Annotated in this window: 52 protein-coding genes, 1 tRNA gene and 2 pseudogenes (1 of these 55 only partly in view); 20 read left to right on the forward strand and 35 right to left on the reverse strand. The window is 65.2% G+C overall.

Features of this window, described 5'->3' with window-relative positions:
* From ftsL to dinB, 5 genes are all read right to left on the reverse strand, one after another.
* On the reverse strand, window positions 1–587 hold a 587-nt coding region (gene ftsL / locus AC5RV1_RS16530; RefSeq protein ID WP_493995306.1), incomplete at its 3' end, for a cell division protein FtsL.
* Entirely contained in the window at window positions 587–1,576 is a 990-nt protein-coding gene (rsmH, locus tag AC5RV1_RS16535; protein ID WP_493948784.1) for a 16S rRNA (cytosine(1402)-N(4))-methyltransferase RsmH, read from the reverse strand. The genes rsmH and ftsL, both read right to left, overlap by 1 nt.
* A 166-nt stretch (window positions 1,577–1,742) precedes the next feature.
* Window positions 1,743–2,171 (reverse strand): division/cell wall cluster transcriptional repressor MraZ, encoded by a 429-nt coding sequence (gene mraZ, locus AC5RV1_RS16540; protein ID WP_493995307.1) that lies wholly within the window; start codon window positions 2,169–2,171, stop codon window positions 1,743–1,745.
* A gap of 373 nt (window positions 2,172–2,544) precedes the next feature.
* Window positions 2,545–2,919: an SCO2097 family morphological protein gene (locus AC5RV1_RS16545; protein WP_493948786.1), complete on the reverse strand. Its 375-nt coding sequence runs from the start codon at window positions 2,917–2,919 to the stop codon at window positions 2,545–2,547.
* Between the two features lie 274 nt (window positions 2,920–3,193).
* Window positions 3,194–4,417, reverse strand: a complete 1,224-nt coding sequence (gene dinB, locus AC5RV1_RS16550) for a DNA polymerase IV (RefSeq protein ID WP_493995308.1) — start codon at window positions 4,415–4,417, stop codon at window positions 3,194–3,196.
* Between the two features lie 74 nt (window positions 4,418–4,491).
* Here dinB and AC5RV1_RS16555 point away from each other — a divergent pair, with 74 nt between their 5' ends.
* Together AC5RV1_RS16555 and AC5RV1_RS16560 are read left to right on the forward strand one after the other, a co-directional pair.
* On the forward strand, window positions 4,492–5,019 hold the full coding sequence (locus tag AC5RV1_RS16555; protein WP_493948788.1) for a hypothetical protein: 528 nt from the start codon (window positions 4,492–4,494) through the stop codon (window positions 5,017–5,019).
* Window positions 5,016–6,110 carry a polyprenyl synthetase family protein gene (locus AC5RV1_RS16560; protein ID WP_493995309.1) on the forward strand — a complete coding sequence of 365 codons (1,095 nt, stop codon included), beginning with the start codon at window positions 5,016–5,018 and terminating at the stop codon, window positions 6,108–6,110. The genes AC5RV1_RS16555 and AC5RV1_RS16560 overlap by 4 nt, the downstream gene beginning before the upstream one ends.
* A 32-nt stretch (window positions 6,111–6,142) precedes the next feature.
* On the opposite strand, the gene AC5RV1_RS16565 is transcribed toward AC5RV1_RS16560, so the two are convergent.
* Window positions 6,143–6,496, reverse strand: a complete 354-nt coding sequence (locus AC5RV1_RS16565; RefSeq protein WP_205484251.1) for an Rv2175c family DNA-binding protein — start codon at window positions 6,494–6,496, stop codon at window positions 6,143–6,145.
* 242 nt (window positions 6,497–6,738) lie between these two features.
* Between AC5RV1_RS16565 and AC5RV1_RS16570 the strand changes: the two genes are divergently transcribed.
* Both AC5RV1_RS16570 and pknB read left to right on the forward strand, forming a co-directional pair.
* Complete coding sequence (locus AC5RV1_RS16570; protein ID WP_493995310.1) at window positions 6,739–8,121, forward strand: lytic transglycosylase; 1,383 nt, start codon at window positions 6,739–6,741, stop codon at window positions 8,119–8,121.
* A 104-nt stretch (window positions 8,122–8,225) separates the two neighbouring features.
* The gene (gene pknB, locus AC5RV1_RS16575) at window positions 8,226–10,322 is read left to right on the forward strand and encodes a Stk1 family PASTA domain-containing Ser/Thr kinase (RefSeq protein ID WP_493995311.1); all 2,097 of its coding nucleotides are present in this window, start codon (window positions 8,226–8,228) and stop codon (window positions 10,320–10,322) included.
* Window positions 10,323–10,386: 64 nt separating this feature from the next.
* Here the strand turns inward: pknB and AC5RV1_RS16580 are convergent, their stop codons facing one another.
* Window positions 10,387–11,778, reverse strand: a complete 1,392-nt coding sequence (locus tag AC5RV1_RS16580; RefSeq protein ID WP_493948792.1) for a class II 3-deoxy-7-phosphoheptulonate synthase — start codon at window positions 11,776–11,778, stop codon at window positions 10,387–10,389.
* A gap of 114 nt (window positions 11,779–11,892) precedes the next feature.
* On the reverse strand, window positions 11,893–12,735 hold the full coding sequence (locus AC5RV1_RS16585; RefSeq protein ID WP_493995312.1) for a lysophospholipid acyltransferase family protein: 843 nt from the start codon (window positions 12,733–12,735) through the stop codon (window positions 11,893–11,895).
* A 111-nt stretch (window positions 12,736–12,846) separates the two neighbouring features.
* On the opposite strand from AC5RV1_RS16585, the gene AC5RV1_RS16590 reads away from it, so the two are divergent.
* The 3 genes from AC5RV1_RS16590 to AC5RV1_RS16600 are packed head-to-tail and all read left to right on the forward strand — an operon-like array spanning window position 12,847 to window position 15,009.
* Window positions 12,847–13,635, forward strand: a complete 789-nt coding sequence (locus tag AC5RV1_RS16590; RefSeq protein ID WP_493995313.1) for an alpha/beta hydrolase — start codon at window positions 12,847–12,849, stop codon at window positions 13,633–13,635.
* Entirely contained in the window at window positions 13,632–14,444 is an 813-nt protein-coding gene (locus tag AC5RV1_RS16595) for an alpha/beta hydrolase (protein WP_493995314.1), read from the forward strand. The genes AC5RV1_RS16590 and AC5RV1_RS16595 overlap by 4 nt, the downstream gene beginning before the upstream one ends.
* Entirely contained in the window at window positions 14,431–15,009 is a 579-nt protein-coding gene (locus tag AC5RV1_RS16600; RefSeq protein ID WP_493948796.1) for a hypothetical protein, read from the forward strand. The genes AC5RV1_RS16595 and AC5RV1_RS16600 overlap by 14 nt, the downstream gene beginning before the upstream one ends.
* 4 nt (window positions 15,010–15,013) lie before the next feature.
* On the opposite strand, the gene AC5RV1_RS16605 is transcribed toward AC5RV1_RS16600, so the two are convergent.
* Entirely contained in the window at window positions 15,014–16,105 is a 1,092-nt protein-coding gene (locus AC5RV1_RS16605; protein ID WP_493995315.1) for an ROK family glucokinase, read from the reverse strand.
* A 179-nt stretch (window positions 16,106–16,284) separates the two neighbouring features.
* On the opposite strand from AC5RV1_RS16605, the gene AC5RV1_RS16610 reads away from it, so the two are divergent.
* The 4 genes and pseudogenes from AC5RV1_RS16610 to AC5RV1_RS16625 all read left to right on the forward strand — a co-directional run.
* On the forward strand, window positions 16,285–18,093 hold the full coding sequence (locus tag AC5RV1_RS16610; RefSeq protein ID WP_493995316.1) for an AMP-dependent synthetase/ligase: 1,809 nt from the start codon (window positions 16,285–16,287) through the stop codon (window positions 18,091–18,093).
* Between the two features lie 294 nt (window positions 18,094–18,387).
* On the forward strand, window positions 18,388–18,876 hold the full coding sequence (locus AC5RV1_RS16615; protein WP_493995317.1) for a helix-turn-helix domain-containing protein: 489 nt from the start codon (window positions 18,388–18,390) through the stop codon (window positions 18,874–18,876).
* 140 nt (window positions 18,877–19,016) lie between these two features.
* Window positions 19,017–19,094, forward strand: a complete 78-nt coding sequence (locus AC5RV1_RS16620; protein ID WP_493995336.1) for an IS3 family transposase — start codon at window positions 19,017–19,019, stop codon at window positions 19,092–19,094.
* A gap of 15 nt (window positions 19,095–19,109) precedes the next feature.
* Window positions 19,110–19,739: pseudogene (locus AC5RV1_RS16625) on the forward strand (IS3 family transposase); the annotation flags it as partial.
* 67 nt (window positions 19,740–19,806) lie between these two features.
* On the opposite strand, the gene AC5RV1_RS16630 reads toward AC5RV1_RS16625, so the two are convergent.
* Window positions 19,807–23,205 (reverse strand): pyruvate carboxylase, encoded by a 3,399-nt coding sequence (locus tag AC5RV1_RS16630; protein WP_493948799.1) that lies wholly within the window; start codon window positions 23,203–23,205, stop codon window positions 19,807–19,809.
* 301 nt (window positions 23,206–23,506) lie between these two features.
* Between AC5RV1_RS16630 and AC5RV1_RS16635 the strand changes: the two genes are divergently transcribed.
* Entirely contained in the window at window positions 23,507–24,325 is an 819-nt protein-coding gene (locus AC5RV1_RS16635) for a ParA family protein (protein WP_493995318.1), read from the forward strand.
* Window positions 24,326–24,404: 79 nt separating this feature from the next.
* Here the strand turns inward: AC5RV1_RS16635 and AC5RV1_RS16640 are convergent, their stop codons facing one another.
* The 5 genes from AC5RV1_RS16640 to gcvH all read right to left on the reverse strand — a co-directional run bounded on the left by AC5RV1_RS16640 (window position 24,405) and on the right by gcvH (window position 27,494).
* On the reverse strand, window positions 24,405–24,998 hold the full coding sequence (locus AC5RV1_RS16640) for a MerR family transcriptional regulator (RefSeq protein WP_493948801.1): 594 nt from the start codon (window positions 24,996–24,998) through the stop codon (window positions 24,405–24,407).
* A gap of 236 nt (window positions 24,999–25,234) precedes the next feature.
* Entirely contained in the window at window positions 25,235–25,738 is a 504-nt protein-coding gene (locus tag AC5RV1_RS16645) for a bifunctional nuclease family protein (RefSeq protein ID WP_138135016.1), read from the reverse strand.
* Complete coding sequence (ftsR, locus tag AC5RV1_RS16650) at window positions 25,738–26,454, reverse strand: transcriptional regulator FtsR (RefSeq protein WP_493948802.1); 717 nt, start codon at window positions 26,452–26,454, stop codon at window positions 25,738–25,740. The genes AC5RV1_RS16645 and ftsR overlap by 1 nt, the downstream gene beginning before the upstream one ends.
* 23 nt (window positions 26,455–26,477) lie before the next feature.
* Complete coding sequence (locus AC5RV1_RS16655; protein ID WP_493995319.1) at window positions 26,478–26,954, reverse strand: FHA domain-containing protein; 477 nt, start codon at window positions 26,952–26,954, stop codon at window positions 26,478–26,480.
* A gap of 153 nt (window positions 26,955–27,107) precedes the next feature.
* Window positions 27,108–27,494, reverse strand: coding sequence for a glycine cleavage system protein GcvH (gene gcvH, locus AC5RV1_RS16660; RefSeq protein WP_163162994.1), 387 nt, complete (start codon window positions 27,492–27,494; stop codon window positions 27,108–27,110).
* Window positions 27,495–27,657: 163 nt separating this feature from the next.
* Here gcvH and AC5RV1_RS16665 point away from each other — a divergent pair, with 163 nt between their 5' ends.
* Window positions 27,658–28,527, forward strand: a complete 870-nt coding sequence (locus tag AC5RV1_RS16665) for an Fpg/Nei family DNA glycosylase (protein WP_493995320.1) — start codon at window positions 27,658–27,660, stop codon at window positions 28,525–28,527.
* A 68-nt stretch (window positions 28,528–28,595) separates the two neighbouring features.
* On the opposite strand, the gene AC5RV1_RS16670 is transcribed toward AC5RV1_RS16665, so the two are convergent.
* From AC5RV1_RS16670 to AC5RV1_RS16715, 10 genes are all read right to left on the reverse strand, one after another.
* Window positions 28,596–28,672 (reverse strand) — tRNA-Pro (locus AC5RV1_RS16670).
* 159 nt (window positions 28,673–28,831) lie between these two features.
* The gene (gene der, locus AC5RV1_RS16675) at window positions 28,832–30,382 is read right to left on the reverse strand and encodes a ribosome biogenesis GTPase Der (RefSeq protein WP_493948804.1); all 1,551 of its coding nucleotides are present in this window, start codon (window positions 30,380–30,382) and stop codon (window positions 28,832–28,834) included.
* Window positions 30,383–30,392: 10 nt separating this feature from the next.
* Window positions 30,393–31,073 carry a lysophospholipid acyltransferase family protein gene (locus AC5RV1_RS16680; RefSeq protein WP_493995337.1) on the reverse strand — a complete coding sequence of 227 codons (681 nt, stop codon included), beginning with the start codon at window positions 31,071–31,073 and terminating at the stop codon, window positions 30,393–30,395.
* A gap of 46 nt (window positions 31,074–31,119) precedes the next feature.
* The gene (gene cmk, locus AC5RV1_RS16685) at window positions 31,120–31,833 is read right to left on the reverse strand and encodes a (d)CMP kinase (RefSeq protein ID WP_493995321.1); all 714 of its coding nucleotides are present in this window, start codon (window positions 31,831–31,833) and stop codon (window positions 31,120–31,122) included.
* On the reverse strand, window positions 31,833–32,942 hold the full coding sequence (locus AC5RV1_RS16690) for a prephenate dehydrogenase (protein WP_493995322.1): 1,110 nt from the start codon (window positions 32,940–32,942) through the stop codon (window positions 31,833–31,835). The genes cmk and AC5RV1_RS16690 overlap by 1 nt, the downstream gene beginning before the upstream one ends.
* Window positions 32,943–32,945: 3 nt before the next feature.
* Entirely contained in the window at window positions 32,946–34,154 is a 1,209-nt protein-coding gene (locus AC5RV1_RS16695; RefSeq protein WP_493995323.1) for a pseudouridine synthase, read from the reverse strand.
* A 114-nt stretch (window positions 34,155–34,268) separates the two neighbouring features.
* Window positions 34,269–34,931 (reverse strand): SMC-Scp complex subunit ScpB, encoded by a 663-nt coding sequence (gene scpB / locus AC5RV1_RS16700; protein WP_493995324.1) that lies wholly within the window; start codon window positions 34,929–34,931, stop codon window positions 34,269–34,271.
* Entirely contained in the window at window positions 34,928–35,740 is an 813-nt protein-coding gene (locus AC5RV1_RS16705; protein WP_493948809.1) for a segregation and condensation protein A, read from the reverse strand. The genes scpB and AC5RV1_RS16705 overlap by 4 nt, the downstream gene beginning before the upstream one ends.
* 7 nt (window positions 35,741–35,747) lie before the next feature.
* A complete protein-coding gene (locus tag AC5RV1_RS16710) occupies window positions 35,748–36,647 on the reverse strand; it encodes a ParA family protein (protein ID WP_104045332.1) in 900 nt (299 codons plus the stop codon).
* 235 nt (window positions 36,648–36,882) lie between these two features.
* Entirely contained in the window at window positions 36,883–38,229 is a 1,347-nt protein-coding gene (locus tag AC5RV1_RS16715; RefSeq protein WP_493995325.1) for a cation:dicarboxylate symporter family transporter, read from the reverse strand.
* 165 nt (window positions 38,230–38,394) lie between these two features.
* On the opposite strand from AC5RV1_RS16715, the gene AC5RV1_RS16720 reads away from it, so the two are divergent.
* The 6 genes and pseudogenes from AC5RV1_RS16720 (at window position 38,395) to AC5RV1_RS16745 (ending at window position 45,161) form a co-directional block, all read left to right on the forward strand.
* The gene (locus AC5RV1_RS16720) at window positions 38,395–40,029 is read left to right on the forward strand and encodes a sensor histidine kinase (RefSeq protein ID WP_493995326.1); all 1,635 of its coding nucleotides are present in this window, start codon (window positions 38,395–38,397) and stop codon (window positions 40,027–40,029) included.
* Window positions 40,026–40,739: a response regulator gene (locus tag AC5RV1_RS16725; RefSeq protein ID WP_493948812.1), complete on the forward strand. Its 714-nt coding sequence runs from the start codon at window positions 40,026–40,028 to the stop codon at window positions 40,737–40,739. Before AC5RV1_RS16720 ends, AC5RV1_RS16725 begins: the two co-directional genes overlap by 4 nt.
* Window positions 40,740–40,889: 150 nt before the next feature.
* Window positions 40,890–41,545: pseudogene (locus AC5RV1_RS16730) on the forward strand (GntR family transcriptional regulator); the annotation flags it as partial.
* Window positions 41,541–43,061 (forward strand): MmgE/PrpD family protein, encoded by a 1,521-nt coding sequence (locus AC5RV1_RS16735; protein ID WP_493995327.1) that lies wholly within the window; start codon window positions 41,541–41,543, stop codon window positions 43,059–43,061. The pseudogene AC5RV1_RS16730 and the gene AC5RV1_RS16735, both read left to right, overlap by 5 nt.
* Window positions 43,061–43,963, forward strand: coding sequence for a methylisocitrate lyase (gene prpB / locus AC5RV1_RS16740; protein ID WP_493995328.1), 903 nt, complete (start codon window positions 43,061–43,063; stop codon window positions 43,961–43,963). The genes AC5RV1_RS16735 and prpB overlap by 1 nt, the downstream gene beginning before the upstream one ends.
* Before the next feature lie 58 nt (window positions 43,964–44,021).
* Complete coding sequence (locus tag AC5RV1_RS16745; RefSeq protein ID WP_493995329.1) at window positions 44,022–45,161, forward strand: bifunctional 2-methylcitrate synthase/citrate synthase; 1,140 nt, start codon at window positions 44,022–44,024, stop codon at window positions 45,159–45,161.
* 70 nt (window positions 45,162–45,231) lie between these two features.
* On the opposite strand, the gene AC5RV1_RS16750 is transcribed toward AC5RV1_RS16745, so the two are convergent.
* Window positions 45,232–45,714 carry an 8-oxo-dGTP diphosphatase gene (locus AC5RV1_RS16750; RefSeq protein WP_493995330.1) on the reverse strand — a complete coding sequence of 161 codons (483 nt, stop codon included), beginning with the start codon at window positions 45,712–45,714 and terminating at the stop codon, window positions 45,232–45,234.
* A gap of 75 nt (window positions 45,715–45,789) precedes the next feature.
* Between AC5RV1_RS16750 and AC5RV1_RS16755 the strand changes: the two genes are divergently transcribed.
* Window positions 45,790–46,479: a hypothetical protein gene (locus AC5RV1_RS16755; RefSeq protein WP_493995331.1), complete on the forward strand. Its 690-nt coding sequence runs from the start codon at window positions 45,790–45,792 to the stop codon at window positions 46,477–46,479.
* Between the two features lie 50 nt (window positions 46,480–46,529).
* On the opposite strand, the gene xerD is transcribed toward AC5RV1_RS16755, so the two are convergent.
* The 9 genes from xerD to AC5RV1_RS16800 all read right to left on the reverse strand — a co-directional run.
* The gene (gene xerD, locus AC5RV1_RS16760) at window positions 46,530–47,612 is read right to left on the reverse strand and encodes a site-specific tyrosine recombinase XerD (RefSeq protein WP_493995332.1); all 1,083 of its coding nucleotides are present in this window, start codon (window positions 47,610–47,612) and stop codon (window positions 46,530–46,532) included.
* Window positions 47,612–48,271 carry an NUDIX domain-containing protein gene (locus tag AC5RV1_RS16765; protein ID WP_493948819.1) on the reverse strand — a complete coding sequence of 220 codons (660 nt, stop codon included), beginning with the start codon at window positions 48,269–48,271 and terminating at the stop codon, window positions 47,612–47,614. The genes xerD and AC5RV1_RS16765 overlap by 1 nt, the downstream gene beginning before the upstream one ends.
* A 26-nt stretch (window positions 48,272–48,297) precedes the next feature.
* Window positions 48,298–50,067 carry a CTP synthase gene (gene pyrG, locus AC5RV1_RS16770; RefSeq protein ID WP_493948820.1) on the reverse strand — a complete coding sequence of 590 codons (1,770 nt, stop codon included), beginning with the start codon at window positions 50,065–50,067 and terminating at the stop codon, window positions 48,298–48,300.
* Between the two features lie 112 nt (window positions 50,068–50,179).
* The gene (recN, locus tag AC5RV1_RS16775) at window positions 50,180–51,919 is read right to left on the reverse strand and encodes a DNA repair protein RecN (protein WP_493948821.1); all 1,740 of its coding nucleotides are present in this window, start codon (window positions 51,917–51,919) and stop codon (window positions 50,180–50,182) included.
* 3 nt (window positions 51,920–51,922) lie between these two features.
* The gene (locus AC5RV1_RS16780; RefSeq protein ID WP_493948822.1) at window positions 51,923–52,948 is read right to left on the reverse strand and encodes an NAD kinase; all 1,026 of its coding nucleotides are present in this window, start codon (window positions 52,946–52,948) and stop codon (window positions 51,923–51,925) included.
* A gap of 13 nt (window positions 52,949–52,961) precedes the next feature.
* Complete coding sequence (locus AC5RV1_RS16785; RefSeq protein WP_493995333.1) at window positions 52,962–53,777, reverse strand: TlyA family RNA methyltransferase; 816 nt, start codon at window positions 53,775–53,777, stop codon at window positions 52,962–52,964.
* Window positions 53,777–54,031, reverse strand: a complete 255-nt coding sequence (locus AC5RV1_RS16790) for a hypothetical protein (protein WP_493995334.1) — start codon at window positions 54,029–54,031, stop codon at window positions 53,777–53,779. The genes AC5RV1_RS16785 and AC5RV1_RS16790 overlap by 1 nt, the downstream gene beginning before the upstream one ends.
* Before the next feature lie 9 nt (window positions 54,032–54,040).
* Window positions 54,041–55,030 (reverse strand): HAD-IIA family hydrolase, encoded by a 990-nt coding sequence (locus AC5RV1_RS16795; protein WP_493948825.1) that lies wholly within the window; start codon window positions 55,028–55,030, stop codon window positions 54,041–54,043.
* 5 nt (window positions 55,031–55,035) lie between these two features.
* Window positions 55,036–56,799: the 3' portion of a hypothetical protein gene (locus tag AC5RV1_RS16800; protein WP_493995335.1), read on the reverse strand. The gene runs 132 nt beyond the window's last position; the window shows 1,764 of its 1,896 coding nt (coding positions 133–1,896); its start codon lies off the right edge, out of view; the stop codon is at window positions 55,036–55,038.

Below are 56,799 nucleotides of genomic sequence, written 5' to 3' on the forward strand. Positions count from 1 at the left end.
TTGCCGGTGGCTGCGTCACGGGCAGTGCCGGAGGGGGCCGCTGCGGGCGTGTCCTCCACAGGCTTCCGTGCTTCCAGGGGGTCGCGTTTGGTTGCCGGCGGAACCACTGTCAGCTGCCCGGCGACAGCGGGCGCCGGGATAACGGCCCCGGCAGCGCCGTCCTTGACGGCGGGAGTTGCTTTGCCGGTGACGGACAGGGTGGACAGGTCAATCTGGCCCTTCACGGTGGAAGGCACCATACCCAGTTTCGTTGCTTGAGCGGCAAGGTTTTGGGGTGCTTCAAAGTTCTGGACCTGCTGGGTGAGATCCTGGTTCTGCTTGGTCAGCGTGCTCTGCTTGGCGCGCAGTTCCACCAGCTGGTACTGCGCCGTGGACACCGAAATGTTCAGGACAAGAACGGCGATCAGGGCGACGGCAAGCATGGCGAAGCACAGCACCACGAAGGGGGCGCGGCGCTTGCGGGGAACGGTCCGGACTACGGAGAGGGGGGTGCGGCTCCGTCGCGGCCCGGCCGGCGAACCCGCAGGAAGCTGCTTGGCGGCCGAACCGGAAACGACGGGAAAGTTCTTGACGGCAGCTGTGCTCATTAAGCTCTCCTGGTTCGGATACGTTCCACCGCACGCAGCCTTGCTGAAGCGGCGCGGGGGTTTTCGGCGATTTCGACGGCGGTTGGCACCTCGGTGCCTTTGGTCAGGGTCTTCAGTTCCGGTTTATGTTCTTCCAGCTCTACGGGGAAACCGAGTGGAGCAGAGGATTTGGAGCGGGCCTGGAAGACGCCCTTGACGATCTTGTCCTCCAGCGAGTGATAGGACATGACCACAATGCGGCCGCCCAGTGCTGTCGAATCCACGGCCGCGGGAACGGCGCGTTCCAAAACGTCGAGTTCCTCATTGACCTCGATCCGAAGGGCCTGGAAGGTTCTTTTGGCGGGATGGCCGCCGGACTTGGCCGCGCCAGCGGGAACGACGGCGCGGATCTGTTCCACCAGTTCACCCGTTGTGGTGAAAGGTTTGACGGCCCGGGAGGCCACGATCTTGTTCGCAATCCGCCCGGCGAACTTTTCTTCGCCCCACTTCCGGATGATCCGGACGAGTTCCTCTTCGCTGTAGTTGTTCACGACGTCGGCTGCAGTCTGGCCCCGGCTGGTGTCCATTCGCATGTCCAACGGGGCGTCGAACGAGTACGCAAAGCCGCGTTCGCGCTCGTCCAGCTGGAGCGAGGAAACGCCCAGGTCCATCAGTATTCCGTGCACTTCGGCGACGCCGAGGTCGGCCATGACTTCCTGGATTTCGTCGTAGACGGCGTGCACCAGGTCGGTCCGTGCCTCAAAGGGCGCCAGCCGCTCCCCCGCGAGGGCAAGGGCTTCTTCATCCCGATCGATGCCGATCAGGTGCAGGTCCGGAAAGCGCTGCAGCATGGCCTCGGAGTGGCCGCCCATTCCCAGCGTGGCATCGATGGCCACCGGTGTTTCACCGCGGCTCCTGGCGGCTTCAAAACCGGGAGCCAACAAATTGATGCACCGGTCCCGTAGGACCGGCACATGGCGTTCGGACGTGGGCTTCGGTTGATCGTTCATGCCTCGTCCTCTCTCGCCGTCGTTGTCACCTGGTGGGTTCTTGGCCCAGATCCCCATCCGCGCCTATCGTCCTGCCCGCCTGGCTCCGGGGAAGTGAGCCAGGTTGGCCTGCCGATGGGCCGGCTGGAGATCTCAACCAAGAAAGCTGCCCGCTGCCCTGTTCCGGTCAGACAATGCCCGGAATGGGGTCATCGGTTTCGGAGAAGGCGGTCTCCTTCTCCGCGAGGTACTCATCCCAGGCCTGGGCGTCCCAGATCTCGGCGCGGGTTCCGGCGCCAATAACGGCCAGTTCCCTCCCGAGCCCTGCGTACTCCCGGAGCGCCGGTGGAATGGTCACGCGCCCCTGCTTGTCAGGTACCTCGTCAGAGGCTCCAGAGAGAAAGACGCGGATATAGTCCCGCGCCTGTTTTGAGGAGATTGGCGCCTCCCGCATTTGCTCGTGAACCCGGGCAAATTCCTTCTCGCTGAAGACGTAGATGCATCGTTCCTGGCCCCTGGTGAGAACCAGTCCGCTGGCAAGTTCCTCCCGGAACTTCGCGGGGAGAATGATCCGGCCCTTTTCATCCAGACGTGGCGAATGCGTGCCCAGAAACACTGGCCCACCGCCTGTCCGATGTCAGGAACTGCACATCCCCTATGTTGCAACCACCCTCTTATGTCCTCCACATTACTCCACTTTCCACCACAGTCAACGCGAAAAGGGTGCGTGGAGGCGCAATTATTGGGAATTCAGCCGCTAAATCGCGCGGAATTGCGGTGGTGGTGGGAAGTGGAGGACTTTTGACCGCGGCCAGACCGCTAGCCGCCTGAGCGGCACCCAAATGCATCGCCGCGATTGGCCGCTGCCGGTTGGGAGCACCGTTAAACGCGAAAAGACCCGCCGAAGCGGGTCTTTTGGCGCGCTCCCCCATCGAGGGGAGCGAAGTGGGGTATCGGGGGGCGCCCCGAATGAGGGGCGCTCCTTAACGCTAGGGCTCGCCCCGGCGCCTCTCGTCCCAGCGTTCCTCCAGGCTGCTCATGAACGAGCTCCGCTGTTTGCCGGCTTTGCCCGTGCCGGTCTTGGCACCCTTTGCGCCGGACGAGCTGCTGCGCATCGTGGCGAAGTAGACGCCGCCGCCCATCACAACGAAGCCCAGGACACCAACAAAAATATTTTGAAGGGTGACGCCCACCAGTAAGAGGAAGACACCTGCCAGCGCACAAAGGACGCCGATCACGACGTGTCTCGTTGACCACGAGCGCCCGGGGTCCGACCCCATGGAATTCGCGAACTTTGGGTCATCCTCGTGAAGCTGCTTCTCCAGCTGCTCAAGCAGCTTCTGTTCGTGCTCCGACAGCGGCATCACGACCTCCTTTTGTAGGCCAACGTCCGGGCTGATCCCAGCCACTACTTCTGCTCGGATAACGTCCGGCATGCCTTAGTGGTTCCCGCCTCCGCCGGCTGTGGCGAAAACGCTAACCTGGCACGCAGACGCCGGAGCGGGAGCATGTCCAAGAGAGTCCGGCAGTAAGTCCGTCACTCAAAAACTTCGTATCTATAAGGATAGTTTGTTCAGGGCGGTTCTGAAAGACGGCAATGACTTTCCCGACGCGCTTCCGGCCGCTTATTTGCCGCGTTTATCCCGAGCCGCTGCCCGGCTCCAGAAGCCGGGCCGGAAGGACCGGATTACCACCGAATTTGCGTGCTACCTGGTCCACGGCCTGCTCAGCAGCCCGCCAGTTGTCATCCCTGCGGTCGATACTCAGCTGGAGCGAGGTCCGCGCTGCTTCTTCAAGCTGCTCGGCCCGCACTCCTACCAGCCTGACAGCCATTGGCCTCGCCACGGAGTCCAGGAGCTGAAGCGCCACTCCATAAATGAGCTGCGCACTGTCCACGGGCGTCTGGACGGTCCGGCTGCGCGTGATGGTGGAAAAGTCGGCGAAGCGCAGCTTCAGGGCAATGGTTCGGGCCACCATTCCGGAACTTCGCAGCCGCTCTGCAGTACGGTGCGAAAGCCGCAGCAGCTCGCGGTGGAGGAGGGCGTCGTCGGCGGTGTCCTCTGCGAAGGTTTCCTCAGCCCCGATGCTCTTCTCAAGACGGACAGGTGTCACGGGGCGCGGGTCTATCCCCCACGCGAGCTGGTGTACGTGGATTCCGGTGGCGCCCAGCATCTTCTTGAGCGAGGAGACCGGCGTGGCTGCCAGGTCCGCCACAGTTTTGATGCCCATCCTCGCCAGGACGTCCGTGGTTTTCGCGCCCACGCCCCAGAGGGCCCCGACCGGCAGGCTGTGGAGATAGGGAACTGTTTCGTCCGGCCCGATCAGGAGCAGGCCGTCCGGTTTGCAGCGGGTGGATGCGATTTTTGCCACAAACTTTGTCTCAGCAATTCCCACGGAGGCGGTGATGCCCAGATCCGCGGCTACCCGGCTCCGGATGAGCTCACCAATGCTTCGGGGCGGACCCAGCCTACGAATGGCACCGCCGACATCCAGGAACGCTTCGTCCACACTGAGCGGCTCGACGAGTTCGGTGACGGAGCCGAAGATCGCCATCAGCTCGGCAGAAACTTCGTAGTACACCTTGTGCCGGGGCTCGATAATCACTGCCTGTGGGCACATGCGCATAGCCACTGCCATAGGCATGGCGGACTTAACGCCGAACGCCCTGGCTTCGTAGGACGCGGACAAAACAACCGAGCGCTCCGCCGGATAGCCAACAATGACGGGTTTGCCCCGCAGTTCGGGCCGCGTGCGGAGTTCCACGGAGACGAAAAAGGCGTCCATGTCCACGTGCATAATGCAGTTGCGCCGGCGGCGCTGGAGACCTGCTCCGGCCGGCTCGTTCGTCCTCACAGGTCCCACGGCTGCAATCCTATCGCTTTGTACTGACTAAACTGGAGGCTGAATCCGGCATCTACACCAGGAGGAAAGTCCCTGTGACGGTCATTGGAAACCTTAAGCCAGCAGCCTGGGCGGCTTTCGCTGCCGGGGCAGCATTGGCCCTCGCTGCCTGCAGCCCAACGCCCTCAGGAACATCGGATCCCGCCGCCTCCGCTTCTGCGCCGGAAACCGCTCAGTCCACCATGACAGCCTCGCCCAGCCCGTCCGCCGCGCCCAACACGTCCGCCACAGTCGGCGCCGTCGTCGAAGGATTCCCCCAGCAGCTCCTGCCGCTCATGCCGGGCGCGAGCGTGGTGTCCAGCAGCTTTGACAAGGCGTCGACTCCAGCGACCGCCGCCCTGGTGGCCACCGTCACCTCGCCCGCTGCTGCCGTCCTGGATTTCTACACAAAGGAGCTGGAGGCCCGCGGGTTCAAGGCAGTCCCGGGCGAGGCCGTGGGGGCGGTAGCTTCGAAGGACTTTGTTCGGGGAGACAATGAGACCGTCAATCTCTCCGCCGTGGAAGCGGCCGGTGTTGTCACCTTCACCATCGGCGCCAACGTGGCATCTGAGTCAGCCAAGTGACGGCAGCTGAGCAGCTAAGGAATGAACAGGCCGCCTTTGTAGCGGCAGTGGCAGGTGAACTGACTGACTTTCTCACCTCCCGGCAGTCCATTATGTCCGCCATCTCACCGGACATCGAACCCATCATGGGCTCCATCTCCAACCTGGTGACCGGCGGAAAGCGCCTGCGGGCGCTAATGTGCTATTGGGGTTGGCGAGGCGCCGGCGGCGAGCCGGCGGCCCGGCAGGTAGTAACGGCCGGAGCGGCGCTGGAATTGTTCCAGGCTGCCGCGTTGATCCATGACGACATCATTGACCGCTCCGACACCAGGCGGGGCGGACCCAGCGTCCACCGCCGCTTCAGCGAACTCCACGGGACCCACGGCTGGGCCCTGGACAGTGAGCGGTTCGGGCAGGCTGCTGCAATCCTGGCTGGAGACCTGTGCCTCTCGTTCAGCGAGGAGGCGTTCACGGATATTGGCGAGAACGCCGCAGCCGGCAGCCGCGCCCGGCTGATCTTCAACCTCATGCGGGCAGAGGTGATGGCCGGCCAGTACCTGGACATCCTGGAGGAAGTTGCGGGCCCGGTGCGGGACCGCGCAGGTGCCGTCAGCAGGGCGCAGTCGATCATCAGGTTCAAGTCGGCCAAGTATTCAACAGAGCATCCGCTGGCGCTCGGCGGAGCACTGGCGGGAGCCTCGAACGAACTGCTCCGCGGCTACTCGGCATTCGCTTTGCCCCTTGGCGAGGCCTTCCAGCTTCGGGACGACGTGCTGGGCGTCTTCGGCGACCCACTTACCACGGGCAAGCCCGCCGGCGACGACCTGCGCGAAGGAAAGCGGACTGTGTTGGTGGCGCTGGCTCTGGACCAGGCGTCGGCAGCCGAATCTGCCTTTATCGACGCCAGGCTGGGCAGCCCCGACCTCTCCGATGACGACATTCTTGAGATCCGCCGGATCATCGAAGAGTCGGGAGCCTTGCAGGCCACCGAAGTCCTGATCAATGAATTCGGCGCAGCAGCATTCGACGCCCTCGAGGCGCTTCCACTGCATGAACTGCCGAAAACCGCCCTGCGGAGGCTGGCTGAAGCAACTGTCAGCCGCGCCTCCTGAAGGCGGACAAAGCAGGAGGCAAAGCCGGACAGCTACCAGGCCAGGGTCTGCGCCCTGCGCCTGATTTCCGTTTTGCGGCCCTCCCGCAGGGCGTCAATGGGCCGTCCACGCAGTGATTCGTCAGGCGTGAAAAGCCACACGATGAGGTCCTCGTCCGAATAGCCGGCGTCTGCCAGCACAACAATGGTGCCTTTAAGGCTATCCACCACCTGGCCGTCCTGAATGAATTCAGCCGGAACCGACCGGATATTCCGCTCTCCCACCCGCAAAGCAGCCAGAGCATGTTCATCCAGCAAACTGTGGACTCTGGTGATGGAAACATCCAATAAACGGGCGACGTCGGGCAAGGGCAACCATTCGCCCACAAGGTTTTCTACATTACTCACCAATCAAGGTTGCCATGGGGCGTACCGCCGCGCCTAGTCGGGAAATTTCCCGGAGCGGCGCTGACCTGCGGACACTCCACGAATTACTTCTTGCAGGAAATGCGTGATTTCTTGTGCTAACTGCAAATTCGTGAGAGATTCACATAGATCACATTCGTAACAGCAATAACACGAGTAACAGTAGTATCGGAATCACAGCGGCATCCCCGCCCGCGCCCGCAGTTGAGAAGAGGATTCTTTCCATGACGATGTCCCGCTCGCCCAAGCAGCCCCCCAAGCCGAGTCTGCCTATGATCGCTGCCACCACGGCAGCGCTGCCAGCGGTCGTATTGTCATCCTTGGCCCTCGCCCAGCCCGCCGCCGCGGAGCAGCCCGCCCGGGCCGTCCCTGCCACGTTGGCTGCGGCGATGAAAGCACAGGCGGCAGCACAGGCGTCGGCGGCTGTCATCCCGGCCTCGTCCGTCTCCACTACCATCCCCACGGCCTTCAAGCCGGCGCAGCCGGCCGCACCGGCTGAATACACGATCGCCCGGGGCGACACCATCAGTGCCATTGCGGGCAGGTTCGGTCTGAACACGGGCGAAATCCTGAAGCTTAACAACCTGCAGGCGAACACCATCATTTACCCGGGACAGAAGATCAAGCTGTCAGGTTCGGCCGCCGCGCCCGCAGCCCCCGCTCCTGCAGCTGCTCCCGCCGCCCCCTCCACTGCCGCTGGCGGTGCCACCTACACCGTGAAGCCTGGCGACACGCTCGGTGCCATTGCTGCAAAGCACAAGGTGAGCCTGGCGGACGTCTTCGCCTGGAACAACCTCAACATGCGTTCCATCATTTACCCCGGGCAGAAAGTCAAAGTCGGCGGTGGTGATGCCGCTGCAGCCCCGGCCGCCCCGGCTCCTGCCCCCGCAGCACCTGCTCCGGCCCTGGCAAACTCCTCCGCCCCTGCCCCGGCTTCCGGCTCGTACACGGTTAAAGCAGGCGACACGCTTTCCGCCATCGCTTCGCGCCACGGTGTCAAGCTTTCGGAGCTCCTCTCCGCCAACCGCATGAACATGGGCACCGTGATCTACCCGGGCAACAAGCTGGCCATCCCCGGTGCCGGCCAGCAGGCCCCGCAGCCCGCTGCCTCCGTCACGCCGCTGGTGCCCAGTTCCTTCCTTGGCTTCAGCTACCCGGCAGCCGTGGTGAGCTCCGCAAACGAAAACAAGGCCCTCCTGAACGCTTCGCCCGTCCCCTCCCGGGAGCAGATGCGCGGCATCGTTGCTGACACCGCGCGCGCCATGGGCGTGGAGCCTTCGCTCGCCCTCGCCTTCGCCCACCAGGAGTCCGGCTTCGACCAGCGCGCGGTATCCCCCGCCAACGCCATCGGGACCATGCAGGTCATCCCCAGCTCGGGCCAGTGGGCATCGGACCTGGTGGGACGGAAGCTGAACCTCCTTGATCCCTATGACAATGCGACGGCCGGGGTGGCGATCATCCGCCAGCTCCTCGCCACCAGCAAGGACCGGGACACAGCCATCGCCGGCTATTACCAGGGCCAGTATTCTGTGAGCAAGTACGGCATGTACGACGACACCAAGGCTTACGTCGCGGCCATCAAGGCACACCAGAAGAACTTCGGCTAGCACAGCGGTCCGCTTCCCGGCATCGGGAGCGGCGGGGAGAAGTCGGCACGGGTCCGGACCGGTATAGGTTCGGACCCGTTTCATTGCTGGATTACGATCGTAGGGTGCAGGAACACGTGTCAGACCCCCTGGTAGGAACCCTGGTGGACAACCGGTACGCCGTCAGGTCCAGGCTGGCGCGCGGCGGCATGTCCACTGTCTACGTGGCGACGGACCAGCGGTTGGAGCGGGACGTGGCGCTGAAGGTGCTGCACCCCCACCTGTCCGCCGATGAGAGTTTCCTTGACCGGCTGGGCCGCGAGGCCAAGGCTGCCGCCCGGCTGTCCCACCCCCACGTAGTGGGAGTGCTGGACCAGGGCACTGACGCCCGTACCGCGTACCTGGTCATGGAGTACATCAAAGGCCATACGCTGCGGGACGTTATCAGGGACAAGGGTGCGCTTCCGCCCCGGCTTGCCTTGGCGCTGATAGATCCCGTAGTGGAAGGCCTCGGCGCCGCCCACGCGGCCGGGTTCATCCACCGGGACGTAAAACCCGAGAACGTCCTGATAGCCGATGACGGCAGAATCAAGATCGGCGACTTCGGGCTGGCCCGTGCAGTCACCACCTCCACCAGTACGGGCGCCCTGCTGGGAACCGTTGCCTACCTCTCCCCCGAACTCGTCCTTGGTAGATCCGCGGACGCCCGGAGCGACGTGTACTCCGTGGGCATCATGCTGTACGAGATGCTGACCGGCCAACAGCCGTTCACCGGTGAGGTCCCGATCCAGGTGGCTTACCAGCACGTCAATGGAGCAGTCGGGCCTCCTTCGGCCCTGGTGCCGGGCCTGGCGGCGGAGGTGGACGAGCTGGTGCAGTGGTGTACGGCAAACGATCCGGAGAACCGCCCCATCGACGGGAACGCGCTGCTCCAGGAACTGCGCCACATCAGAACCAACCTCAGCGATCGGGAACTGGACGTGCAGCCTCCCGCGGCCCTGGACACGAGCGGCCCCGCCGGAAACCAGAACCGGACCGAAGTCATATCCCGCACAAATAATCCAACAAGCGTTATGCCGTTTGGCCGGCCCGCGGCGCCGCCGTACCAGCCGCTGCAGCCGCCGGCAGGTCAGGCTCCCGGCCGGGCGGCGCATAACGCTGAGTCCACTCATCGGCACCTTCTCACTCCACCCGACAAGGACGACGATGCCCCGTGGGCCGCCGCGGCGCCGGCACCTATGAGCAAGCGGGCGCAGCGCAAGGCCGACAAGGAGGAGGAGAAGGCCCGGGCCCGCGCTGCAGCCACTCCGGCAAGGAACCTCCGCGAAGGGAGCCCGCGCCGCCGTGGCGTCTTGTGGGTGGTGGTCCTGGTCATCGCCGCGCTGCTGGCCACAGGTGCCGGCTGGTTCTTCGGCATGGGTCCCGGCTCGGCCGCGGCCATCCCTGCAGTGGCAAACAAGACGGTGGCACAGGCCCAGGAGCTCCTTAACCAGGCAGGGTTCCGGTCCACCACCAGGGATGTTTTCGACGAGGACGTTCCCAACGGGCTGGTGGTGGGCACTGAACCGCCGGCCGGCTCGGAGATCCGGAAGTTCCAGCCGGTCTCGGTGTTTGTCTCAAAGGGTCCGCAGCTTTTCCCGCTGCCCGGGCTGACGGGCGGCACGCTCGAGGAAGCCAAGATCGGCCTCAACGCCGCCGGGATGGCGCTTGGGACTGTTACCGAGCAGTTTGATGAAGCTGCAGCCGCGGGCGTTGTCCTGTCGCAGGATCCGGCAGCCGATACTCCTGCCCGGCGAGGAACGCCCGTCAACCTGGTGGTCTCGAAGGGCCCCGAACCGATCCCGGTGCCCGATGTAGTGGGCCAGGATGAGGCTGACGCAAGGGACGCCATCGAAGCGGCCGGGCTGGAGGCTGACGTCGCGCGCGAAGAAGTGTTCGACCGGAACATCCCCGAGGGCGCCGTGGTCAGCCAGTCCCCGGCCAACGGGACCCTCACCCGCGGCGCAACGGTGACCCTGACCATCTCGAAGGGGCCCAGGATGGTGGAGGTACCCAGCTACATCGGCAAGCAGGCAACGGAGGCGAAGCGGGCCCTTGAGGCCTTGGGCTTCCGGGTGCAGGTGAACAACATCCTGGGCGGCTTCTTCGGCACAGTCCGCGACCAGGACCCTGTTGATACAGAAGTACCTGAAGGATCGGTCATCACACTGACCGTGGTGTAGGCGGGACCAGCCCGCCCACACCTGACACCCGCAGGTGCGGCCGGACATCAGTGCTTGGAACAGCTCAGTGCTTGGCGAGTGCCCCTGCCACCAGGAAGGCCATTTCCAGCGACTGCATGTGGTTCAGCCGGGGGTCGCAGACTGACTCGTAGCGGTCCAGGAAGGCTTCCTGGTCAATCGGATCAGCTCCGCCGAGGCACTCGGCGACGTCGTCGCCCGTCATTTCCACGTGCAGTCCGCCGGGAACAGTGCCCAGGGCGTGGTGCACCTCGAAGAAGCCGCGCACTTCGTCGATGACGTCGTCGAAGTTCCGGGTCTTGTACCCGTTCGGGGACGTCACGGTGTTGCCATGCATGGGGTCGGTGACCCAGAGGACCTGCGCGCCTGAGGCGGTGACCTTTTCGACGACGGCGGGCAGCTTCTCGCGGATGTTGGCGGCACCCATGCGGGTGATGAAGGTCAGCCTGCCGGGCTCGCGCTCCGGATCCAGCCTGTCGATCAGGCGGAGGGCATCGTCACCGGTGGTGGACGGGCCCAGCTTGACGCCGATGGGGTTTCGTACGCGGGACAGGAAATCGACGTGCGCGTGGTCCAGCTCGCGGGTTCGCTCCCCGATCCAGAGGAAGTGCGCTGAGGTGTCGTACGGGAATCCGGTACGGGAGTCGATCCGGGTGAGGGCGCGTTCATAGTCCAGGAGGAGCGCCTCGTGGCTGGCGAAGAACTCAACGCGCTTGAGCGCCTCGAAATCCGCACCGCAGGACTCCATGAACATGATGGCCCGGTCGATGTCCCGCGCCAGGGACTCGTAGCGGGCGTGGGCCGGGTTCTCGGTGAAGCCCTTGTTCCACTGGTGTACCGAGCGCAGGTCCGCGAATCCGCCCTGGGTGAAGGCGCGGATGAGGTTCAGCGTGGAGGCGGACGTGTGGTAGGCACGGAGCATGCGTGCGGCGTCGTGGCCGCGGGATTCGGGCGTAAACTCGTAGCCGTTCACGATGTCGCCGCGGTACGCCGGCAGTGTCACGCCGTCACGGGTTTCATCGTTGGATGAGCGGGGCTTGGCGAACTGGCCTGCCATCCTGCCCATTTTGATGACGGGCATCGCGGCGCCGTAGGTCAGGACCACTGCCATCTGGAGGATGGTCTTAACGCGGGCGCTGATCTTGTCCGCCGTGGCTGCTTCGAAGGTTTCAGCACAGTCGCCGCCCTGCAGCAGGAACGCCTTGCCCTGGGCAGCAGCAGCCAGGCGCTCGCGGAGGACATCCACCTCGCCGGCGAAGACCAACGGAGGAAGGACGGAGAGTTCCTTTACCGAGGCATCGAATACGTCCCTGTCCTGCCAGCTGGGCTGCTGGGAAATGGGCAGGTCCCGCCAGTTATCGAGTCCGGGATAATTGGCCGCTCCGCTCTGGGCGGTGCTGGACAGCGAAAAGGCAGGTTTTGCAGATAGCTCAGTCACCCTCTAAGACTAACGGTCGCGCAGGCACACGGAACACCACAGCGTCACGCATCCAGGCCTTGGCGTCACAGACATCAGCCGGGCCCGGAAGACTGGCAGGTGGGAGCCAGTGGGCTACGCGGTGGCGGCAGCCCCGCCGTCGTCCTGCTGCTTTCCGGGGTCGGGGGCAAGGTGCCCGGCACCGGCATGTGGGGCATCTGCATCCGGGCCGGCATGGGTGCCGTCAAGAGGCACGGGGGTGGCAAGGGGTTCCGCTGCCGCAGCAGGGTCAACGGGCTTGCCCGCGAGCCGGAGCTTCACCACGGCCGCGTATTCATCGACGTATTCCTGCCCGGAGAGCCGCATCAGCTCGAACATGATTTCGTCCGTGACCTGCCTTTGGACCAGGCGGTCCTCTGCCTGGTCGTGGTACCTGCTGAAGTCCAGCGGTTCGCCGAAGATCATGCCGATCCTGCGGATGTTCGGCAGACGCTTGCCGATGGGCTGCACTTTGTCCGTACCGATCATCGCCACCGGAACCACCGGGACTCCGGCCTTGAGAGCGAGCCTGGCAACGCCCACCTTTCCCCGGTAGAGGCGCGAATCGGGGCTGCGCGTCCCCTCCGGGTAGATGCCCAGCAGCCCGCCATGCGTGAGGACGTCCATTCCGGCACTCAGCGACGCCTCCGACGCGGCACCGCCGGACCGGTCCATGGGCAACTGGTTGGTGAGCCTGAAGAACAGGGCCGTCAGCCTGCCCTTGATTCCCGTGCCCGTGAAGTACTCGGACTTGGCCAGGAACACCACCGGACGGCGGACCATCAAGGGCATAAAAATCGAGTCGGAAAACGAGAGGTGGTTGGAGGCGATAATCGCCGCGCCTTCCGCCGGAATATTATCCAGGCCCTTCACCCACGGGCGGAAAAGCAGCTTCAGCACCGGACCCAGGAAGATCCTTTTCATCACCCAATAGAACACGTGCGAAACCCCTCCGGAAGGCAGCCCTCAGGCCCCGCGTCGGGCCTGGCCAGCAGTTCAATGCAACCCTACTCTAGTGAGATTTGCCGGGAACAGTGACACGATGGAGTCATGAGCGAAAGCAGCACCCCGTCCCGTCCTGCCGCTTTCAGCTATCCCGGCCACGGAGCCAACGCCCGCATCGGAGTGGCGATCTGCCACGGCTTCACCGGCAGCCCCCTGAGTGTGCTGCCATGGGCGGAACACCTCGCTTCGCAAGGCTACGCGGTCACCGTTCCCCTGCTGCCCGGGCACGGGACCACCTGGCGCCAGCTTGCCCGGACGCGCTGGAGCGAGTGGTACAACAGCTTCGAAAGCGCCTACCTGGAGCTATCGGAGCGGACGGATACGTGTTTTGTCGCCGGGTTGTCCATGGGCGGAGCCATCGCACTGCTGACTGCTTCCAGGCACCCTGTGGCAGGAGTCTCGGTGGTGAACCCCGGCCTGAGCTTCTACGACCGCCGGGTACGCGTCATTGGCGTGCTGAAGTATTTCCAGAAGACCACCCTCCCCATCCAGGAAGAGCAGCCCACAGCTGTTGTCACCGAAGACGGCGACTATTCGCGCACACCGCTCTCCGCCGTGCACGAACTGAAGAAACTGTTCGGGGCTGCCACCCGGGGCCTGCCCCGCGTCACAGCTCCCGTGCAGGTGTTCAAGTCGCACACGGACGCAGTAGTCCCGCCCACCTCGCTGGCAGTACTCAAAAACCGCCTGGGCACGCAGCTTGAAGAGGTAGTCAGTCTTGCCAGCAGCGGCCATGTGGCTACGCTGGACGTGGATGCGCCGGAGATCTTTTCGAAATCCAGCGCCTTTTTCCATGCCCACGCCCGCCAGAACACTTCAGTGGAGACCCCATGACCTCCAGCCCGGACCACAGCCCCTACAGCAGTCCATTCAATGGCGAGGGGCCCCGGATCGGCGTGGTCCTCTCGCACGGGTTCACCGGCAGCCCCCACGGCCTGCGCGCCTGGGCCCATGCCTTCACCGCCGCGGGTTTCGCTGTGCGCATGCCCCTGCTGCCGGGCCACGGCACCAGTTGGCAGGAACTGGCCCGGACTACGTGGCAGCAGTGGCATGCCGCACTTGATGACGCCTACCTGGAGCTGGACGCGGAGTGCGATTACGTCTTTGCCGCCGGCCTCAGCATGGGCGGAGCGCTGGCGCTGCGCATCGCCGCCACACGTCCGGTGGCAGGGGTGGTCCTGGTAAATCCGGGGCTGGTGATTGACGATCCACGCGCTCCGCTCGCCGGAATCCTGAAGCTCGTCATGAAAAGCACACCGGCCATCGCGAACGACATCCTCAAAGAAGGCATGGATGAAGGCGCCTATCCCCGAACTCCGGTAGCGGCCGCCCACGAACTTAACAAGATGTTCAAGGACACCATCAGGATCCTGCCCAGGGTCACTGCTCCTGTGCAGGTCTACCGCTCCACGGTTGACCATGTGGTGTCCGACTCCAGCATCGTGGCGCTGCGCCGCGGCCTCACCCATGCGCCCCTTGAGCTGGTCCGGCTGGAAAACAGCTACCACGTGGCCACCCTGGACAACGACGCCGACCAAATCTTTGCGGGATCCGTGGACTTCATCCGCGGCGTGGTGTCCACTGCCGGCGCTGCGTCCGCTTCAGCTGCGCCCGTCCAGGAGGCTTCCCATGAACAGGCCTGACTCTGGCTCCCCCGATCAGGGCTCCAACCACGACGACGCCGTCTGGCTTGACCTCGTGGCCCGCCTCGAAGCAGACTCCCCGGCAGGCCCTGCCGGTACAGGTACTGCCGGCACAGACAATGGCGACGACCCGGACGCGCCTGAAGGCACTCCCGCTCCCGCGGGCAGGTCCGCCACCTTCCGGGACTTCGACCCCCTGGGACTGGCCGGGTCCGCCCCCACCGAGCTTTCCGCCGCCGAGCGGCAGGAGACGGCCGCCACCACCGGTGACGCCGCGAACGGCAACGCGGCCGCGGGGCCACGCGACTATGACGTGGACGGGGACGACGACGAATTCATTCCCGAGGAGCCGCCGAGCCTGGCCGGAACCGACCCGCTGACCATGCTGGCCTGGCTGGCCGCGGTGGGCGGGCCCGTGGCCCTGCTGCTGTCAGCCATGTTCTGGCGCTCTGCACCGATGCTCGCGATCGTGGGCATCGTGGCCGTGTTTGTCCTGGGAACGGTCTACCTGATCATGAAGCTTCCGCAGGAAAAAGACGAGAACGACGACGGCGCCCGCGTCTAGTGCCTCAGGCGCGGACCCTGCTGCTCACCCGGGAAAGGTCCGCCGCCCCGATCAGGCCGGCGTTCGGTCCCAGGGCCGCCAACTGAATGCCGGCGGCAGGCCGGAAGCCGCGGCCGGTCAGGTTGCGGGCGAAGGCCTTTCGGGCGGGTTCCACCAACAGGTCCCCTGCTGAGCAGAGGCCGCCGCCGATAACAAACAGGCCGGGATCCAGCGCCGCGGCCAGGTTCGCCAGCCCGAGTCCGAGCCAGTCACCTACTTCGTCAATAAGTTCCCGGGAAGCAGCGTCGCCGGCCAGGGCCAGCTCGGTGACGATCGCTCCGGTGATCGTATCGGTGTTGCCACCCACAGCTGCGAGCAGGTCCTGGGCCACCGGGGAGTTGGCCCGCGCCAGGATCCGGGCTTCGCGTCCCAGCGCATTCCCGGACGCGTACTGCTCCCAACACCCCCGGTTGCCGCACTCGCACCGGTGGCCGCCGGGCATGATGATCTGGTGGCCGAACTCGCCGGCCACGCCAAACCTGCCGCGCTCCACCCGCCCGTCCATCACCATCGCCCCGCCGATTCCCGTGCCCAGGGTGATGCACACCAGCCGGGCTTCGCCCTGCCCGGCGCCAAAGCGCCACTCCGCCCACGCTGCGGCGTCGGCGTCGTTGGCGAGCAGGACGGGACGGCGCAACAGGTTTTGCAGGTTTTTCCGGAGTGGCTCGTTCCGCCAGGCGAGATGCGGGCTAAAAAGTACCGTGCCGCCGTCGAGGTCCATCCACCCGGCGGCACCGATGCCGACCGACCAGATCCGGTGCCCCCGGCCGAGCTCTTCCACGAGCTCCACAATCACCTGTTCCACTGCCCGCGGATCCGTGCCGGGCGTCGAGCGGCGCGCTTCGTTGAGGATCCTGCCTTCGGCGTCCACCACGCCGGCAGCCACCTTGGTGCCGCCGATGTCGATCCCGATGGCAAGGCCCTTCCGGCCAAGGCGCAGGTGCTCGCGGAAGCCTTCGCCGTGGCGCAACCTGCTCCGGCCGGTGGTTGGGCGCCGCCTCCACGGAACCGGTCGTCGCAAGGGGCCGGCCTGTTCGCCGGGGGGCGGTGCATACATAGTCAACCATTCTAGGCTGGCGGTTCCGGGGGTGAAGGAGGCCGTCCCCGCATGTACCGCCATCCACCATTGACGCCAAAGTTACTGGTCAGTAGGTTTAGATACTGCACGGCATGGTACAGGCGTACTAGTCTTTAGGCATACCCCTGCGCGGGTCTTCGGATATCAAAGGAGCTATAGTGCGCGAATTCAGTGTTCCGCCTCTTGTTGTTGTCCCACCGGAATCCAACATCACGGATCTGGTATTGCGGCAGGCTGCGAAGCCCAGCAACCCGGCACTCTTTTCGCGGCTCGGCTCAGCCGGTGCCTGGCAGGACATCCAGGCTACGGATTTCCTGGCTGACGTCTCGGCCCTGGCGAAGGGACTGATGGCAAGCGGCGTGGCTGCTGGTGACCGCGTAGGCATCATGTCCCGCACCCGCTACGAATGGTCCCTGGTGGACTTTGCCATCTGGTTTGCGGGAGCAGTATCCGTTCCGATTTACGAGACCTCCTCCCCGTCGCAGGTGGCCTGGAACCTTGGTGACTCCGGCGCCGTGGCAGCGTTCGGCGAGGCAGCCCACCATGAGGACGTGATCCGCCAGGCGGTTACGGCGGAGGGCCTCACTGCGCTCCAGCACGTGTGGCAACTGGAAGGCCAGGGGCTGGACGCCCTCCGTGAAGCCGGCCGCGACGTCAGCGACGCGGATCTCGAGGCGCGCCGCGCGACGGCCACCCTGGACGACGTCGCCACCATCATCTACACCTCAGGCACCACGGGCCGTCCCAAGGGCTGCGAACTAACGCACGGAAACTTCGTTGAACTCTCGGACAACGCCCTCGCCATCATCGGTGAGATCGTCCATGAGAACGCCAAGACCATCATGTTCCTGCCACTGGCCCACGTTTTTGCACGATTCATCTCAGTTTTGGCCATGGCCGCCGGAACCACGGTGGCCCATACGCCGGACATCAAGAACCTCCTCGCTGACCTGCAAAGCTACGAGCCCACCTTCATCCTTGCCGTGCCCCGCGTCTTCGAAAAGGTCTACAACTCCGCGCTGACCAAGGCCGAGGACGGCGGCAAGGGCGCCATCTTCCACAAGGCCGCCGACACTGCCATCGCCTTTTCAAAGGCGCGCCAGAACGGGCGGGTGGGCCTTGGCCTCAAGCTCCGCCACGCCCTCTTCGACAAGCTGGTATACAGCAAGCTGCGGGCTGCCATGGGCGGCCACGTTGCCCACGCCGTCTCCGGTGGCGGCCCGCTGGGTGAACGCCTGGGCCATTTCTTCCAAGGCATCGGCCTGCAGGTCCTCGAAGGCTATGGCCTGACTGAAACCACAGCCCCCATCTCCGTCAACACACCGTCGCTGATCAAGATCGGGTCCGTGGGCAAGCCGCTGCCCGGGAACGCAGTCCGGATTGCCGAGGACGGCGAAATCCTCGCCAAGGGCGTCTGCGTGATGCGCGGCTACTACAAGCGGGAGGACCTTACCTCGGAAACCTTCGCTGACGGCTGGTTCCGCACCGGCGACATCGGCCGCCTGGACGATGACGGCTTTGTGTGGATCACCGGCCGCAAGAAGGAAATCATTGTGACCGCTGGCGGCAAGAACGTGATCCCCGCGTTGCTTGAGGACCAGATCCGTGCCGATGCCCTGGTCTCCCAGGTGCTGGTGGTCGGTGACAACAGGCCTTTTATTGGCGCCCTCGTCACCCTGGACCAGGAAGCCCTGCCCGGCTGGCTGCAGCGCCACAACCTCCCGGCCGACACCTCGCTCGAGGATGCGGCCAACAACCCGGTGGTCAAAGCAGCTGTCCAGGACCTCATCACCGCAGCGAACGCCTCCGTATCGCAGGCCGAAGCGATCAAGTCCTTCCGGATCGTGCCTGCTGACTTCACCGAAGCCTCAGGACACCTGACGCCGTCGATGAAGGTCAAGCGGGCACAGGTGATGAAGGACTTCGAGACGGTGATCGAGGAAATGTACTCGGCACCACGCTCCTGACGCCGGTGTAGGACGCGGGCCCCGATCCGGCAGCGTGCGTAAAGGGGCCCAGCGTGCGTAAAAGGGGCCCCCGCCCTCGTAGCCGGCAGCACATGAGGCTGGCCTGGTCCGGCAGCGTGCGTAAAAGGGGCCCCGCTCGCCCCGAAGCGGCCTTAGCGGGGCGCGGGGAATAGCACGTAGAGGATCAGGCCTGCCGCTAGCCACTGCCGCAAACAAACGAGAGGGCCCTCCTGCATGAACTGCTCCCCGAAAGTTGGACTGAAATTTCAGTTCTAACTCTCGGGGAGCAGTTTTATGCATGTGCGCAGTTCATTGTCGGAGGAACAACGCCGGGCCGCGGTAGCGTTGTTTGATACCGGCTGGGGCGCTAAGTCTGTGGCAACTAGGCTGGGGGCGCCCGCGAGAGCGATCCGCCGGTTATACGACCGGTGGCGAGTTCGCGGAGGTACGACACTAGTGGCAAAGCCGACAAAGCGGTCTTTCTCGTTCGAGTTCAAACTCCATGCCGTGCAGCGGTTTGAAGCTGGGGAGAGTAAAGCCGCCCTGGCGAGTGAGCTCCAGCTGTCGTCACCGGGGCTGATCGAGAAGTGGGCGCGGCAGTACCGGACCGAGGGCGAGGACGGCCTGCGTCCGAAATCAAAGGGCCGCCCGATGACAAACCCCGGGACTCCCAGGATGCCTGAATCAGAGCTGGAGCGGCTGCGGCGTGAGAACGAGCGTTTGCGGGCAGAGGTCGCGTTCCTGGGAAAAGTGCAGGCCTTGAGGAACGAGGAACGGCGCTAAAGGTCCGCGCCGTCATCGCCCTCAAGGCCGAACACCGGCTTGAATTGCTCCTGGACGTAGCCGGGTTGGCCCGCTCGACGTTCTTCTATCATCAGGCCCGCCTTCGGGCCCCAGACCCGCACGAGAGATTCAAGACCGCGGTGACGGAAATTTTCGAACAGAACCATGGCCGGTACGGGCACCGCCGCATCCACACCGAGATGGTCAAGCAAGGGTGAACGGTTGCGAAGAAGACTGTGCTGAAGCTGATGCGTTCTCTGCGGCTCGTCTGTAAAGTCCGGCTGAAGAAGCGTTACAACTCCTACCAGGGTGAGCAGGGCAAGATTGCCCCGAACCTGCTAAACCGGAAATTCGAAGCCGCAGCACCGAATGAAAAATGGGTTACCGATGTGACCGAATTCAGTGTCGGCGACCGCAAGCTCTACCTCTCACCGGTCATGGACCTCTTCGACCGGCAGATCATTTCCCACGCCATCAGGTCGTCGCCGAACCTGGAGCTCACCAACACTTCACTCCGCAATGCGCTGGCCACGCTGGAGGACGGGCAGCAACCGCTCGTACATTCAGACCAGGGCTTCCAGTACCAGCACGCCTCCTGGCAGACCCTCCTGGACGGCGCAGGCGCGGTCCAATCAATGTCCCGCAAGGGCAACTGCTACGACAATGCCGTGATGGAGAAACTTCTTTGGCCACCTCAAGGAAGAGCTCTTCAACCGGGTCACGTTCCTCAGCCTCGGTGCACTGGAAACGGCCCTGCACAAGTACATCCACTGGTACAACACCAAAAGGATCTCGACAAAGCTCGAGGGCCTGAGCCCGGCGCAATACCGTGCCCAGGCCCTCGCGGCATAGGATTTATTTAGGCAGTCCAACTTTCGGGGACCAGTTCAGCACGGAGGACCCTCTCGTCGTATCACTCGCTACCGTGCACTACTGCTCCACGACCAGCAGCAGGTCTCCGCCCTCTACCTGCTCCACTGAGGAGATGGCGAGCCGCGCGACCTTGCCGGCTACCGGCGTCGTGATGGACGCTTCCATCTTCATCGCCTCGATGGTGGCTACCGTGTCGCCGGCTTTGACCTCGTCCCCGGGCTTGACGGCCACGGTGACGGCACCGGCGAACGGGGCTGCCACGTGGCCGGGCTGGCCGGGGTCGGCCTTCTCGGCTGCCTTGACATTGCTGACCACCGAACGGTCCCGGACCACCACCGGCCGGGACTGGCCGTTGAGGGTGCACATGACCGTGCGCATACCCTTTTCGTCAGGCTCGGAGACGGCTTCGAGGGACGCGATCAGCCTCACGCCCTTCTCCAGCTGGATCTCGTGCTCGGCGCCGCGCTGAAGTCCGTAGAGGTAGTCCCTGGTGTCCAGCACAGAGATGTTGCCGTACGTCTCCACGCTCTTCAGGTAGTCCTTGGTGGGTCCGTCGAAGAGCAGCCGGTTCAGCGTGTGCTGGCGGGTCTTTGAGTCGGACTTCAAGGCGGCACTGTCCTCGGCGCTGAGCTCCACGTCGCGGACCTTCACGCTCCTGCCCTGGAGGGCCTTGGTGCGGAAGGGCTCGGGCCAGCCTCCCGGAGGGTCACCCAGTTCACCGGAAAGGAATCCGATGACTGAATCCGGGATGTCGTAGTTCTGCGGGTTCTCGTTGAAATCCGCGGGGTCCGCGTTCAGGCCCACCAGGTGCAGGGCAAGGTCGCCCACCACCTTGGAGGATGGCGTGACCTTGACCAGGTGGCCCAGGATGCGGTCGGCGGCGGTGTACATGTCCTCGATCGCCTCAAAGCGCTCCCCCAGTCCGAGTGCCATGGCCTGCTGGCGGAGGTTGGAGAGCTGCCCGCCGGGAATCTCGTGCTGGTACACACGGCCGGTGGGGCCCGGAAGGCCCGACTCGAACGGCGCGTAGACGCGGCGGACCGCTTCCCAGTACGGCTCCAGCGAGCTGACGGCTGCCAGGCTCAGGCCAGTATCCCGCGGCGTGTGTGCCAACGCTGCGACCAGCGCCGAGGCCGACGGCTGGCTGGTGGTTCCGGCCAGCGATGCGGAGGCGACGTCCACGGCGTCGACACCGGCGTCCACGGCGGCCAGCAGGGTGGCCAGCTGGCCTCCTGCGGTGTCGTGGGTGTGCAGGTGAACCGGCAGGTCGAAGCGTTCCCGGAGGGCGGAGACGAGTTTCGCCGCGGCGGCGGGACGGAGCAGGCCTGCCATGTCCTTGATGGCCAGGATGTGGGCTCCGGCGTCCACGATCTTCTGGGCCAGGCCAAGGTAGTAGTCCAGCGTGTAAAGGGTCTCTTCGGGATCCAGCATGTCGCCGGTGTAGCAGAGCGCCACTTCGGCGACGGCAGTGCCTGTTGCCCGGACAGCGCGGATGGCAGGTGCCATCTGGCTGACATCGTTCAGGGCGTCGAAGATGCGGAAGATATCAATGCCCGTGGCCGCGGCCTCGTTGACGAAGGCTTCCGTGACCTCTTCCGGATAGGGCGTGTATCCCACGGTGTTGCGGCCCCGGAGGAGCATCTGGAGGCACACATTCGGAAGCGCTTGGCGAAGGGCGGCGAGCCGGTCCCACGGGTCCTCGCCCAGGAACCGAAGGGCGACGTCATACGTTGCGCCGCCCCAGGCCTCAACGGAAAGCAGCTCCGGCATGAGCGCAGTAACCGCCGGGCCGGCTGCCACGAGGTCGCGGGTTCGGACGCGGGTGGCCAGGAGCGACTGGTGGGCGTCCCGGAAAGTGGTGTCCGTGACGGCCACTGCGTTCTGTTCACGAAGCGCCCTGGCGAAGCCTTCAGGGCCCAGCTCGAGCAGCCTTTGGCGTGAGCCGGGTGCTGCCTCCATGTCCTTGACGGACGGCAGCTTGCTGGCAGGATTTGAGTGCACGGTCAGTTCGCCGTTCGGCTTGTTGACCGTGACTTCAGCAAGCCAGGTAAGGAGCTTGGTGCCGCGGTCGGCAGAGACACGCGCCTTGAGCAGCTGCGGGCGCTCGTCAATGAAGGACGTGGCCACATCCCCGGCGATGAAGTCGGGGTCGTCGAGCACCGCCTGGAGGAAGGAGATGTTGGTGGAGACACCGCGGATACGGAATTCGGCAAGGGCGCGGCGGGCACGGGCGACGGCGGCCGGGTAGTCCCTGCCGCGGCAGGTGAGCTTCACCAGCATGGAGTCGAAGTGCGGGCTGATTTCGGCACCTGAGTAGACAGTGCCGCCGTCGAGCCGTACACCGGCTCCGCCGGCAGAGCGGTAGCCGGTGATCTTTCCGACGTCGGGCCGGAACCCGTTGGCGGGGTCCTCGGTTGTGATGCGGCTCTGCAGTGCCGCGCCGCGCAGCTTCACTGTCTCCTGGGAGAGGCCGAGGTCCGCCAGCGTTTCGCCGGCGGCAATGCGCATCTGGGCCTGGACGAGGTCGACGTCGGTGACTTCCTCGGTGACGGTGTGCTCCACCTGGATGCGGGGGTTCATTTCGATGAAGACGTGCTGGCCGGCACGCTCACCCACTGTATCGACGAGGAACTCCACTGTGCCGGCGTTGACGTAGTTCAGGGCCTTGGCGAACTTGACGGCATCCCGGTACAGCGCCTGACGGATGCCTTCATCCAGGTTCGGGGCCGGGGCGATCTCGATAACCTTCTGGTGGCGGCGCTGAATGGAGCAGTCCCGCTCGAAGAGGTGCATCACGTTGCCCTCGGCGTCCGCCAGGATCTGCACTTCGATGTGCCGCGGGCGCAGGACAGCCTGCTCCAGAAACATGGTGGGGTCACCGAACGCCGCGTCCGCCTCACGCATGGCGGACTGCAGGGCCTCCGGAAGTGCCTCGCGGGTATCCACGCGTCGCATGCCGCGTCCGCCGCCACCGGCCACGGCTTTGGCGAAGATGGGGAAGCCGATCTCATCGGCCGCCGCAATGAGCTCGTCCAGGTCTTTGGAGGGCGCACTGGACTTCAGGACGGGAACACCGGCGTCACGGGCAGCCTTCAGGGCTGCCACCTTGTTGCCGGCCAGCTCCAGCACCTCGGCCGGCGGACCGACAAAGGTAATGCCGGCATCCTTGGCGGCGCGGGCAAGGTCCGGGTTTTCTGAGAGGAAGCCGTATCCGGGGTAGATGGCGTCCGCACCGGACTCCTTTGCTACGCGCACCACTTCGGCAACGTCAAGGTAAGCACGGACGGGGTGGCCCTCTTCGCCAATCAGATAGGCCTCGTCCGCCTTCTGGCGGTGGATCGAGTTCCTGTCCTCTTGGGGGAAAACGGCAACGGTCTTGGCGCCCAGCTCGTAGCCGGCGCGGAAGGCCCTGATCGCGATTTCGCCGCGGTTGGCCACCAGAACTTTGGAAAACATACTTCTCCTGCATCATTGCGGGTGGATCGGTGAGTGGTCACAGTGTCTAGGACCTATAAGGGCAAACACAAATCTTTGTGGCCACCATCACAGATTTCCCCGTCATGTCCCGAGCTCTTCTGCCGGCCCGGGCAGAAACCGCCCCGGCAGCACAGCTGGTGCCATGCCGACGCCCGTTAAAGCAGGAATCGCCGACGCATCCACATATGATGAGTAGGGCGGCAGGACCGTCCGGCTTCGGCACTGCCGGAGCAAACATTACTCCCAACACGGCATCCGGCGTTAGGTTTTGGTCTCTCAAGTGCAAGTAGTCAGCATCAGCAGCCTCAAGGGTGGAGTCGGCAAGACTTCCGTCACCACAGGATTGGCGTCTGCAGCCCTTGCCGCAGGCATCCGCACGCTGGTGGTGGATCTTGATCCCCATGCAGACGCGACCACCGCCCTGGGCGTGCAGCCGGGCGACCAGCTCGATATCGGCAGGATGCTCAAAAGCCCCCGCCGAGCCAAGCTCGCCGAGAATGTGGTGGGCAGCAGCTGGACGGAACGGGCCCCTTCCAACGGCTCCGGTTCAGCGGTCCTGGACGTCGCCGTCGGCTCTGCCTACACGGGAATCTACGACCGGCCGGACCTCAGCCGCCGCGACCTGCGGCGGTTGTCTTCGGTGTTGGCCGCCCCAGACAACTACCAGCTCGTCCTGATCGACTGCCCGCCGTCCCTGAATGGCCTGACCCGGATGGCCTGGTCAGCCAGCGACAAGGTGGCCCTCGTTGCCGAACCGGGGCTGTTTTCCGTTGCCGGTACCGAACGGACCATGAGGGCCATCCAGCTTTTCCGCCAGGAGTTTGCGCCAAACCTTTCACCGGCCGGCATCATAGCCAACCGGGTGCGGTCAGGGTCCTCCGAGCACACCTACCGGCTGGCAGAGATGGAGTCGATGTTCGGCGAGCTCCTTTTGAGCCCACGAATCCCGGAACAGGCGAACTGGCAGCAAATCCAGGGCGCCGCCCACCCGGTGCACCATTGGCCCGGCGACTCAGCCAAGGCCGCCGCGGCCCTGTTCGATGACCTGCTGGCCAACGTGATGGCGGTAGGCAGCGGCCTGCGCAGCCGGGCCAGGTAGGAGAAGGAACGTCAACAGCAGAGGCCGCTCTCCCCGTGGAGAGCGGCCTCTGCTGTTAAGTTGAACCCGTAGTGCAGCGTCAGCTGATCTTGCGGGCTGCCCGCCGCTTGCTCAGTTCGTCGTCGGGAAAGGGCTGCTCCGTGGCATGTTCGCTCGGGAGCGACGCAAGGCTGCCTTCCACCTCGCGCCACACGCGGCCAACGGCGATGCCGAACACGCCCTGGCCACCCTGGACGAGGTCGATGACTTCGTCCGCGGACGTGCACTCGTAAACGCTGGCGCCATCGCTCATCAGCGTGATCTGGGCCAGGTCCTCCACGCCGCGTTCACGCAGGTGTTCGACGGCCGTGCGGATCTGCTGCAGCGACACACCGGTGTCCAGCAGTCGCTTGACGACCTTGAGGACGAGGATATCGCGGAAGCCGTAGAGCCGCTGGGATCCCGAGCCGGCCGCACCGCGGACGGCGGGTTCGACAAGCCCGGTGCGCGCCCAGTAATCCAGCTGGCGGTAGGTGATGCCTGCTGCCTTGCAGGCGGTGGGACCCCGGTAGCCGGCGTCTTCATCCAGGACGGGCAGGTCTTCGGTGAACAGGAGGCCCTGGGCACCGCTTGCGGGCACAGCAACACCGGCCGTGGGCTGCTTCAGCCCGCCTGCTTCGCCTTTGGGACTCACCTGGATCCTCCTTGTCATAAGCTCCCCGAGAAGAACTGCAGCAGCTTTAACAGGAATGAAGATCATGCCTGTAATTTCCGCGGGGCGCACCTTCCAGTGTGACCTGCGCGGCTGCTGTAAGCAATGGGAACTCGATACTTAGACGTTAGGCCCGCGGGGACCCAAGGTCAAAGACGTTGGGTCCTTCGAAGAGGCGTGTCGAAACTTTCATCCTCAACTTTAACCTTAACGTGACCTTAGCCGTCGAAATCCTCGGGTTCCACGTCGTCCAGGAACTCCCGGAACCGGCGCAGTTCGCGCTCTTCGTCGACGGTAGGGCCGGGCTCCGTGTCCTCGCCTTCATCGTGCTCCGTGATCCGAACGCCGGCCTCGTCCATCACGGAATCCGCGCACCAGATCCGGCACTTGGCCCGAAGGGCGACGGCGAGGGCATCGGAAGCGCGCGAACTGACGGTGGTGCCGTTCTCGAACTGGAGTTGGCCGTAGAAGATGTTGTCCTCCACCGCCACAATGTTCACGCTGACCACGGAGTGGCCCAGCGACTCCACCACGTCCACCAGAAGGTCGTGCGTCATGGGCCGTGGCGGAACCACACCCTGCTGGGCAAGGGCGATGGCGCTTGCTTCAGGGGTGCCGATCCAGATGGGCACGTGGCGTTCCCCATGCATCTCCCGCAGGAGGACCAGTGGCTGGTTGGAAGGCAGTTCGATCCGAACGCCTACGATCTCGACTTCAATCATCAGATGTCCATGCGTGAGATGTGGTCCTGCACCAGAGCCCGGTGCAGGGTGAGGCAGAGGTCGCTGATTTCGCGGGCAGCCTCAGCCGCCCGCGCCTGGGAAGCGGCGTCCTTGCGGGAAGCAAGCGGCGCCACGGCGCGTTCCACAAGACCGAACTCCCTCTCAGCAGCTGCCTGGAAGGGCCGGAGGTGGCGGGGTTCGAGCCCGTGGCTTTCCAGCTGCACGCAGGCCCTGGCCACCTGCAGGGCGTGTTCATCAAACTGCCCGTTGGAGTGGCTGATGAGGCCGAAACTCAGGAGGGCCTGGAGCAGGGGTACGCTGGCCCCGGACTCGGTGCGCAGCTGCTCTTCGGTCAGCGTGCGCCCCCGGCTCTGGAGTTCAGCGGCCAGTTCGTCCGAGACAATGCGCGGGGACACCACAACGCCTGGCGGCAGGTTTTCGGGGCGTTCTCCCCTGTCGATGGCGTCCAGGTAGTCCTTGATGACCTTCAGGGGAAGGTACTGGTCCCGCTGCAAAGCCAGGACGAAACGCAACCGCTCCACGTCGCCGTCGGAATACTGCCGGTAGCCCGCCGGGGTGCGGCGGGGATTGATCAGCCCTTTTTCCTCGAGGAACCTGATTTTCGACGCTGTCATGCCGGGGAAGTCGCCGCTAAGCTGGGCGAGGACTTCCCCAATGTTCAGGACCTGCGGTCCCCGGCGTTCCGGTTGTGCCATTGCCACAGGCAGCGGTCCCCGGATCAGCCGCGGCCTGCAGCGCTGGCAGGGCTCAGGTAGAAGGTGAGGCGGAACTTGCCGATCTGGACTTCACTGCCGGACTTGAGCTCGACGCTGTCCACGCGGTCGTGATTAACATACGTGCCGTTCAGGCTGTTCTTGTCCACTACCTCGAAGCTCCGGGCGGTACGCCGGAATTCGACGTGCCGGCGGGAGACCGTGACGTCGTCCAGGAAGATGTCCGCGTCGGGGTGGCGGCCGGCGGTGGTGACGTCGGAGTCCAGCAGGAAGCGGGCACCGGCGTTCGGGCCGCTGTGAGCAACGAGGAGTGCAGACCCAGCCGGCAGTGCCTCGACGGAATTGCGCTCTTCGGATGACAGCTTGGGGGCGATAGTGGGTTCATCCCGCACCGGGGTGAGGTGGATCGAGGTGGTCTCCGACGCCCTGGCCGCACCATTGCCGCATTCCCCATCGGCAGGGTTGTGTGTGTGGCCAGCCATGGATTCCTCCTCTTCCGCTGCAGCTCTGACGCCTGCAATTAACATTTGCCGTCCGGGCCTGCCGCGCAGGTCCGGCACCGGCTCCCGATCCGGCCTGACGTGCGAAGACGTGGCGTCTGCGCCGCTGGCCGAACCGGATTTACCGGATAGCTTTTAGCCTACCTGTTGTTCGTACTCGGATGCACTGAGCAACGACTCAACAGCGTCTGCTTCGGCAAGTTTGACTTCGATAAGCCAGCCGTCGCCATAGGGATCGGTGTTGATCAGCGCCGAGTCCGTGTCGAGGGATTCATTGCGCGCCACTACCTCACCGGTGACCGGCGCGTAGATGTCACTGACGCTTTTGGTGGATTCAACCTCGCCCACAACCTCGTTTGCCGTAATCTTGGTGCCCACTTCCGGCATCTGGGCGTAAACCACATCGCCGAGGGCGTCCTGGGCGAAGTCGGTGATACCCACGCGCACCACACCGTCGGCACTGGGAGCAGAAACCCACTCATGTTCGGCGGTATAGGACAGGTCTTCGGGAATGTTGCTCATCAGGGGCCTTTCATGGGGTCGATCACCAATGTCAACGGGGCCCAAACAGGCCGCCGCTGAAAGTATAGGCACAACTGCCGGGGCGTTCGCCGGGGATTCTGACAAGATGGGACCCATGAGCGCACGCACCCTTCCAGCACTCCTGGAAGCGGCGGGGTAAGCCATGCCGGAACTTCCGGAGGTGGCCGGCCTGGCTGAATTTCTTGATGAGCACCTGCGGGGAACTTCGGTAACCAAGGTGCAGATCGTTTCCTTCGCCGTGCTCAAGACAGCGGATCCGCCATTCAATGCGTTGGAGGGCCGGACCGTGACCGGAGTGCGGCGCTTCGGCAAGTTCGTCAGCATCGACACCGGCGGGATCTCGCTGGTGTTCCATCTGGCCAGGGCGGGCTGGGTGCGCTTCACGGACTCTCCCACCGATGCACAGCTGCGGATGGGCAAGGGCCACATCGCGGCGCGTTTTGCCTTTACCGGCCCGGAAGGGCCACGAGGCATCGACCTCACCGAGGCGGGAACCAAGAAGAGCCTGGCCGTCTACGTGGTGCGGGATCCCCAGGACGTGCCGGGCATCGCCACCCTTGGGCCGGACCCATTCACCGAGGCGTTCGACGCCGACATGTTGGCTGAAATCCTCGCCGGCAGTTCGCAGCAGATCAAGGGGCTCCTGAGGAGCCAGAGCGTGATCGCCGGCATTGGCAACGCGTACAGTGACGAGATTCTTCACGCCGCAAGGATTTCACCATTCGCAACTGCGAAGTCGCTGGATCGGGAAGCGGTGCAGGTCCTCTATGATTCCATCCACGATGTGCTCGGCACCGCCCTGGCAGAAGCCAGCGGCAAGCCGCCCAAGGACCTGAAAGACGTCAAGCGCAGCCACATGCGGGTCCATGCCCGGACCGGCGAGCCGTGCCCGGTGTGCGGGGACACCGTGCGGGAGGTATCTTTTGCCGATACTGCACTGCAGTACTGCCCCACCTGCCAGACGAAGGGCAAGATCCTGGCCGACCGCAGGACATCCAAATTCCTCAAGTAGGGCAAAACCATAAGTGCCGAAAACAAAAAAACCGGAACCACGCGTTTCCGCGTGGTTCCGGTCCTTTATGGTCGGGCTGACAGGATTTGAACCTGCGACCCCTTGACCCCCAGTCAAGTGCGCTACCAAGCTGCGCTACAGCCCGTTAGTTCCGCCGTTCTCCGCTGTGCTTCATCCCCGGGCTAACCCGGGAATTTCCACCAGCAGTCCGGCCGAACCACCTAGAAGAGCTTACACGATTCCGGAGGGTGCAAGTGACACTTTCCGGCTTTCGCAGCTCCGTGTGTCGCGGAGATCACGACGCTTAGCGCTTCTTGCCGCGCTTTTCCCGCACCCGCATGTTGACCTCGATGGGGGTGCCCTCAAAACCAAAGGTTTCGCGCAGCCGGCGGGTGATGAAGCGCCGGTATCCGGGGTCCAGGAATCCGGTGGTGAACAGCACGAACTTCGGCGGCCTGCTCGAGGCCTGGGTGCCGAAGAGGATGCGCGGCTGCTTGCCGCCGCGGACGGGGTGCGGGTGTGCGGCCACGAGCTCGCCGAGGAAGGCGTTCAGGCGGCCGGTGGCAATGCGCTTGTCCCAGTTTTCCAGCGCCAGGTCCAGGGCAGGAACCAGGCGGTCCTTGTGCCACCCGGTCTTGGCAGAAATGTTGACGCGGGGCGCCCACTCCACGTGGGCCAGGTCCTGTTCAATCTCACGCTCGAGGTAGCGCCGGCGTTCGTCGTCGAGCAAGTCCCACTTGTTGAAGGCGAGCACCAGGGCGCGGCCTGACTCGATGGCGAGCTGCAGGATCCGGACGTCCTGCTCGCTGAGGACCTCGTCCACGGCGAGGAGCACGACGGCGACCTCCGCCTTCTCGAGCGCGGCCTGGGTCCGCAGGGAGGCGTAGTAGTCCGCGCCCTGGGCCATGTGCTGGCGACGGCGGATGCCTGCTGTGTCCACGAACCGCCAGGTGCGGCCGCCGAGTTCGATGAATTCATCCACCGGGTCGCGGGTAGTGCCGGCAGTGTTGTCCACCACCACGCGCTCGGTACCGGCCAGCTTGTTCAGCAGGGACGACTTGCCCACGTTGGGGCGCCCGATCAGCGCGATGCGGCGGGGGCCGCCGGAACGTTCCAGTCCTTCGATGGTGGAGAACTCGGGAAGGGTATCCATCACGTGGTCAAGCAAGTCGGCCACGCCCCGGCCGTGCAGCGCGGAGACCGGGTAGGGCTCGCCGAAACCGAGTCCCCACAGCGCAGCGGAGTCGGCCTCCTGGGCGAAGTCATCCACTTTGTTGGCCACCATGATGACGGGCTTCTTGCTGCGGCGCAGCATCTTCATCACGCCTTCGTCGGTGGCGGTGGCACCGACCGCGGAGTCGACGACGAACAGGACTGCGTCCGCGAGCTCCACGGCCATCTCGGCCTGCTCCGCTACGCGGGCGTGGATGCCGCGGGCGTCGTGTTCCCAGCCGCCGGTGTCCACGAGGGTGAAGTTTCGCCCGTTCCAGTTGGCGGAGTACATCACGCGGTCACGGGTGACGCCAGGGGTGTCTTCCACCACTGCTTCGCGGCGGCCAAGGATTCGGTTGACCAGGGTGGACTTGCCCACGTTGGGACGTCCGATAATGGCCAGGACCGGATCGAGCTTGACCGGACCGTCATAGTCCTCATCGTCGTATTCACCGCTGAGCAGCGCGGCGTCGTCCTCGTCAAGCTCGTAGTCCTCCAGGCCGGCCCGGAGTGACGCAGCACGGAGTTCGGCTTCGTCGTCGTCTATCGCTGCCAGCCGCTCGGCCACCTGGTCGGTGCCGGAGGGGGTGTATTCGTCATCGCCGGCGCCGGAGTGGCCGGAAGTTTGGGTTGTATCGCTCATTGCGTTGTCCTTAGTGGTCATCTGCCGGCGTCCCGGCTACTGCTGTGAAGTCTTTGGAAAAATCTGCCGCCGGCAAGGGCTGCCCCGTGAGCTGGATGGAATCCCGCACGTGCCCTGACAATGCGGCCCGGATCTCCAGCGCCGCCCTGTCCATTGAAGCACGCCCGCTTTCCCCGGCCCTGCGGCCCAGCGTCAGCGCATTACCGAAGCTGACGTGGAAACGCCTGCCAGGCCGCGGCACCGAATCGAGGTGCTCGTTGCCCTTGCGCGTGCCCAGGATCGCGACGGGCACCACCGGAGCGCCGGAGTTCAACGCGAGCCAGGCAACGCCGCCGTTGATGTCGGCCGCTGCCCCGCTCCCCCGCGTACCTTCGGGAAGAATCCCGACGCAACGTCCGGCGTCGAGCACTTCCTTGCAGCGCTGCAGCGCAGCACGGTCCCCCGTGCGGTCAACAGGCAGCTGCCCGGACGCTGTCAGCACCCGGCCCAGGAAGCCTTTGAACATCTCCTGTTTCACCAGGATGTGCATGGGCCGCGGCGACGCGCCGAACATCACCGGCCCGTCCAGGAAGCTGATGTGGTTGCCGGCAAAAATCACCGGCCCGCCGGTGGGAACGTTGTCCCGGCCCGTGACGGACGTCCGGTACACCAGGTGGTCAAGGGCCCAGCCAACAGGCCTGCTCCAGGCCATGGTCCAACCGGACGGGATCTCCGGCCTGGACTTTCCGACGATTGGCTCAGTCACGGTTCAGGACCTTGGTCACAATCACGAGGGCCGCAGCAACCGTCTGGTCGAAGTCCAGGTCCGAGGAATCCAGGGTGACCACGCCGGAAGCAGCCTGCGTGAAGTTGACCACTGTGGAGTCTTTGGCGTCGCGGTGGGTCACCTGGGCCGCCAGTTGCTCGGCATCCTGGGTGCCGCCGAGCTGGATTCCGCGCCGGCGCAGCCGTGCTTCCTCGCTGGCGGTCAGCAGCATCCGCACTTCAGCCCCGGGCGCAACGACGGTGGTGATGTCCCTGCCTTCCACGACGATTCGGCGGTGGTGCTTTTCGATCAGTTCGCGCTGGCGCCGGATAAGCTCGGTCCTGGCTCCCAGGGTGGTGGCCACGGCACTGACAGCGGATGAGATGGCAGGCTCACGGATTGCGTTGGTGACGTCGATCCCGTCCACCCGGACGTACTCCACCTGGGGGCTTGTACTCAGGTCCAGGACCAGGTCCCGGGACGCCTGCTCCACGGACGCACTGTCCTCCAGGTCGATGCCTTTCGTGACGCAGAACCACGTCAATGCCCGGTACATGGCACCGGTGTCCAGATAGGCGAGCCGGAGCCTGCGGGCCACTTCCTTGCTGACACTGGACTTTCCGGAGCCCGACGGCCCGTCGATGGCCACCACCAGCGGCCTGCCGATCCGGAGGGCAGGCAGGGTGTCAAGAAGTTCTTGTGTCATTACTGGAGTACCCGCCATCCGCGGTCGTTAAGTGCTTCGATCAGGTGGTCATGCTTGTTCGGCAACACGGAGATTTCCACCATACCCACGTTCTGGCCCGAGGAGTGGTCCAGGCGCAGGTCCTCCAGGTTTACGCCGATCTCCCCGATTTCCGTGAGGAGACGGGCAATCTGGCCCGGCTTATCGTCCACCAGGACGGTAAGCCACGAATACGCCTGGGGAGGTCCGCCGTGCTTGCCCGGAATCCGGGCCTGGCCGGCATTGCCTTCACTCATCAGCTGTGCGAGGTCAAGGCGGGCACCCGGTGCGGTGGGCTCCTCCAGAGTGCCGATCAGGCGGTTGAGGTCCTCCCGCACGCCGTAAAGGATCTCCACCACCTTGGCGGCATTGCCGCCCAGGATCTGTACCCAGAGGGAGGGATCACTGGCTGCGATCCGGGTGACGTCGCGCAGTCCGTTGCCCGCAAGGGACAACGCGTGCAGCGGAGTTCCCTGCAGTCGGCTGGCCAAGAGCGATGACATGACCTGCGGCAGGTGCGATACCAGGGCCACAGCTTCGTCGTGTTCGTCCGCGGTGAACTGGGAAACAACCGCCCCCAGGTCCATGGCCAGTGAACGGGCCGTCTGGAGGGCTGCGCCGGAGGTTTCCTCCGACGGGCACACCACCCAGGGCATAGAGGTGAAGAGCTCCCCGCGGGCTGCAACCGGCCCGGACTTTTCCCGTCCGGCCATAGGGTGTGTGCCCACATAGCGGGAGAGGTCCACGCCGCGGCTGCGCAGCGCCGAGAGGATCTCCGCCTTGACACTTGCGATGTCCACCACCACGGAATCCGGGTAGTCAGCCAGCGCCTTTGCCACAACATCCGCCGTGACATCCGGCGGGGCAGCGACAACCACCAGCTGCGGCACAGCACCCGCAAGCCCGGCCAGGGGCTGGCCTGCACCAATATCCACCGCAACCGCCTGGTTGGTGGGCGAAGGGTCGGACAGGTAAACCGGAACGCCGCGGCCGCGCAGGCCCAGCCCGATGCTGGTGCCCAGCAGCCCCGTTCCGATCACCACCACGGGTCCGTCCAGGTGCCCGCGGCCCTGGCTGTGGAAAGCGGACATGCCTCAGAGCCCTACGGATGCCAGCAGATGGCCGACTTCCTGCTTGCCGAGGTTGCGGATGCTTCCCTGGCGCTGGTCACCCAAACCGATGGGTCCCACCTTGACGCGGACAAGCCGCAGGACCGGGAATCCGACGGCGTCGAACAACCGGCGGACGATGCGGTTCTTTCCCGAGTGCAGCACGACCTCGATCAGGACGTGGCCGGGAGTGGAGTCAACGAGGCGGAAGGAATCCACCGAGGCAAAGCCGTCCTCCAGTTCCACGCCTTCCTTTAGCTGGGCGCCGATTCCCTGCGGGAAGGGCCCCCGGACCTGGACCAGGTAGGTCTTGGGCACCTCATAGGAGGGGTGCGTCAGGCGGTTGGCAAGTTCGCCGTCGTTCGTCAGCAGCAACAGCCCTTCGGTGGCGACGTCGAGCCGGCCCACATGGAACAGGCGTTCGCCGTGCTGGTGGCGAAGGAAGTCACTGATGCACGGGCGGCCCTCGGGGTCCTCCATGGTGGAGACAACGCCCTTGGGCTTGTTAAACACCATGTACACCAGGTTCTCGTCCAACTGGATCCGCAGTCCGTCAACGTGGATGACGGCGGTCTTGGGATCGACGCGGACGCCGAGCTCGGTGACTACCTGGCCGTCCACTTCCACGCGGCCCTCGGCAATCATCTCCTCGCAGACGCGGCGTGACGCTACACCCGCGGAGGCCATGACCTTCTGCAGGCGCACGCCGTCGGCGTCGTGGAGTTCCGACTGGGGAACCTCGCCGCGAGGACCTTTCTTCCGGCTTGGCCGGCGGACCGGACCCAGGTTCTGGCCGAAACGTTCGCTGCCGAAAGCACGGGAAGCTGCCGCCCCCGGGGCACCGGTCCGTGGCTTTGGCTTCAGCGCGCCCGGCGTTCCCGGGGCCTTCTTGGCACCCGGCTTGCGTACTGCAGGCTTCCGGGATGAAGGCTTTGCAGATTTGGGTTCCGTTGCTCCACGGCCCCCCTGGCCACCGGCCGGAGCCTGGTCCGGATCGATAAACCGCTCCTCGCGCGGCTTGGGTGCGCGGTGCGGGCGGTCGCTGCCGAATCCGCCGCCACGATTGGCGGCCCCGCCGCGGAACCCGCCGCCGGAAGCACCGCCCTGTGAAGCGCTGCGCTGTGATGTGTTGCGTTCGGTACCGTCATGTCCCGAACCTTTACGTGGTGAACCCTGGCGTCCCGCCTGTGTCATGACCCGTCCTTCGATATGTTGACCGGAAAGGTGTCCAAGGACAACCTTAACCAGCCGTGCAGAAATAATCTGCCCTTATAAGTACTCTTGCGTGCTGCCAGGGCGGTGCCCTGGCTACATTCCTTCGGCGTCGTAGAACTCCGCAATACCGTCCAGCCCCGGGAGGTGTGGGGACAGCTGCGGCAGCTCAGCCACCGAACTGATTCCCATCCGCTCCAGGAAATATGAGGTGGTCCGGTAGAGGACCGCGCCGGACTCCGGATCCGTTCCCGAGTCCTCGATAAGTCCGCGCTGGGCGAGCGTCCGTACGACAGAGTCAACATTGACTCCCCTGATTGCGGAAACCCTGGCCCTGGAGACCGGCTGGCGGTATGCGATGACCGCGAGCGTTTCCAGGGCGGCCTGGGTAAGCCTGGCTGTTTGGCCCTCCAGCACATATTTGCCCACGATGTGGGCGAATTCAGTACGGGAGTAGATCCGCCAGCCGCCGGCGACCTTCCGCAATTCAAAACCCCGGGGGCTGGAGCCGAAACCAGTTCCACTGGCTTGATCCATATCCGGGGCTTTAACAGTATAGCCGCTATAATCCCGCTGAAGTTCTGCAAGCAGGGCACTGACCCCGTCAACGGGAAGTTCGAGTCCGGCAGCCAGTTCTTCCTCCGTGGCCGGTTGGTCAATGACCATCAGCACCGCTTCAAGGGCGGCTTTGGCCCCGCCCGGAAGGTTTGCGACGTCCGGCTTCCCTTCACTGGTACCTTCTGTTGCCTGCCCCGTCACAGCTGCTCCTCAAATTCTTCGCTCAGGTTTTCCGCCGACCATTCCCCGTTCCCGGCAGTCCAATGCACGGCCAGGTCCCCCAGCGGCGACAGCTGGTCGAAGGAAACCGCCTTGTCCCGGAACAGCTCCAGGAGGGCAAGGAACCGTGCAACCACCACCAGGGTGGACTCCGCATCAGCAATCAAGGCCCGGAAGGTCAGCGGTGATTCAACCTGAAGCCGCAGGCCCATCACTTCTGCCTGCTCCTTCACGCTGACATTGCCGCCGTGCAAGTGCGCCAGACCTACTTCTGTCTGCTTCGGAGCCTTGGGCTGCAGTGCGGCTTCGGCCAGGCGGGCGAACTGTTCCGGACTGTGTTTCCAGACCAGCTCGGGAAGCATGGCCGCGAAGTGTTCCTCCAGGGCGACCTGCCGGGGGAACCGCATGGCCTCCTGGTGGAGGGTTTCGCCGAGTAGTCCCGCCACGTGCTTGAAGGCCTTGTACTGGAGCAGCCGCGCGAAGAGCAGGTCCCGGGCTTCGAGCAGTGCAATGTCTTCATCGTTTTCAACTTCCCCCGCAGGAAGGAGCCGGGCAGCTTTGAGGTCCAGCAGTGTCGCGGCAATCACCAGGAATTCGCTGGCCTCGTCCAGGGCCCACTCCTCGCCCAGCTTCTGCAGGTTCCGGATGTACTTGATGAATTCGTCGGTCACCGTGGCGATGGCTACCTCGGTGATGTCCAGCTGGTGCTTGGCGATCAGGCCGAGCAGGAGGTCAAAGGGACCCGTGAAGTTGGCCAGCCGCACCTCAAAGCCGGGCTTGGATTCGGCCACCGGGTAGCTAGGGTGCGCCGCCGCGCGAGATCAGTTCCTTGGCGAGCCGGCGGTAGGCGTCGGCGCCCACGTGGTTGCCGGCGTAGCTGGTGATCGGCTCCGCGGCTACGGTGGCGTCGGCGAACTTGATGGAGCGCTTTATCACGGTCTCGAAGACCTTGTCGCCGAAGGCCTCCACCAACCGGGTAATGACCTCCCGGCTGTGCAGCGTCCGGGCGTCGTACATGGTGGCCAGCACGCCGTCCACCTGCAGGCGGGGGTTGAGCCTGTCCTGAACCTTGTCGATGGTCTCCACCAACAGCGCCACGGCACGGAGGGCAAAGAACTCGCAGATCAGCGGGATGATGACACCGTGCGCCGCGGTGAGGGCATTGACGGTCAGAAGGCCAAGGGACGGCTGGCAGTCGATGAGGACGACGTCGTAATCGTCTTCGACTTTCTTCAGGGCGCGGTCCAGGACCTGCTCGCGGGCCACCTCGTTGACCAACTGGACTTCAGCCGCCGAGAGGTCGATGTTTGCGGGCAGGAGGTCCACGTTTTCGACGCCGGTCTGGTGGATGGCATCGCGGATGTCCACCTTGCGGTCCATCAGCACGTTGTACACGGTGAGGTCGAGTTCATGCGGATTCACGCCCAGGCCGGCAGACAGGGCGCCCTGCGGATCGAAGTCGACCAAAAGAACGCGCCGGCCGTACTCAGCCAGCGCTGCAGCAAGGTTGATGGTGGACGTGGTCTTTCCGACGCCACCCTTTTGGTTCACCATGGCGATGACGCGGGCCGGACCGTGGGAGGCCAGGGGCGCAGGTTCCGGGAACTCGCGGTATGGGCGCCCCGTGGGTCCCATCACCGCGTCTTCCAGGTCGAATTGCGTGCCCTCCAGAGTTGCCGAACCCTGTTCGCTGCTCACGTATCTATCCACACTTTCGATGACGGTGATTTCCTGCCGCTGGCTGGCCAGCAACGCTCCTTCTTCTTCCCAAGGTTACAGCGCCCGACACGGTATTCCGGGCAACTTGACTTTCCCCGGATGTTGAGCCTTGACCCTCTAGCTGAGGTCGAAGGTTGCCTTTTTCCCCGGCACGCAACTGCCCCCGCAGCGAAAGGCTGCGGGGGCAGTTGCGGTGTCTGCGGGGTGCTGGGGCCTAGGCGTTCGCCGGCACCGGCCGCGCTTCGGTTTCACTATCTACAGGCTCCGCGTGGCCGGCAATCATGGTTTGCTCGTCGAAGGGCAGCTCACCGGAGAGCACCTGGGTGACCTGGCCGCCGTCGATCTCCTTGACCCACGTGCCAATGAGCACGGTGGCTACGGCGTTGCCGGTGAAGTTGGTCAGGGCGCGGGCCTCGGACATGAACCGGTCGATGCCCACGATCATGCCCACACCGCCCAGCAGCTCGGGCTTGTGGGCCTGCAGGCCGGCAGCCAGCGTGGCAAGGCCGGCACCGGTGACACCGGCTGCACCCTTGGAGGCAATGATCATGAAGATGAGCAGGGAGACCTGTGCGCCCAGGTCAAGCGGCGTGCCCATCGCGTTGGCAACGAACAGGGAGGCCATGGTCAGGTAGATGGCCGTTCCGTCAAGGTTGAAGGAGTAGCCGGTGGGCACCGTGACGCCCACAACGGGCTTGGAGACACCGAGGTGTTCCATCTTGGCGATCAGGCGGGGCAGGGCAGCTTCTGATGATGACGTGGAAAAGATGAGCAGGTACTCGCGGCCCAGGTATTTCATCAGCTTGAAAATGTTGACGCCCGTGACCACCTTGAGCAGGCCGCCGAGGATGATGACGATGAACAGGGCGCAGGTGATGTAGAAGGCAGCCATCAAGGTGAACATGCTGACAATTGCCTGGAATCCGGTGGCTCCCACGACGGCGGCGATGGCACCGAAGGCGCCTACGGGGGCAAGCCACATGATCATGATCAGGATGCGGAATACGAGGACCTGGCCGTGGCCGATTGCCTTGAGGGTGGGAGCGCCCTGCGGGCCCATCTTCTGGAGGGCAAACCCTACGAGGATTGCGGCAAAGAGGGTGGGGAGAACGGGAATATCTCCTGGAATGATGCCAAGGAGGAAGGCAACGGTGCTGTCTACTTCCGCCTTCTTGTTGGGGTCGTAGGGGGCAAGCTTCAGTCCCTCGCCCGGGTGGATCAAGTTGCCGACCACCAAGCCGATGGCGAGCGCGAACGTCGACATCAGGACGAAGTAGCCCAGCGCCAGGCCGCCTACCTTGCCTACGGTGGCAGCCTTCGCGATCGAGCCGATGCCCAGGACGATGGTGCAGAAGATGACCGGAGCGATCATCATCTTGATGAGTTTGATGAAGCCATCGCCGAGCGGCTTCATGGACTTGCCCACTTCAGGGAACATCAGTCCCACCAACGCGCCGAGGATGACGGCGGCGATAACAGCGATGTAGAGGTAGTGCGATTTGTCGATGCCCTTGCGCCGCGTCGTCACGGTGTCAAGCGACTCTCCTCGTTGAGAAGCCATGATGTGTCTCCTTTGGATAATCTGATAGACGCTGCGGCACAATCTCTGGGCTGAACGCGTCCTCCGGTGTGATATCCATCATTGGGCAGGTGGTGACCCAGCTCACCGTTGCGTTCATATTGGTCGTGGAGCACATATTTGTGCGGAAGATGCCGGGAGGTACAGATGATCCACCGCTGGAGTATCGCCCGACGGCTCTTCGTGGCGAACCTGCTGATTGTGGTGGCGTTTATCGCCATCGTTGGGTCGGCCACATACGTGGACGCCCGTGACCGTACCTATGACGAGGCCGGCCGGCGGATGGCAGGAATCGCGGCCTCGGTGGCGGCAAATCCGCTGGTTCTGGAAGCGGCTGCGGCTCCGGACCCCACGGCCCTCCTGCAGCCCTATACGCGCGACGTTATGGCCGCGGCCGACGTCGACTTCATCACCATCATGGCACCGGACCGTACCCGCTGGACCCATCCGCGTGACGAGGAGATAGGGCGCAGCTACATCGGCTCCGTTGACGCAGCACTCAAGGGTGAAACCTTCACCGAGGTCACCGCCGGCACCCTTGGGCCGTCCGTAAGGACCATCGTTCCGGTTAAGGATGCCGGCGGTGCGGTCAGGGCATTGGTGGCCGCCGGGGTGACAGTGGGAACCGTGGATGTTGCCTTCGCCGCCCGCCTGCCAGCCCTGTTGGCCATCGGCCTCGCCCTGCTGGTGGGCGGCTCCGTGGCATCCTGGCTGTTGGGCCGGTATCTGCGCCGTGTCACACGGGGCTGGGGGCCGGAGCAACTGGCGCAGTTGTTTGCCTACTACGAGTCCGTGCTGCACTCGGTGCGTGAGGGCCTGATCCTTATCGACACCAAAGGCAGTGTTGTTATGTACAACGACCAGGCAGCCGAACTGCTGGGCCTTGATGAAGCCGGCACCAGGGATCCCACCCGACCGCCATCGCTGGCCGACCTTCCCCTCGATGATGAACTCCGCGGCCTGTTCGAGTCCGGCCGCACAGCCAAGGACGAGATCGTCCTGGCCGGATCCCGGGTTCTGGTGGTGAACCAGGCCCCTGCCAAGGGGCCGGAAACCGCCGGCAGCCGTGGCAGGACCCCTGTGTACGGCACGGTGGCCACGCTGCGGGACCGGACCGAGATCGAGGCGCTGGGAAACGAGCTGGCAACCATGCGGACCCTCTCCGACGCGCTGCGGGCGCAGACCCACGAGCATGCAAACCGGCTCCATACGATGGTTTCACTACTGGAGCTTGGGCGCACCCAAGAGGCCTTGGACTTCGCCACCAAGGACCTTGAACTCAGCCAACAGCTAACGGATGACATGGTCAGCTCAGTGGACGAGCCGGTACTGGGCGCGCTGGTTATGGGCAAGGTAGCCGAAGCCCATGAGCGGGGCGTCCAGCTGGATGTCGCCACCCTGGGACCGGGTACGGCGGCAGGCATAGCCGTGCAGGACCTGGTCACTATCCTGGGGAACCTGCTGGACAACGCGATCGATGCCGCGGCGGAGGGTCCCGCTCCACGACGGGTGGAATTGACGGTGGAGTCCGATGAGGAAGGCCTCGACATCTCTGTCCACGACTCCGGAGCGCCGCTTGATCCATCCGCTGCCGGGAACATCTTCCGCCACGGATACAGTACAAAGCCGGCGGGCCCCGGCGGCCGGGGTATCGGGCTCGCCCTGGTGCGGCAGGCGGTACAGCGCCTGGGAGGTAGCCTGACCATCAACGGACGGCGCGGCGCCAAATTCGAAGTGTTCCTCCCCGCAGCGGTGCCGGCACAGAAGGAGCACGAACAGTGAGCAACATCCGGGTCCTCGTCGTCGAGGACGAAGCCATCGCGGCCGCCGCGCATGCAGCGTACGTGGGGCGGCTGCCGGGCTTCGAACTGGCCGGCACCGCCCCGGACGGCCAGTCTGCCCTGCGGCTCCTCAACGAGTTTGCTGCGGCAGGAAACCCGGTGGAACTTGTCCTGCTGGACATGAACCTGCCCGACCTTCACGGCCTGGACATCGCGCGGCGGATGAGGGCGGCGGGAATACTGGCGGACATCATCGCCATCACGGCCGTCCGTGAGCTGGCCATCGTACGCAGCGCAGTTGCCATCGGCGTTGTCCAGTACCTGATCAAGCCGTTCACCTACGCGACCTTCGCGGACAAGCTGGCAAGCTATCAGCAGTTCCGGCAGCAACTGGCGGGCCCGCAGGGCGGGTCCGGGAAGGCTGGAGCCTCCCAGACCGACGTGGACCAGGCCTTCGCCAGCCTGCGTGCACCCTCCGAGCTACCCTTGCCCAAGGGCCTTTCAGTTTCCACGCTGGCCTCCGTCCAGGAGTTCATGAAGCTGCAGAAGGGCGCCGTGTCCGCAACCGAGGTCATGGATGCGCTCGGCATGTCGCGGGTCACGGCGCGCCGCTACCTTGAGTATCTGGCGGACGCCGGAACGGTGTCCAGGACCGCCCGTTACGGCACCCCTGGGCGGCCGGAAAACGAATACCGTTGGGGCGGCCGCTGACCGGGCAGTAATTCCTGAGCTTGTCCGAATCTCGTAGGCGTCTAGCCAGGTGTATACAAGAAGCCGTATATATCAAGGATTTGAGCCGACTTCTGCCGCAAAAGCCCTCGTCTGTATACACTGGGGTCAATGCCAGCGAAGGGACAGCCAGTGCGAGCCAGCGACCGTGCCTATGCCGCACTCCGCGATGACATCGTCCAGTGGCGGCTCCAGCCCGGAGCCCTGCTTGCCGAGGTGGAACAGGCAGAACGGCTGGGGGTCTCCCGCACGCCCCTCCGGGAGGCGCTGGGCCGGCTCACGGCAGAAGGACTGACGACGGCGGCAGGCGGCCGCGGCGTCGTCGTCACCGGCATCTCGTTGGCGGATATCGACGAACTGTTCGAGCTCCGCGAGACGCTGGAGGGAAAGGCCGCCGCCCTGGCCGCCGAGCGGGGCGATCCGGAAACGTTCCGCAGGCTTGAGGCGGAATTCCGGGCAGCGCCGTCACTCATTACCGGGCCCGCACCCGCACTTCAGGACTATTACCTGCTGGTGGACCGGCTGGACTCCGCCGTTGATGCCGCAATTTCCAACTCCTACCTCGCCCAGGCCATGCGCAGCCTCCGGGTGCACCTGGTCCGTATCCGCCGCCTCGCAGCAGACGACGCAGCACGGCTCACGGCCGCAGCAGCCGAACATGCAGCCATCGCCGAGGCCATTGCCATCCGCAACCCCCGCCTGGCGCAGGCAGCCACCACCCTCCACCTGCACCGCAGCCTGTCCCACATCAAAGCCACCCATCCATCCCGCTAAAGGAGCACCATGGTCAAGGAACACCACGTCCGCGTCTACAAGAGCGAAGAAAACCTGCCCCGCGAGGAACAGCTTGCGCACAAAATCGCCCGGGTTGCCGCCGACCCCGTGGAGGTGCCCGCCGACGTCACCGACATGGTCATCAACAGGGTGATCGACAATGCTTCGGTGGCCGTGGCTTCGCTCAACCGGGCACCGATCGTGGCAGCCCGGGCGCAGGCCCTCGCTCATGGTCCCAGCTCCGGTGGAAAGGGCGCCAAGGTCTTCGGTATCGGCGAGCGCATCTCACCGGAATGGGCGGCGTGGGCCAACGGCGTGGCGGTGCGGGAGCTGGATTACCACGACACCTTCCTGGCTGCCGACTACTCCCACCCTGGCGACAACATTCCGCCGATCCTCGCTGTGGGCCAGCACGTGGGCTCAAGCGGCCGGGACCTGGTGCGGGCCATCGCCACGGGATATGAGATCCAGGTGAACCTGGTGAAGGCGATCTGCCTGCACAAGCACAAGATCGACCACGTAGCCCACCTTGGCCCGTCCGCAGCTGCCGGCATTGGCACCCTGCTGGGGCTTGACGTCGAGACCATCTTCCAGTCCGTGGGGCAGGCCCTGCACACGACGACGGCGACACGCCAGTCCCGTAAGGGCGAGATCTCCACCTGGAAGGCGCACGCGCCGGCCTTTGCGGGCAAGATGGCCGTCGAGGCGGCAGACCGGGCTATGCGCGGTCAGACCTCGCCCGTGCCGATCTACGAAGGCGAGGACGGGGTGATCGCCTGGCTGCTGGACGGTCCCGACGCCTCCTACCTGGTGCCCCTGCCCGAAGCCGGGGAAGCCAAGCGTGCCATCCTGGACACCTACACCAAGGAACACTCCGCCGAGTACCAGGCACAGGCCTGGATCGACCTGGCCCGGAAGCTGAACCGCGAGCACCCGGAGGCCACTGATCCGGCGAATGTGAAATCCGTGCTGATCAGGACCAGCCACCACACCCACTACGTCATCGGGTCCGGGGCGAACGATCCCCAGAAATACAGCCCCACCGCCTCCCGGGAAACCCTGGACCACTCCATCCCGTACATCTTCACCGTGGCTCTGCAGGACGGCGCCTGGCACCACGTGGACTCCTACTCCCCCGAACGCGCAGCCCGGCCGGACACGGTGGACCTTTGGCAGAAAGTCACCACCGAGGAAGATCCCGAGTGGACCCGGCGCTACCACTCACTGGACATTGCCGAGAAGGCCTTCGGCGGCTCCGTGGAGATCACCCTGGCTGGCGGCACTGTGATCAGGGAGGAAATCGCCGTGGCCGATGCCCACCCCCTGGGTGCCCGCCCCTTCGGCCGCGAGCAGTACATCAACAAGTTCCGCACCCTGGCCGCCGGCCTCGTGGAGGAAGCCGAAATCGAACGGTTCCTCGCCGCCGTCGAACGCCTGCCGGAACTGGCGGCAGGTGAACTCGACCAGCTGAACATCACGGCAGCACCGGGCGTGATCGACTTGAGTGCTGCACCGAAAGGACTTTTCTGATGCTGTATTCCAAGGTCACGCCGGAGCAGAAGCGTCTCCGGTTCCGGGAGCTTTTGGCATCCGGGACCATCCAGCAGTTTCCCGGCGCCTTCAACCCGCTCTCGGCCCGGCTGATCGAGGAGAAGGGCTTCCCCGGGGTCTACATTTCCGGTGCGGTCCTGGCCAACGATCTTGGTTTGCCGGACATCGGGCTGACCACCCTCACAGAAGTCGCCACCCGGGCCGGGCAGATCGCCCGAATGACGGACCTGCCCGCGATCGTGGACGCCGACACCGGCTTCGGTGAACCCATGAACGTGGCCCGCACTGTCCAGGAACTTGAGAACGCAGGACTGGCGGGCCTGCACATCGAAGACCAGTTCAACCCCAAGCGCTGTGGCCACCTCGACGGCAAGAACGTGGTGGATTTGGAGACGGCAACCAAGCGCATTCGTGCCGCCGCCGACGCCCGCCGCGACCCGAACTTCCTCATTATGGCCCGCACCGACATCCGCGCCACCGACGGACTCCAAGCAGCCCAGGACCGGGCCCGGGCGCTCGTGGAAGCAGGAGCGGACGCCATCTTCCCGGAGGCCATGAAGGACCTGGCTGAATTCCAGGCCATCCGCGACGCCGTCGACGTCCCGATCCTGGCCAACATGACAGAGTTCGGCAAGAGCGAACTGTTCACCGTGGACCAGCTCCAGGGCGTCGGGGTGAACATGGTGATCTATCCTGTCACCCTCCTCCGTAGTGCCATGGGTGCTGCCGAGCGTACGCTGGAAGCGATCAAGGCTGAGGGCACGCAGGAGGCGCAGGTGGGCAGCATGCTCACCCGCGCACGCTTATACGATCTTGTTGACTATGAAGGCTACAACCGCTTCGACAGCGGAGTGTTCAATTTCCGGGTCCCCGGGGAGTAGGGAAAACCGCGCCGGCTCCGGCCGGCACAACAGGCGACAGGAACGAAGGAGTTTCAGCATGGCTGAAGAGGACATCAAAAAAGGTCTTGCCGGCGTCGTGGTGGATTACACGTCCGTCTCGAAGGTCAACCCGGATACCAATTCCCTGTTGTACCGGGGCTACCCGGTTCAGGAGCTCGCCGCGAGGTGCAGCTTCGAGGAGGTGGCCTACCTGCTCTGGAACGGTGAACTTCCCACGGAACAGGAGCTGGTGGAGTTCACTGCACGGGAGCGCGCCGGCCGGGCCCTGGATCCGGTGGTCAAGCAGGTGATCGATGCCCTGCCGGAGAGCTCCCATCCCATGGATGTTTGCCGGACCGCTGCCTCCGTGATGGGCGCCCGGCACCCGCTGGCGGAAGACTCCTCCCGCGAGGCCAACATGGCCAAAGCCATCGACTTGTTCTCGGCCATGCCGGGCGTCGTGGCCTACGACCAGCGCCGCCGCCACGGGCAGGATGTCATTGACCCACGCGACGACCTGGGCTATTCGGCCAACTTCCTGTGGATGACCTTTGGGGAGGAGCAGGTGCCGGAAGTTGTTGAGGCGTTTAACGTCTCGATGATCCTCTACGCCGAGCACTCCTTCAACGCCTCCACCTTCACGGCCAGGGTGATCACTTCGACGCTGGCGGACCTGCACTCGGCCGTCACGGGAGCCATCGGCGCTTTGAAGGGACCGCTGCACGGCGGTGCCAACGAGGCCGTGATGCACACCTTCGACGAAATCGGCATCCGCCCGCAGGAGTCCCTGGAGGAAGCGGCTGCCCGTGCCAAGACGTGGATGGAGAACGCCCTGGCCCAGAAGAAGAAGGTCATGGGCTTCGGGCACCGTGTGTACAAGCACGGCGACTCGCGGGTGCCCACCATGAAGGCTGCCCTGGACAAGATGGTGGCCCACTACGGCCGGCCCGAGCTGCTGGGCCTCTACCAGGGCCTGGAGAAGGCCATGGACGAAGCCAAGGCCATCAAACCCAACCTCGACTATCCCGCCGGCCCCACCTACCACCTGATGGGATTCGACACCGCCACGTTCACTCCCCTGTTCGTCGCCAGCCGCATCACCGGGTGGACGGCGCACATCATGGAGCAGTTGGATTCAAACTCCCTGATCCGCCCGTTGAGCGAATACGTCGGTCCTGAGGAACGGCACGTTCCGTAGGCTGAAGGGCGGAGCGGACGACGGCGGGGGCGGCCACGCAGGTGGACATCCCGCCGTCGGTCATTAACGCCTAGGGCAGGAGGCTCACGGACGACGCGACGGTTTCGTTGTCGCTGTTCAGCGTGACCACCACATTGACCCTGCCGCCTTCGAGCACCACTGGAAGCCAGTGATCGGCATCCTGCCACATACGGTCCACCGGCAGGATGCCGGTCTGGAACCACTGCGGCATGATCTCGTCGCTTTCTTGCGGCTCCCCCAGCCATCGCCGGGCGGTGAAGAGGCGGGTGTGCATGTCCCAGGCCGGCTTGGCCGGGAACACGAACTGCACGACGCCGGCGTCCGCCAGGTCTTCCTGGCGCACCGTCACGCCGGTTTCTTCCCTGACTTCACGGACAACGGCTTCGGCCTCGCTCTCCCCCGGTTCGACGTGTCCTCCGATACCCACGATCTTTCCGGTGCCGAAGCCTGTCCGTTTGAGGCCCAGCAGCACTTCCGGGCCCGAATCCCCGTCACGGAGCAGGAAGCAGAGAGTCACCCTTGCGGCAGTCATGCGTTCAAGCCTATGGGGTTGGCGAGTTGCCGGCGAGGAAGCGCCACGGGGCGCTGAATATGCCAAGCTCTACGTGTGGCTCCCGAAACTGCACCCGGGATACGGCCGGCCCGTATTTCGATCATTGACGCCCGCCTGCCGGAGTGGCTGGTGCGCAACCCTTTGTACTGGGGCTGGGCCTGGGCCTGTTTCTGGACGGTGCTGATTGTTGGGGATGAATTCGTGGACCTGGCAGGCTGGACGTGGTATTTGCTGGTGGCCACGGCTGCACTGCCCACACTGCTCAGCACCCTGGCCGTGCTGCAGGTGACTCCCCGGCAGCAAGTGAAAGCCGCCCGGGAATCGGTTTTGGGCCTGTTCTTCGTGCGTTTCCTCGCACTCGTTGCGGCATTCATCGTGTGGGCCATATCGGTGGTGCTGAGTGCGTCCATCTCCACCACCATCCAAGCCGTGGCGGGAGATTCCGAGCGTGAGGTGACAGCTCTGGGGTTCCAGCTGATGGCAGCCCTGTTCCCGGTTGTGGTGGCCGTCCTGTGGCTGGCGTTTGTTGCCCGGTGCGCCTGGTTCCTGCGGAGGCTTCGCGGCTGGCGGCAGGTTCCCACGTTCTCGCGGGTGCCGAAGTCGTTCCTCCGCGGCCGCCCGCGCCTGCGCCGGGTGGTGCTCGGCCTGGCGCATCCGGGACTGATGTTGCTCGCGGGGATGGGCACGTCGGCGCTGGCGTTCCTGCTGGGTCCGGTGGAACTGACCATCGAGGCGCTGCTCTAGGTGTTCCCGGGCAGTACATCTGCGCAGGCCGGGACCGTGCTTGGGCAAGCTCAGCCGAGGGCCCGCGGGTGTGCTGCCGCGTAGATCTCACGCAGGGTATCCGCCGTCACCAGGGTATAAACCTGGGTGGTGGTCACCGACGCATGGCCCAGCAGTTCCTGGACTACGCGGACGTCGGCACCGCCTTCGAGCAGGTGGGTGGCGAAGGAGTGCCGAAGGGTGTGCGGTGAGACGTCCTTGGTGATGTTCGCTCTCTCGGCTGCGGCCTTCAGGATGGTCCAGGCGCTCTGGCGGCTGATCCGGCCGCCGCGGGCATTCAGGAACAAAGCCGGGGTGCCCTTTCCCTTGGCCGCGAGCAGCGGGCGGCCCCGGACCAGGTAGGCGTCGAGGGCGCGGGCGCCGTAGGACCCCAGCGGCACCAGCCGCTCCTTGGAGCCCTTGCCAAAGAGCCGTACGATGGCTGGCCCGGTTTCCGCCTCCTGCAGGGAAATATCGTCCACGTCCAGGCCTACGGCCTCGCTGATCCGCGCTCCGGTGGAGTACAGGAACTCCAACAGGGCGCGGTCGCGCAGCCCCGTTGCCGTGTCGGTGCCGGCTGCCTCCAGGATCCTGGTTACTTCGTCCACGCTGATGGCCTTCGGCAGCCGTTTTCCGGGCATGGGGGGATGGACGTCGCTGGCGGGGTCGGTTGGCGTGAACCCTTCCAGGGCCCAGAACTTGTGCAGCCCCCTGACGGCGACCACAGTCCTCGCCGCCGACCGCACACCAAGGGCCGAACCGCCGTCGGAACCGTCCGTCAGCGCCCGGACGTAACCGGTTACGTGATGGCGGGTGATGTCCTGGGGGCGGCTGCATCCGGCTGCTGCCAGGTAGCGGGAGTAGCGGGCCAGGTCCCTGCGGTAGGCCGCCAGCGTATTGGCGGCAACACCGCGTTCCACGCCCATGTGCTGGAGGTAGTCGGTGATGCCGCGCTCGATGGCTGTTGGCGGGGAAGCCGGCGTCGGGGTGTCACGTATCTCTCCTGACGCGGCCGGTCCTGGCGCTGCCGGTTCCGCCGGAGCCAGTTCAGCCGGAGCCGCTTCAGCAGGATCCAACCCAGCGGGAGCCGCTTCAGCAGAGGGACCAGGGACCATCAGCGCTGGCTGGGGTGCGCGGGCCAGGGCGCGTCCGCGGGGCGGAGATTGGCATATCCCCCGGCGCGGGCGGCTGCGGCTGCAAGAATCCCGACGACGGCGGACGGGTTGTGGAGCCTTCCGGCCAGCACCGACTCCACGGCATCGTCAAGCTTGATCCAGTGAAACTCGATCTCGGCTTCCTCGTCCGTCCGCAGATGGCGTTCATGGTGCGGGACTTCGGTGAGGTTCCGAGCCAGGTAGATCCTGATGGCCTCACTGGAGGAACCGGGCGAGTTGAAGAAGTCGGCCAGGACGTTCCAGGTGCCGGCGGCAAGGTCTGCTTCCTCGGCGAGTTCACGCGCCGCGCCCACCACGAAGTCCTCGCCTTCGATATCGAGCAGCCCGGCGGGGATCTCCCAGAGGTCCATGCCCACGGGGTGCCGGTACTGCTTGAGGAGGAGGATCTCGCCGTCGTCGTTCATGGGCAGGACGGCCACGGCACCCGGGTGTTCAATGTAGTCCCGGGTGAGGGCCTCGCCCGTTTCCTGCAGCTGGAAGCTATCGCTGACCACGTCCCAGATCCGGCCTTCGTAGACCTTCTCTGTAGACAAAAGACGGCGCGGGCTCGGTGCATCCGAAACCTTTACTGCAGGGGTGGCTTCAGGTGTACCGGGCATCGCGCCGTCCTTTTTGTCGTGCGGAACTACTTAGCGGCTACCGTACCCGACTGCTCGGCTTCGGGGGCAACAGCATCCAGGCCGGCGGCCGTGTCGGAGCCCTCCTGGTGGTCCAGGGCTGCCTTCACGAGCCCGGCGAACAGCGGGTGCGGCCGGGTGGGGCGCGAGCTCAGCTCAGGGTGCGCCTGGGTGGCCACGTAGTACGGGTGGACGTCGGCGGGAAGCTCAACGAACTCCACGAGCTTGCCGTCCGGGGACGTGCCGGAGAAGACCAGCCCTTCGGCTGCGATCTGGTCGCGGTACTTGTTGTTCACCTCGTAGCGGTGGCGGTGGCGTTCGCTGACGGTGGTCTTGCCGTACGTACCGGCGATCACGGAACCGGCGTCGAGCTTGGCTTCGTACAGGCCCAGGCGCATGGTGCCGCCAAGGTCGCCCTTGCCCTCGACAATGTCGAGCTGCTCTTCCATGGTGGCGATGACCGGGTACTTCGAATCCGGCTCGAACTCGCTGGAGGACGCACCCTCCAGTCCCACCACGTTGCGGGCGTACTCGATGACCATGCACTGCAGGCCCAGGCAAAGTCCCAGGACGGGCAGCTTGGTCTCGCGGGCGAATTTCAGCGCACCGAGCTTGCCTTCCAGGCCGCGGATGCCGAAGCCGCCCGGGACGCAGATGGCGTTGACGCCGTCCAGTGCCTGAATGGCGCCTTCCCGGGTTTCGCACTCGTCCGAGGGGACCCAGCGGATCTTGACCTTGGTGTCGTTGGCGAAGCCACCGGCCCGCAGGGCCTCGGTGACGGACAGGTAGGCGTCCGGAAGGTCGATGTACTTGCCGACGAGGGCGATTTCCACGTGGTGCTTGGGGTTGTGGACGGCTTCGAGCAGCTTGTCCCAGCTGGTCCAGTCCACGTCCTTGAACGGAAGGTCCAGGGCGCGCACGATGTAGGAGTCCAGCCCCTGGGAGTGCAGGGTCTTGGGGATGTCGTAGATGCTGGGCGCATCGGCGGCGTTCACCACGGCGTCAATGTCGACGTCGCACATCCGGCCGATTTTTTCGCGCATGGCGTCCGGCACTTCGCGGTCAGAGCGGATGACGATCGCTTCGGGCTGGATGCCGATGGAGCGCAGGGCTGCGACGGAGTGCTGGGTGGGCTTGGTCTTTAGTTCCTGGGACGGTCCGATGTACGGGACCAGCGAGACGTGCAGGAAGAAGACGTTGGTGCGGCCGATGTCCTGGCGGACCTGGCGGGCCGATTCGAGGAACGGCTGGGATTCGATGTCGCCCACCGTGCCGCCGATTTCGGTGATGATGACGTCCGGAGCGTTCTTGCCCTCGGCCGGCAGCCTCATCCGGCGCTTGATCTCATCGGTGATGTGCGGGATGACCTGCACGGTGTCGCCGAGGTACTCACCGCGGCGTTCCTTGGCGATGACGGTGGAGTACACCTGGCCTGTGGTCACGTTGGCGGAGCCCTCAAGGTTTTCGTCGAGGAAGCGCTCGTAGTGTCCGATGTCCAGGTCCGTCTCGGCGCCGTCGTCGGTGACGAAGACTTCGCCGTGCTGGAAGGGGTTCATCGTGCCCGGATCCACGTTCAGGTAGGGATCGAGCTTCTGCATAGTTACAGACAAGCCGCGTGCCCGCAGGAGATGACCGAGGCTTGATGCCGTCAGTCCCTTACCGAGCGAGGACGCCACACCACCGGTTACGAAGATGTGTTTGGTCGTCTTGGACGAGCCCGGGAACCGGGAATTTATACGGGAATTTGATCGCTGCACCACGGAATTCGAGCCTATCATCAAATGAGCCTTCCACGGGTCGGGAACTGCTTCCCCAAATGATCCAGTCTGCCCGTCCGGGCGTCCCGTCAGCAAGGGCGGCCCGGTTGCACAATCCCCACGTGGGGCGCGGTTACGCCCGCTGTGGCAGCAGTTTGGCGTCGTCCAGCAACTCCTGGGCGTGCGCCTGCGCGGACTCCGAGTCCTCCTGGCCGGCCAGCATCCGTGCCAGTTCTCGGACCCGCTCGGGGCCGTCAAGGAGGCGGACATCACTTGAAGTGAACCCGGTGGCTGTCTTGCCGTCGGCTCCCCGGACGGAGGTTTTGGTGACAGTGATGTGCTGGTCCGCGAACGCCGCCACCTGCGGCAGGTGCGTGACCACCAGCACTTGGACGTGCCGTGCCAGCATGGCCAGCCTGCGCCCGATTTCGACGGCGGCGCGTCCGCCCACTCCGGCGTCCACCTCGTCGAAGACGAACGTGGGAACGGGGTCGACGGCGGCCAGCACCACTTCGATGGCCAGCATGACCCGGGAGAGTTCGCCTCCGGACGCCCCTTTGCCCAGGGGTCGCGCCGGAGCCCCTGAGTGTGGCTGCAGCAGGAAACTGATCTCGTCTGCGCCGTGCGGACCCAACTGGCCGGTCGGCTCGAGGTTGATCACCAGGGTCGCATCTGCCATGGCCAGGGCCTTCAGTTCGGCGCTGACGCGGGAGGAGAGCTCCTTGGCGGCTTTGGTCCGGATCTTGGTGATGGCAGCGGCCTGCTTCTGCAGGTCAACCTCGGCCCTCACCACTTCCGCGTCCAGCGCTTCGATGCGGGTTGAATCGTCCTGCAGTTCGTCAAAGCGCACGCGGGCTTTTTCAGCCCACTGGAGCACTTCGTCGATGGACGGGGCATACTTTCGGATCAGCTTGGCCAGGACGGCACGCCGGTCCTCGATTTCGGCCAGCCGTTCCGGTCCTTCGCTGTCCAATCCGGCCTGGTAGCTGGCCAGTTCGGTGGCGATGTCGTTCAGCAGGAAGCCCACCTCGGCCAGGCGCGCTGCTGCGGAACCGAGTTCGGCGTCGTGCTCCGCCACGTGCTCGAGGGTCCGCTTCGCTGCGTCCACCAGGGTGGTGGCGTCACCGGCTTCGCCGAAGTCCTCGGCGATCAAAGCCTGGTGGGCGGTGCTCGCCGCAATCCGCAGTTCCTCAACATTGGCAAGCTTTACTGCCTCCGCCTTGAGGAGTTCATCTTCGCCGGGCTGCGGGTCCACGTCGTCGATCTCGGCCAGTGCTGCCTCGAGCGATTCAGCTTCGCGAAGCCGGTCCCGGGCGGCACTGCGGAGGGCATCCAGCTCCGACTGGATGGATTTCCAGTGGTGGTACAGGTCCTGGTATCCGGCGAGGGGCCCGGCCAGCGTTTCCCCGGCGAACTTGTCCAGCGCGCCCCGTTGGGCTACCGCACCCTTGAGCCGGATCTGGTCCGACTGGCCATGGACCACAACCAGCGTTTCGCCGATTTCGGCGAGGACGCCGACCGGAGCCGCCCGCCCGCCCAGGAAAGCACGGCTGCGGCCGTCCGCACCCAGGCGGCGGGCGAGGATAAGCTCAGCTCCGCCGTCGAACTCTTCCGCCTCGGCGCCTGCCTCCAGTGCGCGCGCGATGGCGGGGTGCCCGGCGTCGAGCTTCAGTACTGCCTCGGCAGTTGCGCTCTTGGCGCCGCTCCGGACGGCACCGGCATCCGAACGGGCTCCGAGGAGGAGGCCGACGGCGGTGACCACCATCGTTTTGCCCGCGCCGGTCTCACCGGTCACCACGCTCAGCCCGGGGCCCAGCGGCAGTGTTGCGTCGGTAATGACGCCCAGATCACGGATTCTCAGTTCTTCAAGCATGGTTCACTTTGCGGTTGAGGGATCGGGATCGACGTCCGGCTGCCCGGTGTGCGGCAGCTGAAGCGGCGGCATGGGCCGCGGTGTCCGGACGATGGGGATGGGGCCGGTGTGGATGGCATCAGCCTTGGGGACTGGCCCCCGCCAGCCGTGGATGGGCAGTTCGAATTTCCGCACCAGCCGGGCCGAGAACGGGGTCTGATGGGTCCGTGCCAGCCGCACGGGCGTGGCTGACTTCGTGACCTCCACCCGGGCACCCGGCGGCAGGTCCACGGAACGCCGGCCATCACACCACAGCACGCCCTGGGCATCTGTCCTGCCCAGGACTTCGACGGCGAGGCGTGAGCGCGGCGATACCACCAGCGGCTTGGCGAACAGCGCATGGGCACTGATGGGGACAATGACCAGGGCCTCCACCTCCGGCCATACCACCGGGCCCCCTGCGGAGAACGCGTAGGCTGTGGAACCCGTGGGGGTCGCCAGCACAATGCCGTCGCAGCCGAAGGTGGTGAGCGGACGCTCGTCCACCTCGGTGACCACTTCCAGCATGCGCTCCCGGTTGGCCTTCTCGATCGCAGCCTCGTTCAGGGCCCAGGTGTGCCAGATCTTCTGTCCCCGGACCCACACCTGTACGTCGATGGTCATCCGCTCTTCCACCGTGTAGTCCCGGCTGGCGATCCATTCAACGGTCTGGGCCAGGTCCGCCCGCTCGCTCTCGGCCAGGAAGCCCACATGGCCCAGGTTCACGCCCAGCAGCGGCACGTCCACTTCCCGGACCAGCTCGGCCGCGCGGAGGATGGTGCCGTCGCCGCCGAGAACCATTACCAGTTCAACGTCAGGGAGCTGGACGTGGTCGTGGAGCACTTCCACCGGCTGGGACAGGTGCCCGAAGAACCGTTCCATGTCATCCAGCTCCGACTCCTGCATCACCGGGACAATGCCGGAGGCATGCAGCTGGGCGCAGGCCTCCCAGGCGGCCTTCAGCGATTCCTCACGGCCGGTGTGGGCGAGGACCAGTACACGCCTGCTCATCAGGTTCCGCCTTCTAGTGGTTGTGCCAGATACGTCCGAGCAAGGCAGCGGTGGCTGCGTCTCGCTCTTCGATCTTAGGCAACTCTTGGCTGATCCTGCGCTTTATCCACAGGAAGTATTCGACGTTTCCGTCCTGGCCGGGAAGCGGGCTCTGCGCGAGGCCGCGGAGGTCCAGGCCGGCCTCGAAGGCTGCCCGGGCCACTTTTTCCACTGCCATCCGGCGCTCCCGTTCGGAATTGACCACGCCGGTCCGTCCCAGCCGGTCCTTGCCGATTTCGAATTGTGGCTTCACCATCAGTACCAGGTCACCGCCCGGCTCGGTGCACAGGGCCAGTGGCCGGACCACCAGCTTCAGGGAGATGAAGGACAGGTCAGCCACCGTAAGCGCTGCGGGGCCGCCGATGTCTTCGGGCGACATGTACCGGACGTTGAGCCCCTCATGGACTTCCACGCGGGGATCTTCCCGCAGCTGGGGCACCAGCTGGCCGTGCCCGACGTCGACCGCCACCACGTGGGCGGCGCCGCGCCGGAGCAGGACATCAGTGAAGCCGCCGGTGGAGGCGCCGGCGTCGAGGCACTTTTTCCCGCCCGGCGAAACGTCGGGAAAGGCGTCCAGGGCCCCGGCCAGCTTGTGGCCCGCCCGGCTTACGTAGGTGTCCTGCTCATCATGCTGGACCACCAGGTCCTTGTCCTCCGGGACCTGGACGGATGCCTTGCTGAGGACCTGGCCGGCCGAACTTACTTTTCCTTCAGCGATGAGCGTAGCGGCATGGGTGCGGGACCTGGCAAGGCCGCGCGCAACCAATGCCTGGTCAAGGCGCAACGGCATCAGGCGCCACTCTTCGGGAGGTTAAGGCGCGGGCGGGTTTGCTCAGCCGGGTCGGCGTCCAGTGCAGCGCGCAGTTCGTCGTGGAGTTCACTGTAGGCCGCTTCGTGGTCTGCAACCGGTGTCCCGGGCACAACGTCCAGACGCGACAGGGACTGTTGCACCAGGTCATCCGGCACCTCGTCGTGGTTCATCCGCGGCCAGTCCAAGGAAGGCTGGGCTGCTGCGGACTCGTCAGGGGTGCTCAGCTCAGTCATTCAACCAGTCTAGTGATCCAGCCAGACGAGCTGCGGCGCCTGCGCCGTGGACGCGTCCGGAGTGGCCGCCCACCAGGCTGCGCACGCTGCCCGCCAGGAGTCCAGGTTGTCCTGGCTGCCAATGATGCCCACGGCACCGTTGGCCACCCGCGCCGTCGCCTCGCCACACGTGTAGGTCCCGTCGGCTTGCGTGACGGCCGGGTAAGGGCGGTACAGGTCCGGAAGGGAGCTGATGATGTAGTCCGGCCGTTCGGCGGCCTTGGCAGCCAGGATGGATTCCCGGGTGTCGACGCCGGTCAGTACCGCCACCGTTGCGAAGCCTGCGTTGTTGCCGCCCAGGATGTCGGTGTCCAGCCGGTCGCCGACCACGAGGGGGCGCTCGGCGGCGAGGCGCTTGGCGGCCGAGTGGAAAAGCGGCGCTTCCGGCTTGCCGGCGACGCGGGGCGTTTGGCCAGTGGCTGCGGTGACTGCGGCAACGAGGGTGCCGTTGCCCGGCGCGATGCCACGGGCCTGCGGGATGGACATGTCGGTGTTGGTTGCCACCCAAACGGCCCCGGCGGACACCACGTAGGCTGCCTCGGCGAGTTCCTTCCAGCCAATGGCCGGGTTGAAGCCCTGCACCACTGCCACCGGGTCCTCGTCCTGCCCGTACACGGGTACCAGGCCAACCAATTCGATCTCCTGCGCAAGCGCCGGGCTCCCGGTGATCAGCACCCTCGAACCCGGGGGCAGTTCTGAGGCGAGCAGCTCCGCAGCGGCCTGGGAGGAGCTGACCACCTGGTTGTCAGCCGCCGGCGCGCCGAGCTCACGGAGGTGGGCTGCGACGTCGGCAGGGGTGCGCGACGCATTGTTCGTCACGTAGCCCAGGCCAACTCCGAGGCCTTCCAGCTGCTGCAGTGATTCCACAGCACCCGGAATGGCGTGCGGGCCCGCATAGACCACTCCGTCCAGATCCGCGAGCAGTGCATCAAACAAGGAAATCAGGGTGGCTTCAGTCATCCGCTTTAGTCTTCCCGGCGATCCTGGTGGTCCTCCGGAGTTGTGCTGTCCGGCAGGTCCTCCCCGTCGTGGTCCAATTCGTCGGTCTCTACGGAGTCCTCGTCGGACTCAGCGTCGTCGGAGACGAAGTAATCCGGCTCCTGGTCGTCGATGCTGGCCTCGACGGCCTCGCCGGAACCAGCGGGCGTCTCCTCGCTGGCAGCGGTGGACGTGCCGGCTGCGGTGGATGTGCTGGCTGCGTTCGTTGCTGCTGCCGGAGATGCTTCAGCGGCAGCACCCGAAGCGGTGGATGCCCGCTCCAGGAGGCGGCGGCGTTCTTTTTCTTCGCGGGCTTCCTCTTCCTCGTCCCAACCCAAGTCGATGATGTCGGGTTCTTCGTCAACGCCAAGGCCCAGCGCATTTTCCGCCACGACGGCCTGCTTTTGCCATTTCTCCGACTCAGCCGTGCGGCCGACGGCGGCGAGTGCGTCGGCGTAGGCGCGGAAGAGGCGCGGGCTGTAGGAGAACGCCCGGTTGATGTCCAGCTGAGGGATCTCCAGTTCCGCCACGGCGGCGTCGAGCTGGCCGAGGTCGGCACGAGCGCCGGCGGCCACGATGGCGAGTTCAGCTTTGCCTGGCGCGTCCAGGTCCTGGGCTTCCTCGGACCGGACCACATCGAGTGCGCGGTCGGGACGGCCAAGCCCACGCTCGCAGTCTGCCATCACCGGCAGGTGCACATTGGAGCCGCTGATCCGGCGGTACGTCCGGAATTCCCTGAGCGCTTCGCCGTAGTGGCCGGCAGCATAGGCTGTGAGCCCCACCGCTTCCCGGACGGCCGCCAGCCGGCCGCCGCGCCGGCTGGCTGCCAGGGCGTGCTGGAAGGCCAGTTCAGGCTCGTCGTCGATCAAGCGGCCGGCCATCACCAGGTGGCGTGCCACCCACTCGGCGCTGTTAGCCTCAAGCGTCTTGATCTGGTGCTGAGTGGCGCGGTCCAATTCCTTGCCCGTGACATCCTCGTCGATCTGAGGCGATCGTTCACGGTCGGGGCGGTTGGCGCTGCGAAGGTCACGCATATTCGGGACGCGGGCCGGACGCTCTTCCTGACGGTCCCGGCCAAAGGTGCGGGGACCGGCGTCGCGGTCGAAGCTGCGGGGACCGGCGGCACGGCTGGAGTCCCGGTCGAAGGTGCGGGGTCCCCGGTCCTGGCGCTCACCCCCGCGGCTGGGGCGGTCGCTTCGGTCGCCAAAGGGCTTCCTGTTCTCTCCTCCGGCAAACCCCCGGCGGTCACCTTCGCCGTCGCGGCGCGGACGGTCGCTGAAGGAACGGTTGTCGCGGTCACCGTAGGGCTTGCGGTCGCGGTCGCCGAACGGCTTACGCTCGCCGCCGCCAAAGCTACGACGGTCACCCTCGCCATCCCGGCGCGGGCGGTCGCCTTCACCGTCGCGGCGCGGGCGGTCGCCTTCACCGTCGCGGCGCGGGCGGTCATTGAAGGGACGGTTGTCGCGGTCACCGTAGGGCTTGCGGTCGCGGTCGCCGAACGGCTTACGCTCGCCGCCCCCGAAGCTGCGACGGTCACCCTCGCCATCCCGGCGCGGGCGGTCACCAAACGGCTTCTTGTCGCGGTCGCCAAAAGGCTTGCGATCCCGGTCGCCGAACGGCTTACGCTCACCACCACTGAAGGGCTTACGCTCACCGGCACCGCGACCGTCCCCCTCACCATCACGGCGCGGGCGGTCCCCGAACGGTTTCTTATCGCGGTCGCCAAAAGGCTTACGCTCTCCCCCGCCGGC

This window comes from Arthrobacter sp. Hb9-2, from assembly GCF_059091165.1.

Bases quoted from the DNA above. Each gene is read 5' to 3' on its own strand.
- rsmH (WP_493948784.1), bottom strand. From the start codon at position 1,576: ATGAACGATCAACCGAAGCCCACGTCCGAACGCCATGTGCCGGTCCTA.
- AC5RV1_RS16545 (WP_493948786.1), bottom strand. From the start codon at position 2,919: ATGCCGCTGTCGGAGCACGAACAGAAGCTGCTTGAGCAGCTGGAGAAG.
- AC5RV1_RS16570 (WP_493995310.1), top strand. From the start codon at position 6,739: ATGACGATGTCCCGCTCGCCCAAGCAGCCCCCCAAGCCGAGTCTGCCT.
- AC5RV1_RS16590 (WP_493995313.1), top strand. From the start codon at position 12,847: ATGAGCGAAAGCAGCACCCCGTCCCGTCCTGCCGCTTTCAGCTATCCC.
- AC5RV1_RS16595 (WP_493995314.1), top strand. From the start codon at position 13,632: ATGACCTCCAGCCCGGACCACAGCCCCTACAGCAGTCCATTCAATGGC.
- AC5RV1_RS16600 (WP_493948796.1), top strand. From the start codon at position 14,431: ATGAACAGGCCTGACTCTGGCTCCCCCGATCAGGGCTCCAACCACGAC.
- AC5RV1_RS16605 (WP_493995315.1), bottom strand. From the start codon at position 16,105: ATGTATGCACCGCCCCCCGGCGAACAGGCCGGCCCCTTGCGACGACCG.
- AC5RV1_RS16615 (WP_493995317.1), top strand. From the start codon at position 18,388: ATGCATGTGCGCAGTTCATTGTCGGAGGAACAACGCCGGGCCGCGGTA.
- AC5RV1_RS16630 (WP_493948799.1), bottom strand. From the start codon at position 23,205: ATGTTTTCCAAAGTTCTGGTGGCCAACCGCGGCGAAATCGCGATCAGG.
- AC5RV1_RS16645 (WP_138135016.1), bottom strand. From the start codon at position 25,738: ATGATTGAAGTCGAGATCGTAGGCGTTCGGATCGAACTGCCTTCCAAC.
- ftsR (WP_493948802.1), bottom strand. From the start codon at position 26,454: ATGGCACAACCGGAACGCCGGGGACCGCAGGTCCTGAACATTGGGGAA.
- AC5RV1_RS16655 (WP_493995319.1), bottom strand. From the start codon at position 26,954: ATGGCTGGCCACACACACAACCCTGCCGATGGGGAATGCGGCAATGGT.
- gcvH (WP_163162994.1), bottom strand. From the start codon at position 27,494: ATGAGCAACATTCCCGAAGACCTGTCCTATACCGCCGAACATGAGTGG.
- AC5RV1_RS16665 (WP_493995320.1), top strand. From the start codon at position 27,658: ATGCCGGAACTTCCGGAGGTGGCCGGCCTGGCTGAATTTCTTGATGAG.
- der (WP_493948804.1), bottom strand. From the start codon at position 30,382: ATGAGCGATACAACCCAAACTTCCGGCCACTCCGGCGCCGGCGATGAC.
- AC5RV1_RS16680 (WP_493995337.1), bottom strand. From the start codon at position 31,073: ATGGCCTGGAGCAGGCCTGTTGGCTGGGCCCTTGACCACCTGGTGTAC.
- cmk (WP_493995321.1), bottom strand. From the start codon at position 31,833: ATGACACAAGAACTTCTTGACACCCTGCCTGCCCTCCGGATCGGCAGG.
- AC5RV1_RS16690 (WP_493995322.1), bottom strand. From the start codon at position 32,942: ATGTCCGCTTTCCACAGCCAGGGCCGCGGGCACCTGGACGGACCCGTG.
- AC5RV1_RS16695 (WP_493995323.1), bottom strand. From the start codon at position 34,154: ATGACACAGGCGGGACGCCAGGGTTCACCACGTAAAGGTTCGGGACAT.
- AC5RV1_RS16715 (WP_493995325.1), bottom strand. From the start codon at position 38,229: ATGGCTTCTCAACGAGGAGAGTCGCTTGACACCGTGACGACGCGGCGC.
- AC5RV1_RS16720 (WP_493995326.1), top strand. From the start codon at position 38,395: ATGATCCACCGCTGGAGTATCGCCCGACGGCTCTTCGTGGCGAACCTG.
- AC5RV1_RS16735 (WP_493995327.1), top strand. From the start codon at position 41,541: ATGGTCAAGGAACACCACGTCCGCGTCTACAAGAGCGAAGAAAACCTG.
- prpB (WP_493995328.1), top strand. From the start codon at position 43,061: ATGCTGTATTCCAAGGTCACGCCGGAGCAGAAGCGTCTCCGGTTCCGG.
- AC5RV1_RS16745 (WP_493995329.1), top strand. From the start codon at position 44,022: ATGGCTGAAGAGGACATCAAAAAAGGTCTTGCCGGCGTCGTGGTGGAT.
- AC5RV1_RS16750 (WP_493995330.1), bottom strand. From the start codon at position 45,714: ATGACTGCCGCAAGGGTGACTCTCTGCTTCCTGCTCCGTGACGGGGAT.
- xerD (WP_493995332.1), bottom strand. From the start codon at position 47,612: ATGGTCCCTGGTCCCTCTGCTGAAGCGGCTCCCGCTGGGTTGGATCCT.
- AC5RV1_RS16765 (WP_493948819.1), bottom strand. From the start codon at position 48,271: ATGCCCGGTACACCTGAAGCCACCCCTGCAGTAAAGGTTTCGGATGCA.
- pyrG (WP_493948820.1), bottom strand. From the start codon at position 50,067: ATGATAGGCTCGAATTCCGTGGTGCAGCGATCAAATTCCCGTATAAAT.
- recN (WP_493948821.1), bottom strand. From the start codon at position 51,919: ATGCTTGAAGAACTGAGAATCCGTGATCTGGGCGTCATTACCGACGCA.
- AC5RV1_RS16780 (WP_493948822.1), bottom strand. From the start codon at position 52,948: ATGAGCAGGCGTGTACTGGTCCTCGCCCACACCGGCCGTGAGGAATCG.
- AC5RV1_RS16785 (WP_493995333.1), bottom strand. From the start codon at position 53,777: ATGCCGTTGCGCCTTGACCAGGCATTGGTTGCGCGCGGCCTTGCCAGG.
- AC5RV1_RS16790 (WP_493995334.1), bottom strand. From the start codon at position 54,031: ATGACTGAGCTGAGCACCCCTGACGAGTCCGCAGCAGCCCAGCCTTCC.
- AC5RV1_RS16795 (WP_493948825.1), bottom strand. From the start codon at position 55,030: ATGACTGAAGCCACCCTGATTTCCTTGTTTGATGCACTGCTCGCGGAT.